The sequence below is a fragment of the Actinomycetota bacterium genome, assembly GCA_030650795.1.
Classification (GTDB): domain Bacteria; phylum Actinomycetota; class Actinomycetes; order S36-B12; family S36-B12; genus UBA11398.
Genome location: JAUSDJ010000002.1, coordinates 228,722 through 286,212 on the forward strand (window position 1 = coordinate 228,722; position 57,491 = coordinate 286,212).

The window sequence follows — 57,491 nt, forward strand, 5'->3', positions numbered from 1 at the left end:
CGTCTGTGCGAGCATCCACACGGAAGATGGCCGGTGAAGAATTAACTCGGCAGGGTGCCTGGTACACGTCAAGCCACTCGACGGTGCCCGTGTAGTTCTCTCCACTTCCGCGGATGGTCCATACCAACTTCCCGACGGGATAGGGACACCTATTGCCTGAAGTGTCCTGGACGACGTGACCGACGTAATTGCCACCGGACCCCGTCACGTGGACGATGAGTTGAGGTCCGCTGCCGGAGACCCACTTCCACGCGCCGACGATCGGATCGACGGCCGCGCGTGACGTGACCGCGAGCGGATCGGGCGTCGATGCCACCGAGGAGACGGGGCTCAGCAGCGCCAACGCGAGCGCCCCGATGGTGACCCCGGCCAGGAGTGCGGCCCCGCGGTATGCGTGCATGGCGACCTCCCGACTCCGTTGAACTCACGCCGACGCAGTGCTACTGGCGTACGCTACGCCGCGGGATCGGTCGTGGCTACTGCCCAGGTTCGATGCCCACCTGCATGACCTCCGGGGAAGGAGGCCGAGATGACCGACTCCAGGACTGTGCCGGTGGCGACGACGGCAGGAAGGCGGGTAGTTGCGGGCTCACACAAGCCTCCAGAGGCCGAATCCTGACACCTGGAATACTGGCTCACCTGTTCCGATCCACTTCACCCTTGCGCGGCAGAGTCGCGATGATCACGCCCGCTCCTATCGCGCTGGCAGCCAGCGCTAGGAACGGCAGCTGATAACTCCCAGCGCTCTCATGAACGACGCCAACGTAGAGCGGTCCAAGAGCAACGCTGAAGCCGGTGATGAGGTTCGAACGTGCAAATACCGTCGGGTATCGAGCCGCTCCAAAGAGATTCAGCAGCCACAGGGGCATGAAGACCTGGTTGTTGCCGGACGGCAGGCCCATGATCGCGGCTCCGATCGCCAACCAGACCAGGCTGGGAGCAAATGCCAAAATGGTCAGCGCGATCACCTGCATTCCGGCCATCACCACACTCAGTGAACGCAGCGTGAATCTCGGCATGATCGCAAGCCCGATGAGCCGCCCAACGAAAGCCATGCTGGCAAACAGCGAGAGGGTGATGGCAGCTCCGCCGATCCCCCGCTCGGTGGCCAAAGTCAGCAGGTGGATGACGACAGAGACCTGAGTAATGAGCAGGAGGCTGTAGGCGATGCAGACTCCAAAGAACGGCCAGCCGCCACTTCCGTGTTGCATCTTCCCGCTCGCTTTTACGGCCTTTGCCGCAACATCAGAAGCGCTACCGAGGCGAGGTGCATGTCGCGTCGCCGCAATCGACAGCGGCACCATCACGATGATCAAGGTCAAGGCCATGGCGATACCAGCCGTGGCGATTCCGAAGTCCAACACCACAGCGGTGATGATCGGTGCCAGCACGGCACCACCGACGGAGAAGCCAGTGGCCATGGCTGCCATCGGTCGGGCGACCGACTCTTCGGCAAATTCGCCGAGGACCATTGCCGAAGTTGGAATCATTGAGAAGCCTGCCGAGGCAAGGCCAAAGATGAGGAAGATCGCCCACATCTGCCATACCTGCGTGACCGAACCGAGCATGGCTAGACATATCGCCGAAGCGACAGTGCCGCCGAGCAGCAGCCAGCGAATGCCAACTTGAGACATCAACCGAGCCACGAACAGGCCGGAGATGCCGCCAGCCAGCAGGAAGATGGTGGCTCCTGCGGATGTTGCGGAAACGCTGATACCGAGGCTGGAAATGTAGCCGCGACTGAATGCCCCTAATGCGTAGAAGCCAAACCCCGTGTTGAAAGCCAGCATGACAAAGGTGGCAGCAACGATGGCCCATGCGCCTTTGCTGCGCACGCTTGCCGCCGCATCCGCGCGCACCCGAAGGACTGTCATTGACCCCCCAGCCGTCTGCCTCCGGCTGACGATCGCTCAGTCCGGATTTGTCGCCTCAGCGTATGGCGAGGAGTCGCCCTGAGTTCGAAATAGTGGAAATGGGCGATTCATGTAACTACGACGCACGCATGGCACAGTGATGGGCGTGGCTCCGTCATCTCGCGACCCCAGGCTGGTTGCTGTACATCGGGGAGGTTCCCTGGCAGAGGCCAACCACCGACTCTTGGCTGCATGGGCGGCCGACTGTGCCGAACGGGTCCTGCCATTATTCGAGGTCGCGTCCTCAGGTGACACCCGGCCGGCAGATGCCCTGTCGACGGCGCGTGCATGGGCGGCGGGTCAGCGTTCGATGTCACAGGCTCGGGCAGCAGCCGTGGCCGCACACGCAGCGGCCCGCGCAACAATTGGTCCGGCGAGCTTGGCCGCTCGGGCATGTGGTCATGCGGCTGCGACCGCTCACATGGCCGACCATGATCTGGGGGCGGCTTACTACGCGTTGTTGGCAATCGAGGCCGACGGTGCTTCGTCTGCCCAGATGGACGCGGAGCGCAGGTGGCAGCTTGACGTGCTCCCCGAGCCGGTAGCCGAACTTGTGCGTTCGGACATGCGGCTGCGATCGGCGAAGTTCCAAGACAAGTTCCAGATGACGTAGATCCCCTGTCGAGCCCCACCCGTCCTAACGATTTTGTCTGAGGAAGTCTGAGCGACAAGATTGCCGACTACTCCCCTAGTTGCGTCACTGGCGTTCACCATTCAATTGACGAACTGGGTCACCGGCAGACCAATGCAGGATGTCGTCGATCGCATCGCTGTACATCCGCTGATACCCAACTGTGGAGACATATCCGATGTGTGGGGTGAGGACGGTGTCTGGTGTGGACCGCAATGGATGCGCTACTGGCAGCGGTTCCACGTCGAATACGTCCAGGCCAGCTCCCGCGATTGTTCCGTTCCACAAGGCAGCAACGAGAGCAGCTTCATCCACAATCGGACCTCGTGAGGTGTTGACAAGCAACCCATCAGCTCCCAGCAACTGCAGTTCTTCGGCGCCTACTAATCCAATGGTGCGATCGGATTGACGCACATGAATTGACACAATGTCTGCGCGTTTGAACAGCTCGTCTTTTGTAACGAGTTCGGCTCCGACCTCAGCCGCCCGCTCTGCAGTTAGATTTTGACTCCACGCGATGCAGTTCATGTCGAATGCCTTGGCGAAGTGGGCAATTCTTCCGCCAAGACGCCCAAGGCCTAAGAGACCCAGAGTGCTTCCCGAGAGTTCTCGCCCCATGCCTGTTTGCCATCCGCCAGCGCGAATGGCCGCATCTTCAGCAGGGATGTTGCGTGCCAAGGACATGATCAAGGCCCAGATCAACTCTTCGGTGGCCGCACCGGCCATCCCGGTGCCACAGACGGTGATACCCAATGTGCGAGCTGCTTCCAGATCGAAGGAAGCATTGGCCATGCCCGTGGTGATCAGAAGTCCAAGATCTGGAAGTTGCGCCAGGAGCTCAGCATTGAAGGCAGTTCGCTCGCGCATGCCGATGACCACATGGAATCCAGCAAGCCGCTGAGCCAGATCTTTCGCCTGGCTAACGTGGTCGTCAAAAGTCACCACGTCTGCGATTGCGGCCAATCTGGTGAAGTCGCCGCTGTTCAGCGCTGCGTGCTGATAGTCATCAAGCACCGCCACGCGTAGTCGTCCGATTGCTGTTCGCATTGAATCTCCCTTTGCCTTGATGAGCATTCAATACGAGTTCGGCAATTAGTGCAGCGGCGCGACGCTTTCCATTGCAATGTCGAGCATGGGTCCCAGATTGCGGACTCCCGAGTGCATGAACCAGGCATTCATTGCCGCGTCCAGACATGCAAGAGCGGCACCGGCCATAGCCGAGGCACGCATCTGGGGATGTGGCTCCTGCCCCGCCAACCGCCGAGTCAGCTCAGGCACGATCGCCGCCTGCCAATGCTGCAGCTTTCCGAGTTGGGTGGCCTTCAGCGCAGGTGACGTGCTCATGACTCGCAAGTGATCGCACACTCGCTCCGGTTCCTCAGTGGCGGCCTCCACAAAGAAGTCAAAACTGCGCCGCAAAGAATGCCAAGGATCCTCACTTGGCGGGCGCTCATCCATTGCCAATTCAAGGAGCGTGGCGGCGTGTTCGAGGTTTCCAAGGACGAGATCCTCCTTGTTCGCGAAGTAGCGAAAGAAAGTCCGTTTGGAGATTCCTACCTGATAGGCAATCTGCTCAACAGTGGTCTCGTCGTAGCCCTGTTGCCCGAACAACTTGAAAGCAGCAAGAATGAGTTCGCGACTCGTCAACTGCTTGCGAGCCGCGCGTACACCCAATTCCGCGGTCACTTGACCAGTCTCGGTTTTGAAGAATCGGAAGTTCTCATCTAGATCTCCGTCATGTCGATAACACCATTGGTATTGAGCAGGACGCTGCTACGACCATCAATTTCGAGGGATTCGGGAAGGATGTCGCGCTCGATAGTCGTGGACAACGGCTTCTCGTGAACAAAGCACAGCAGCAGCACCGCTACGAGCACAATTGGAACCAACAGCAGGAAGATCGGCGTCAAAGCATCGCTGTATGCATTCACAATGATGCTCTGCACCTCGGGCGGCAATGACTTCACGAGGCTTGGGGTGAAGGAGTTGCTTGATCCCGCCCCATCCGATGGCGGAAGGGTTGCCGTCAACGCGGAACTGAGACGCGAAACGAAGAGCGATCCGACAATGGCCGAGCCCAGGGCTGCACCTATCTGGCGAAAGTAGTTGTTAGCTGCCGTGGCTGTTCCAACCCAGCTTGCAGGGAAGGCGTCCTGCACGATGAGCACAAGCAGTTGCATGCCCATGCCAAGGCCGATGCCCATGATCGCCAAGTAACCGCAAAGAACGGGCACTGGCGTATCTGGCGACATTGTCGAGAGCAGATACAGCGCACCCGCAACAATTGCGGTACCGGTGATCGGCAACCACTTGTATCGGCCAGTCTTGCTCACCAATTGCCCTGACCCAATTGACGTGGCCAAGAGTCCAGCCATCATCGGGAGCATGAGCAATCCGGATTGCGTGGCGCTTGCTCCGGTGACCATTTGCAGGTACGTGGGCATGTAGGCCATGGCCCCAAACATTGCAATACCGATGATCAGCCCAGCACCGGTGGTCAGATTGAAGTTTCGCTGCTTGAACAACTGCATTGGCATGATCGGTTCAGCTGCTCGCCGTTCGACAGCAAAGAAGGAGTAGCCAGCTATCAGACTCGCAACCATCAGACCAATGATTACCGGGGAGTTCCAGGCGTAGGAACTTCCTGCCAAACTCGTGGTCAACACCAAGCAGGTGGAAGCCACGCCAATCAGCACCATGCCAGCGATATCGAGATCGAGTCTTCTGCGCGGTGGCTTGGAAAGCTGCAGGAAGAAGGCGGCTGAGGCAATAGCCAGCAAGCCAAGTGGCACGTTCATCCAGAAGGCCCAACGCCAGCCGATTCCTTCAGTGAACCAACCACCGAGCAATGGGCCAGCAATAGTGGAAAGAGCGAAGACGCCGCCCATGATTCCCATGTACTTGCCGCGCTGCCTGGCTGGCACCACATCGGCGATGATTGCCTGCGCCAAGATCATCAGGCCACCACCGCCAAGTCCTTGCACGGTACGACCGACAATGAGCCAGGTCATATCGCCAGCGAGGCCGCCGATGATTGATCCAGCGATAAAGACAGCGATCGCGAAGATGAACAGACTCTTGCGACCAATCTGATCACCGAGTTTCCCGTAGACCGGCAGCATGATCGTTGAAGCCAGGATGTACGCAGTGGTAACCCAAAGCATGTGGTCGACGCCATTGAGATCGCCAACAATTGTGGGAAGTGCTGTGCTGAAAATCATCTGATCCAAGGAGGCCAACAGCATGGCCACCATCAGCCCCGCGAACACCAGGAGGATGTGTTTGCGATCGGCTTGGTCAACCTGAAGTGAGATCGGTGGACTTTGACTCATCTGATTCTCTCTGTTGTAGAACGCACGAGCGTGACCGCTCGCGCATGTATTTGTTCGGAGCCGGCGTGGGTGTGCTGACGGGCTAGTTCGCTCATTGCCAGGCGTACTGCCGTGGCACACATGGCAAGAGTCACGCTGGCAATAGCAGTGAGATCCTGCTCGTCTGTTGCCTCACCCAGATCTTGAGCCAGGATCCCTACGACCGTTTCAGTGATCTGGCCGTGTGTCAGCATCAGCTGCTCAAATTGCGTGACCATCAACTCCGGATGCCGCCGGACCAATTCCATGCGATCGGCCCGGATCGTGAGTCGAGTGGCCGGCAGGTCAAAGATCGATAGCAGGAGTCCCACAACAGCATCAACGGCGCTTGGATGCGAGGACTGCAAGAGAAATTCCGACACTTGCTCTTGGACCATTGCCGTGTTGCGAACACCCAGGATTGCCCCGTCTTTGCTGTCGAAGTAATTGAAGAAGGTGCGCGGCGACACTTCAGCCAACTCACTTATTGCGTGAACTGTGGTGTTCTCCAAGCCATCTCTGAGCACCAGGGCGACCGCGGCATCCTCAATACGGGCACGCGTTTCGGCCCGCTTGCGATCCCGCAGACCAGGAGTCCGCAATGTCGGAGTTGTCATGGGTTAATATTTGCACGCAATGCAAGTTTGCACAAATGCAAACTGCGCTTTTGGCAGCAGGGCAGCTAAACATTCCGTTTGGGCCGTTTGTCCGATTATCTGTACGTCGAACAGCATGGAAATCTTGAATTTCCCACCCTTGGGCTTTGGCCGGGGCCTACTGTGCGAGCGCGGCCTGTAGTTCGAGAAAAAGGCCAACCCTTGCGTCTCGTAACACTCACTAAGGAGTGACATGTCCTTCACCATTGGCAAGTTGTTTCACATCATTCACATCTCGGATGATCTTGCGGAACTTGATGCGTGGTACGACGAAGTATTCAATCCGACGCGCGGCATCATGGATGCGGGCTACTCCCCCATTGAAAAGCGCGACGCCTCGTTGATCGTCATCGGCGACGCCATCATCGAGCCGATGGCCGAGAGTGACATTGAAGGCTCTGAGCTCATGCCTGTAGGTCGGTTCTACAGCCGATTTGGCCGCCACTGGCATTCATTGGCCTGGTACATCGAGGATGTCGGCGAAGCCTGGGACACCATGACTCAACTTGGAGTTCGGGTCGTCACAGATGGTGGCGTAGCGCTTCCTACCCGGCCAAGTGATGGCTCATTGTTCACGCATCCGCGGGATACCCACACCCAGTTGGAGTTCTACCCGCACGTGATGCCTGTCGACCCCAGGTACTCGGCAGATTTTGATGCGCTCGCCTGGGAGAAGTACCCGTTAGGAATCAAGCGCATGGCCTACGCGACCGTTGTGGTTGCTGATATCGACAAGGCTCAGGAGCTCTTCACCAATGTGCTCGGCGGCGACTTGATTCACGAAAGCATGTCCGAACTCACTGGTACGCACAATCTCTATGTGTCAGTTGGCGAGAACACCATCGTTGAGCTTGCGCGCCCGACAACGGAGGATTCAATCGCTGCCCGCGATCTGGATAAGAATGGCGATATGTGCCATGCGGTCACTTGGCAGGTGCTTGATCTGGATCGCGCCGCAGAGTTCTTGGAATCAAAGGGCATCAGCATCATCGCGCGCGATGAGCACACCCTCATTGCGGATCCTGACGACACTTTCGGTGCACCCATGCGCTTCACCGATGTCTCGATCCCAGGAGATCCGCGCGGGTAGATTTCAGCGTGATGACTCCAGGCTTCTGATGAGTTGTGCGCGGTCAATGCCAGCGATCGTCAATGCTCGTGGCACCGTACCGAGTTCTGCATGCAAGATGCCCAGCAGAAGATCACTTTCTTCCATCTTGCGATGCTTGAACTTCCTTCCAATCAGACTCCCGCGCCGCAACGATTCTTTCGCCGATGCCCCCCAGCCGGGTCGGCGTCGCCGACGAGTTGAAAGCAGCCGTTGTTCAGCAATCGGTTCGACTCCCGCTGATCGCAAACTGCTGTGCTGTTCTGCTTCGAGAGCCTCTTGAAGTGTGTCGTAACTGAGTCCTTGCTGAGCCAGAGCATTTCCGGCAGCCGACGATGGTCGTGAAGACAGTGCAAGCAGAAGGTGCTCGGCCTCGACGTTGGTGGATCGAGATTTGCTTGCTTCATTTGTGGCGATGTCAATCAGCGATCGAAGCTTGGTCATGTGTGAGTCAGCCATTTCGTCTCCTTAGATCGATTCCGGAATCGGCCAATCGCTGCATGTGTTTGCGGTGCACTGCTTGTCTGGTGACGCCGAGAGCTTCGGCGACTTGAGTCCAAGACCATCCCAGGCGCATGGCTGCTTCGACGGCTGCATCTTCCAAGCGGTCAGCAAGCTTGCGCAGAGCCACGGCCGCAGCAAGGTCATCTGCGGGTCCACCTACTGGAGTGATTTCCGTGGAATTCATACAAGCAACATACATTGACTATATGAAAACTGTCAAGCAAAGTTGCTTATCTAGCTACACTGGCGAATGTCAGATCCCTGGAAAGACAGCCCGTAGGTCATCAAGAGTCAGGCGCGAACTCGTGAGCTGCACTCCCGCCGGCGTGTGTTCTGGTGACATCCGGCCGCTGATGAGCCGCAGAAGAGCCCCAGTGGGGATGCTAAGAAGCTCGTCCCCTGACTCTGGTGCGTCAAGGATGCACACCGAATTCGTGAAGTTCAGTCCCAGGCTTTTGTTGGGATCTGAAGTGTTGACTCGCAGTGTGAACTCACGGCCATTGAGCGAGGCTGGCTTCCCTAGGAAATTGAAAAAGAAACTGATCGGACCAGAGAACTGCTCCAGCAGCACCGCTGCCAAATCCCCCGGAATCGTTGCCGCCGGATCAAAGGCAACACGCACATCCCAGGCATGCAGGAGCGCTTCGTTCAAGCGCATGCCAGTGAGCACGCCAAGATCAGCGGGCGCGGGGAGAAATCCAAGATCGAAGCGCACCGACGCGCGAGTCTGCGCGTCCATTGACTCGTAGGTCGATAGCAGCAAGTCAGAGGATTCCAGGAAGCCGTCTGCCTTTTGCCGCTGGGTCATGGAGTTCCAGCGATCCCACACACCCTGATTGAAATCTGCCCGGGCGTGGCCTTCGCCGGCCAGCGCTCGCCGCAGACCTTCCAAACCGATCTCCGCACCACTGCCGAGGTGACCCAGGACTTGGGCGACGTCCCACTCACTTGCGCCGGAGGTTTGGTCAAGATCAGGCGCAGTGAATTGCCGCACGCGGTCAGCAAGGTCGTCTCGATCGACTCGCAGAGTCGCGATCGTGCGATCTGCGAGTGTGCTCACGACTCTTCAGTAGTGTCGGGACCCTCTGGAGTTTCGAGCGGTGCGTTCGCGCTTTCTTCAATAACTGGCTGCGCATCGGACTTGGATCTCCGAGACCCGCGCATCAACACGAAGCCAAGCACAGCTATGGCAAGTACAGCGACTACCCCCAGCAGCACGTAGATCCAAACCATTGAGGAGGAACCTTCGCTCTTCAACGAACCTACGACCGTGATGTTCAACGGCTTCTCAAGAGTTCCCTTGCTAGTAACTGTGTTGGGCCCCGTCTTCACCGCGCCTGCCCCGGTCACACTCGTGATCTCTCCAGGGAAGGTAAGCGTGAACTCATAGTTGCCTTGGGAGACCCCGGAAAGATTAAGTGAATCCGAACTCGAGGGAGTATCGGCAACCGCATGGAACGTTGCAGTATCGCCATTCGTTGTGAGCGTCCAGCCCTCGCTGATGTCTGAGGCATTGGCACTAGTGATCTCGCAATTGAGGATCAAATTCTCTGCATCCTCTGAGGCATCGCAACTCTTGAGGTTCTTGGCACCTGCTTGATCGGTGAGATCACCGGATTGCAGCTTGCTCTCTAGGTCGGATGCGCTCTCGATACCAAGAATGGACGCAGCTTGCTTTGCTACCGTCAACTGAATCGTTCCCGACAGAGTTGAGTCGGGATTCACGTTGAGTGAGTAAGTGATGTTGATACATCCACTTAGTGTGACAAGCGCGAGCGCTGCCAGCGTGGCGACAAATGCGGACCTTCGAACGCGCGTCCTGATCATTGCAACTCCCCCAAGATTGGCCTGTGGCTGCAATCTATCGGGCAGAACGGATGGTTCGTGGGATCTACCTATACAACAAGCACAATTGAGGTGACTGATGTTCGTTGGATCGCGATCTCGCGCGAGTCGCCCAAGGCCAGCCGTGCGGGATCATGCATGTACGCCTGACTCGCTGTAGAACCTGTCCCCCGTGATGGGGGATCCGCGCCAAAACCTGATCCTCGAATTCAATCAGCTTCGATTCCTGACCGGGGTTCGGCCATAGTTGCACGCATAGGTTGACTTCGGTCGGCTCACTCATGTGGCCAACTCGGCCGGACTCGGGCAACTGCACACCAGATTGCGATCGCCATAGGCCCCATCGATACGACGGACAGGCGGCCAGTACTTGTCCGCATGAGCTGTTCCGGAGGGAAATGCACCGAGCCGCGCCGGATAGCTGTGCTGCCAATCGCCAATGACGCAATCGGCTGTGTGCGGTGCATTGCGCAGTGGGCTGTCGTCAATAGGCCAAGTGCCGGTACTGATCTCGTCGATCTCAGCCTTGATGGCGATCATGGCGTCGATGAATCGATCAACTTCAGCGAGATCCTCTGATTCAGTTGGCTCAATCATCAATGTGCCAGCAACCGGGAAGGACATCGTCGGCGCGTGGAAGCCATAGTCCATCAGTCTCTTTGCAATGTCGTCGACAGTGACGCCTGTGCTTGCGGTGATTGGTCGGACATCTAAGATGCATTCATGCGCAACAAGTCCGGTAGATCCGGTGTACAGCACGGGATAGTGCGCGTTGAGTCGACTCGCGATGTAGTTCGCGGACAAGATGGCGACCTGAGTCGCGCGCTTGAGTCCATCAGCGCCCATGAGCCGGATGTATGCCCACGGGATGGGCAGGATGCCAGCACTCCCCCAAGGGGCTCCACTGACAGGCCCAACTCCACCGTCACGGTGCCCACGACCGAGCGGGCCAGCTTCGGGACGAAGTGGATGCGAAGGCAAGTACGGAGCCAAGTGCGCACGAACAGCAACAGGTCCGACGCCAGGGCCGCCTCCACCATGCGGGATGCAGAAGGTCTTGTGCAGATTCAGATGCGAGACATCGGCCCCGAATCGACCCGGCTTGGCCAAACCAACCAGAGCATTGAGATTGGCGCCGTCGACATATACCTGACCGCCAGCATCGTGCACGAGCGCGCAGATATCCGCGACTGCGGTTTCGAATACCCCATGTGTTGACGGGTACGTGATCATCAGTGCGCTGAGCTGATCTCCATGTTCGGCGATGCGCTGCTGGAGATCTTCGAGGTCAACATTGCCGAACTCATCGCATTTCACCACAACTACCCGCATGCCGACCATCACGGCGCTAGCCGCATTGGTGCCATGAGCGCTGCTGGGAATCAGGCAGACATTGCGGTTCACATCGCCATTTGCAAGGTGGTAAGCCCGAATTGCGAGCAGACCGGCGAACTCCCCTTGCGAACCGGCATTGGGCTGCACGCTGACGAAGTCATAGCCGGTGATTTCGGCCAGATATTGCTCCAACGATTGAATCATCTGAATCGACCCGGCAGCGTCGGCAGTCGGAGCGAATGGATGCAAGCCCGAAAATTCAGGCCAAGTGATGGATTCCATCTCTGTCGCCGCATTGAGTTTCATCGTGCACGAGCCGAGCGGAATCATTGCCCGGTCCAAGGCAATGTCGCGGTCTGCAAGTTTGCGCAAATAGCGCATCATCGAAGTCTCACTGTGATGGGTATTGAAGACCGGATGCTGCAGGAAGGGCGAAGTCCGGTTCGCGAAGGATGTCAGCGATGCCTCGAGGTCAGTGAGCTTGATCTCGTTCCTGACTCCAATGGCATCTGAAGTGACATCCCAAAGGATCCGCACATGCTCGGGCTGCGTGACTTCATCAACGGATGCACAAACGGTGTCCGAATCGACGACCCGGATATTGACGCCATTCTTGGCAACGGCATCGCTGATCTGCTCAGCCTTGCCAGTCACCTTCCACTGCACAGTGTCGAATATGGGCAATGGCGAAGTGAGTGCTCCAAGTTGGGTCAAGCCAGCGCGAAGTCCAAGCGCTGTGCGATGGACGCGCTGCGCAATGGCGGTCAATCCCACAGGTCCGTGGTAGCTGGCATACATCGCAGAGATGATTGCCAAGAGGACTTGTGCCGTGCAGATATTGCTTGTGGCCTTCTCACGCCGAATATGTTGCTCACGCGTCTGAAGTGCTAGGCGATAAGCGGGATTCCCATCCGCATCCAAGCTGACGCCAACCAAGCGTCCCGGCAGAGAACGCTCCAAGCCAGCGCGCACCGACATGAAGCCAGCGTGCGGCCCGCCAAATCCCATTGGCACTCCGAAGCGCTGGGCCGAACCGACGACGATGTCGGCGCCGAGTTCCCCAGGAGGAGTGAACAAGGTCAACGCGAGCAAATCTGCAGCCACAACTGCCAGCGCGCCAAGTTCATGAGCCTGAGCGATGATGGGCGCAAGTTCCCGCACGACTCCAGACGATCCCGGGTAGCTGATCATCACTCCCGACCACGGCCCAGATGGCCATTGCGCATCGAGATTGGACACGACAAGTTCGATGCCCATCGGCTCGGCGCGAGTCCTGAGTACTGCCAGGGTCTGCGGATGCGTATCGGAGTCCACCAGAAATCTCTGGACACCCTTAGGACTCTGGCGCACAGACAAGGCCATCGCCTCGGCTGCCGCCGTGGGTTCGTCCAATAACGATGATCCGGCCACCGGCAGTGCAGTGAGATCTTCGATCATCGTTTGAAAGTTCAATAGCGCCTCGAGCCGGCCTTGGCTGATTTCAGGCTGGTAGGGCGTGTATGCGGTGTACCAAGCTGGGTTCTCGAGCACATTGCGACGGATGACTGCAGGAGTGTGGGTGTCCGAGTAGCCAAGGCCGATCATGCTGACTTTGACGGTGTTGAGAGCCGCGATTGCGCGCAGTTCGGCGAGCACCGCAAACTCGTCCAAGGCAAGCGGAAGATCGAGTGCTTCAGTCCATGCGATGACTTCTGGAACGACCGCTGAAGTAAAAGAATCAAGGTCGGCGTAGCCAAGGGCATCAAGCATGTATGCCAAAGCTGGCTCATCTGGGCCGATGTGTCGATCGACAAATGCGAATTCACGTTCGGACATGACTCTCCCGGGGTCGAGGGCACGGCTGTGCCATCTCCCCCTCTGTTGCCCGCGATGCGATCGCGACCTGAGAGTTTCCCGATGCTTGCGCATCAGTTTCACCGTCGGTGGGGCCGAAGCCCGCCTTCCAGAGGTGCCTCCCCCATGCGGTCCTTTTGCCTGAGAGGTTGTCGGGGAGATTTGCTCCTTCGGCGCTGCAGATCATCTAGATGAACCGCAGACTCTCCCGCGTGGGGTCAATCAGCAGGCAAAGACTACAGCGACAGGATTCAGCCAGCGACTCGGCGCGCCCGCCGTGCGGCAAGCTCATCGTCGGCACTGGGCGGATTGACGGCCTCGCCGTCAGCGCGCTCACCAGGAAGTGATGCCAGAGTGCCTTCAACCTCTCGCCACACACTGCCAACCGCGATTCCAAAGACCCCTTGACCACCACGAACCAGGTCAACGACTTCGTCAGCACTGCGGCACTCGTAGATCGTGGCGCCATCGCTCATCAGAGTCATGCGAGCGAGATCTTCGTGCGAGCGCAAAGCGAGATGATCAACCGCAGCGCGAATGTTCGGAAGTGAAACCCCTGTGTCGATAAGCCGCTTGACGATGCGCAGCACCAAGATGTCGCGAAAACTGTAGAGACGCTGTGTGCCCGAGCCGCTCGCTCCGCGGACCGTAGGTTGCACCAATTCAGTGCGAGCCCAGTAATCAAGCTGGCGATACGTGATGCCGGCTGCTGCACATGCGATAGGGCCGCGGTAGCCGATGTCCGCGGGCAGCGGGCGTAGATCAGCATCGTCGAATAGCGAACCCTGCAGATCTGCCTTGGGACTCTCAAAGTTCACGTATTGCCTCCTGCGCAGCCCGGTCGCACCACTGGGGAAGTGGCCACTGCTGACGCTACGAACAAGGTCATGCTGTGGTCAATGCGACACACGGGTCGCCCTTCGAGTGAAGTCTGAACCATCACGTGAGGGTTCACTCTTGAAAATCTTCCGGCGAGATCTGGTCCAGGAAGGCGCGAAACTGCTCTACCTCGTCTTCTGGTTCATCGTCTTCGGGCATCTCCACGCCGGCTTCTTCCAAGACCTCGTCGGCGGCCGTGATCGGCACCTGCAGCCGCAAAGCGAGCGCAACAGCATCTGATGGCCTGGCACTGACTTGGACTCCATTGGCGAACAGCAAAGAGGCGTAGAACACCCCGTCAGTGAGAGCTGAGATCTGAACTTCGCTGAGTTCGGCGCCAATGGCCAGCAAGATGTCTTTCATCAGGTCATGGGTCAAAGGTCGTGGGGGCACTACGCCTTGCTGCGCATAGGCAATTGCCGTGGCTTCCACTGCGCCAATCCAGATAGGTATGACGCGAGTGCCTTCGATTTCTTTGAGCAGCACAATCGGCGTATTGGAGGGCATCTCCATTCGGACGCCGATGAACTCAAGTGCGTGCACAGATCCAGAGTAGTGCTACACCTTCCCGCCGCGAACCAACTCGGCGCGTAGCAATGCCGCATGCAGTTGAACGAAAAGCGCAGCCAATTCGCGAATCGTTTCCTGCGCGCGCGAGCGGGCGTCCTGATCGCGAGGTCGCGTGAATGGCGTGGCAATCTGGTCTAGGAGCCCGCTGTCGCGATCGGCGGTCACGCGGAAGCCGCGCAAATGCCGCGGTTCGACCCCGAACTCCGACAGCCGAGCAACGACGGAGGCGATGGCGAGAGCGTCCTCGTCGTAGTGGCCGGCAGCAGTGCAGACCACCAACCCAGCAGATTCGAGTTGCGCGATCACGGAGTCGGCAAGCCCAACCTGCTCGGCAAGCTCAAGACGGGTGAGCCGAACTCGGCCAGCGCCTGCCCGAAAATCTTCAGGTCGTAACCCTGAGCCAGCCACCGCCACCGGTGACTCATCACTTTCGGCATCCAGGTGTTCGCGGATCACTTTGAGTGGCAGGTACTGATCTCGCTGAAGAGTCAGCACTGCCCGCAACTGTTCGATGTCACGCTCGGAGAAGCGTCGGTATCCGGAGGCAGTTCTCTCCGGAGTCACCAGCCCCTCGGTTTCCAGGAAGCGAATCTTGCTGATCGAGACATCGGGAAATTCGCGCTTCAGCAGAGTCAGCACCTCGCCAATGCTGATCGTTCCCATGATGGGTCGTTGCGCCTCACTCATGAGCCCGGTTCAACTCCAACAAGGAAGACAAAGCGGAAGCGACCAATCTGTAGTTCATCACCGCCAACGAGATGGCGATCATCGACTCTCTTGCGATTGACGTACGTGCCATTCAGGCTCCCGACGTCGCGAATGCTCCAGCCCTCGGCTCCTCGACGAATCTCAGCATGTCTGCGACTTACCGTGACATCGTCGAAGAACAGATCGGCTTCAGGTGCCCGACCGATGGTCACCAGGTCCTTGGATACATCGAGGGGGAACTCGGTGCCTTCACCTGGTCCACGGTGGACTACCAGCATGGCCGTGCCAGGCCGCAGGCCAGGTTGCTTTTGGGCGCCCACTGCGGCTATTGATCCAGAGGTGCCCGTTCCGGTCAACGGAATGACGTTGGTGATGGCACCGGTGTAGTCGAGATTCACCTCGAGATTGATGCCGCACTCCGGGCAGAAATGTGCACCCTCAGGTACCGACTTGCTACATGAGGGACATTGACGCATGACCTCAATCTACCGTGCAGGTTGAGCCAGTGCTCCTAGGCGCGCGTCTGGTCCTCGTATTGGGCAGATGTCAGAAGACCGGCAGTCTGCGAGGGATCCGAGATGCGCAATTTGAACAGCCAACCCCCTGCATACGGGGCTTCATTGATCGATTCTGGCGCGCCGTCCAAGTTGTCATTGATGTCGACAACGGTGCCCGAAAGCGGTGCGTAGATATCGCTCACGCTCTTGGTTGATTCGACCTCACCGCACGGTTGTCCGGCATCCACGGTGTCGCCCACTTTCGGCAAGCTCACATAGACAATGTCGCCCAAGGCCTCTTGTGCGTAGTCGGTAATGCCAACTTCAGCAAGATCACCTTCAAGGCGCACCCACTCATGTTCAGTTGTGTAGTGAAGATCCTCGTGAATCACCGTCATCCCTTCGCGCGCTGTCAGTGCGGGAACTATGCCATGCCCTCAGTTGGATGCTGATCGGGTGAGTGCTCGGGCTTGGCGGACGTAGTCGAGTCCGGCCCACCAGTACAAGGCGGTTCCCCATAGCGCAAAGGCCCAGCCTGCAGATGAGGCCAAAGCTCCCCACCAAGTGTCATAGGTACTCAGCAGCAGCGCGGGAAATCCCCACAGCAAGCAGAAAGTCGCAGCCTTGCCGATGACCGTGACCGGCAAGGCCAGCAGACCGGCTCGACGCAGCATCGGCAGGATGCACAAGAGCACCAATTCACGAGCAACCAGCACAGCTACCAGCCACCAAGGGATGATTCCGCGGATAGCCAGCCCGACGATGGTCGCTGCGATGTACAAGCGATCCGCTGCCGGATCGAGGTACTCCCCCAGTTTGCTGCCCTGATTGAGCGCGCGAGCAAGCGCACCATCAAGCCAGTCGGTAATGCCCGCAACCATGAGAAGAAGGACTGCCCACGCGTCGGCTTGTGGAACCAAAACGAGCCAAAGGAACAGTGGCACGCCGAGCAGACGCAAGAAACTGAGTGCGTTCGGCACTGTCCAGATACGCATCTCAGCCATCTCGAACCGCTGCAAATCTTCCATCGTTATAGGTCACACGGACCGGAATTCCAAAGGTGTGGCTGAGTCCGGCGCCAGTCAGAACGTCGGCAATCGGCCCTGAATCCACGACTCCGCCATCCTTCAGGAGTAGAGCGTGAGTGAAGCCCGGTGGAATCTCTTCGACGTGATGCGTAACCAGAATCTGAGTTGGAGCCGTGGGATCTGCCGCCAGGGTTGCCATGCGGGAAACCAGATCCTCACGCCCACCAAGATCCAGACCAGCTCCGGGCTCGTCAAGCATCAACAACTCGGGGTTGGCCATGAGCGCCCGCGCGATCAGCGTCCTTTTGCGCTCGCCTTCTGACAAAGTCGCGAAAGTCCGGTTGGCGAGTTGGTCGATGCCCCAGGCAAACAGCAACTGCGCTGTGCGCATGAGATCCTGACCCTCATATCGTTCCCGCCAACGTCCCGACACTGCGTAGGCACCGGTAAGCACCACATCCGCAACGCGTTCGCCTGGTGGGATATCGCCGATCATTGCGCTGCTGGCCCAGCCGATGAGCGGACGCAGTTCAGCCATGTCCACACTGCCGAGCCGCTCGCCAAGAATCTCGACTTCACCTGAGGTGGGAAACATCCGACCCGATGCCACGAGCATCAATGTGGTCTTGCCAGCGCCATTGGGCCCCAGGATGACCCAGCGCTCCCCCGCTTCAACTTGCCAATTGACCTGATTGACCAAGAGTTTGCGTCCTCTGCGGACCACCACATCCGCACAACTCAGGACTGCAGGCACGCTCCGACCTTAGCCGGACAACAGTGTTGGGGACCGTAACGACTAGCGTTGGATTGTCATGACCACGCAGACCATGCTGATCACCCTTTCGGGTCGAGATCGACCAGGCGTGACCAATCAACTCTTCGCAAGTCTGGACTCTCGGGTCGCTGTGCGCGATATCGAGCAGTTGGTTGTTCGCGACCGACTCGTTCTGGCGGTGCTGCTCGATGTGGAAACCCTTGCTGTAAGCAAGACAGTTCACGTGGTCACAGATCTTGCTGCAGAGCTCGGCTTGGAATTGGCCATTGATCCTCAGATGATCGAACCGCGCCCCACCAAGCGCCAGCGAATCCACGTGACCTTGCTTGGGTCGCCATTGCACCCCGACGCGATTGCTCATGTCACCTCCGCCTTGGCAGACCAGGGCGGAAATATTGACCGCATTCATCGGATCGCGAGCTATCCCGTGACTGCCCTTCTCTTTGAGGTGTCAGGAGCATCATCCTCAGACATGCGTCGCGCACTGGCCGTTGCGGCCAATGAAACTGGCGCCGACATCGCCGTGCAGGAAGCGGGCCTGGAGAGGCGAGGTCAGCACTTGGTAGTGATGGATGTTGATTCCACTGTGATCCAAAACGAGGTGATCGACCTGCTCGCGCAGGAAGCGGGAGTACTCGAGCAGGTTGCCGAGATAACTGAGCGCGCCATGGCAGGACAACTCGACTTCGCTGAGTCCTTGCGCGAGCGCGTTGCCTTGCTCAAGGGTCTGCCAGAGTCAGTAATCGCCAAAGTGCAGGGGCGAATTTCCTTGACGCCAGGCGCCCGCACTCTGTGTAGAACTTTGAATACTTTGGGCTACCGCGTTTGCCTGGTGTCTGGTGGATTCATTGAAGTCATCAGACCCTTGGCGAAAGAACTTGGAGTCGACCGCGTGCGCGCGAATTCCCTAGAAGTCAAGGATGGAATTCTCACAGGATCAGTTGTCGGACCGGTCATCGATCGGCTTGGGAAGAAGCAGGCGCTGGAGGAATTTGCCGAAGAATTCGGCATCCCGATGCGACGAACAATCGCCATCGGCGATGGAGCCAATGACATCGACATGCTCGAAGCGGCCGGATTGGGTGTCGCGTTCAATGCAAAGGCTGCAGCGCGCGATGCAGCAGACACCGCTGTGAATGTGCCCTACTTGGATTCAGTGCTCTACCTGTTGGGGATCTCGCGCGAGGACATCGAAGTGGCCGATGAACGGGCCGGCATTACGACTCCGGCACCACCCATCGCCTGAGTTCAACCCCGGGGCACGACATAGTCAGTGACTCTGGCTGAGGCCCTCGACCATGAGTCATCTTTGAACTCCAGCGCCACAATGGCGCAGGTCGGATATTTCTCGCGCGTCTGCCAAGAATCCAAAGAGTCGTCGGGGTCGCTGAGGAAATCAACCAAGCTTTCCAGTCCCGGATTGTGTCCCACCACAAGAGTGGATTGGCCCATGTCTATGAATGGCGCGATCAAGTTGACGAGTGTTGATACAAGGGCTTCATACACCTGGGGAGCTTGCTGAACCAAAGCATTCGGCAAGGCCGAGCTCACGTGCTGCCAGGTCTGCTGAGCACGAAGAGCGGTGGACGCCAACACTTGGGGCTCGGTTCCAAGAATGTTCGAGCCCTTGCGCACGAACCATTCATTGGCTGCACGTGCATCACGCTCACCGCGCTCGTTCAGCGGGCGATCATGATCGGCAATGCCTCCGGGATACGCAGATTTCGCATGGCGCATCACCACCAATCGTGCGGGCAAGATGGTTAGGCGCCTTGCGAGTGGACTCCCCCGTCGACATGCAGGATTTCGCCTGTCGTCGAGGGGAACCAATCAGACATCAGTGCCACGCAGGCCTTGCCAGCTGGTACTGGATCATCCAGATCCCAGCCGATTGGCGAGCGAGTTGCCCAGACTTCTTCGAAACTATCGAAGCCCGGGATTCCTTTGGCAGCCATCGTGCGAATCGGCCCCGCAGCTACAAGATTGACTCGAATGCCTTGCGGTCCAAGATCACGAGCCAGATAGCGGCAAGTGCTTTCTAGGGCAGCTTTGGCAACACCCATCCAGTCGTACTTTGGCCAAGCAAGGGAGGAATCGAAGTCCAATCCCACCACTGAGCCACCCGGACTCATCATTGGAAGAACGGCCATCGCCAAGGATTTGAATGAGAAGGCCGAGACCTCAATCGCTACCGCGACGTCGGCCCAAGTCGTGTTCAGAAAGTTCCCACCCAGTGCCCCTTGAGGCGCGAATCCAATCGAATGGAGCACCCCATCAACCGATGGGATGTGCTCCTGCAAATTGTCGGCCAGGGAGTCCAAATGCTCCTGGTTCACCACGTCAAGTTCGATTACGGCGGCTTCATTCGGGAGCCGTCCAGCAGCACGCTTGGTCAGCGACAGGCTGCGGCCAAATCCGGTGAGTACGACCGTGGCGCCCTGCTCCTGGGCGAGCCGAGCAGCGGAGAACGCAATTGATTGATCTGTGAGAACTCCGGTGATCACCAGGTTCTTGCCATCCAGAATTCCCACGTTTTTCCTCTCTTGGGGCGTCAGTCGCCCATGCCGAGTCCACCATCGATTGGGATAACCGCGCCGGTGATGTAGCCCGCACCATCACCCACGAGGAATTCCACGACTGTGGCAATTTCTTGCGGTTCAGCATAACGACCAAGCGGAACGATGCTCACGATCTCAGCACGCCGCTCTTCGGGCAATTGCGCTGTCATGTCAGTATTGACAAATCCTGGAGTCAAGACGTTGACAGTGATGCCTCGCCCACCCACTTCGCGTACCAGAGATCGAGCAGCGCCAATCAAACCGGACTTTGCAGCAGAATAATTCACCTGACCTGCAGAGCCGATGATGCCCACGACTGAGGACATGAAGATGATGCGTCCGTAACGGGCCTTGAGCATGTTGCGCAGCGCACGTCTGGCGAGCCTGATCGAACCACCGAGGTTGGTCTGGAGAACAGTGTCGATGTCGTCATCACTCATCCGCATGAGCAAGGTGTCGCGAGTCATGCCCGCGTTGGCAATGAGAATCTCCACCGGCCCGAAGCGAGCTTCGATGGAATCGAATCCCGCATCGATCGATGCCGAATCAGAGACATCCATGGTCACGGCTTCGAGGCCATCTGGTGCAGTGCCCGAACGGGTACCCACCACAACGGTGTAGCCAGCAGCGCGGAGGCATTGAGCGATGCTGAGCCCGATTCCTCTGTTGCCACCAGTAACTAAAGCCACGCGAGACATGGCGTTCCTCTCCGTACGTTAGAGACCGCTTTGATCCTCAAGACGGTATCCAACCTTGAGAGAGACCTGGAAATGATCCACCTCGCCGTCGAGCACATAGCCTCGGACCTGAGACACCTCAAACCAGTCGATGTGCCGAACAGTCTTCGAGGTTCGGCTCACCGCATTGCGAATTGCTTCATCAATTCCCTCGTTGGATGTTCCCACGACTTCGGTGATTCCATAGGTCCGATTCATGCTCGGACCGTACACCGGTCTTGCAAGGCAGGCATAGGCTCTACCTATGAGCACTGAGCCGCTGTCGGGACACCCCCCGGCGGACGCCGACGTCTTCAACATCACTTCAGCACAACGTGCCTTGAGCAGTGAGCAGACCGGTCGAACACGTCGATATCTCGTCTCGATGGGGATTCGAACGGTATGCCTGATTGCAGCAATCGTTACTCCTGGTTGGCCACGTGTCGTGCTCATAGCAGCGGCCGTATCCCTGCCATATCTGGCCGTCGTGATCGCCAATGGCGGACGCGAGAATGATGCCGTTGGCGATCTCGGAGTGCGACCGAGCATGGCGCCACAGCTTGAAGCTGGAAGTCCCCAGATCATCACTGGCGTTATCGCGCCGCCACCCTTTGCTGAACCGCGATAATCGCTGTGCTTGCGCTTCTTCGAACACGTCGATGGATCAGTTTCACCTGCCTCGTAATCTTCACGATCATCGCTTTTGGCTTGTTGAGCCATTGGCAATGGAGTCGAGCTGAGTTCAAGAGGCAAGAACGCCTCGCACTCGAGGCAGCCACCATCGTCACTCCCACACCGCTTCCGACAAATGCTCGACTCCGCGAGGCTGTTGAGTGGAGCCGGTACACGGTAACCGGAGAATTCGACGGCACCAATCAAGTAGTGGTGCGCAAGCGACCACTCAACGGCACCAATGGCTTTTGGGTGATGACTCCTTTCACCGCGCAAAGCGGATCAACCATCTGGGTCAATCGCGGCTGGTTTCAAGCCAAGGGCGCTGCGACGGTCATGCCACTGATTCCTTCGGCACCCGGTGGCACCCAGTCGATCGTTGGCGACTGGCGTAATTTCGAAGTTGCCTCAGCGTCAGATCTTGAAGGCCTGCCAATCGGAATGATTCCTGCAGTGGCACCTGAAGTGCTGCCGATTAGCCAATCAGCTCCAGGCTATCTGCAACTGGTCTCACCAGCGCAAACCGCACTCACGGCCGTTCCAGCCCCAGAGATTGATGAAGGCCAGAACATTTCATACGCCGTGCAATGGTTGCTCTTCGCCGCAGTTGGGCTGGCCGGATGGTTCATATTCCTGCGACGCGAAGCTAGAGATGATGCTCGAATCAAAGAGAAGATTACGACGTCATCGTGAACTGCGTGCGATAGAGATCTGAGTAGAGTCCTTCGAGCATGAGCAATTCGTCATGTGTTCCGCGTTCCACAATGCGGCCATCGGCGACGACAAGAATCTGATCGGCATTGCGGATAGTTGAGAGTCGGTGGGCAATCACCACTGAAGTGCGACCAACCAGGGCATTATCCAGTGCCCGCTGTACGGCCGCTTCGCTTTCGCTATCCAGGTGGGCGGTCGCCTCATCCAAGATGAGCAGACGTGGACTCTTGAGCAGAACTCGCGCCAGCGCAATGCGCTGTTTCTCGCCGCCAGAAAGCCGATGACCACGATCGCCTACTACGGTGTTGAAGCCATTGGGCAATGCGTGAATGAGATCTGCGATCTGTGCGGCCTCGCAGGCTGCGTACAACTCTTCATCGGTGGCCTGCGGGTAGGCGTACCGAAGGTTTGCGCCGATGGTGTCGTGAAAGAGGTGGGCATCTTGAGTGACGACGCCGAGGCCCGCTTGCAGGTCTGATTGACGAACATCACGCACATCGACTCCGCCGACGCAGATAGTGCCGGAACTGACGTCGTACAGGCGAGTGATAAGCGAACTCAAGGTGCTTTTTCCCGCACCTGAAGGACCCACCACTGCCGTCAAACTGCCTGCTGGCACCACAAAGGACATACCGGTCAGCACAGGAACGTTCTCGAAGAATTCCTCTTTACGAGCCACTGACTCAAGCGAGGCCAGCGACACCTGACGCGCAGTGGGATAGGTGAAGGAAACCTCGTCGAAGGTCAACGAGAGTGGGCCCGGCGGAAGTGGGATCGGATTGATCGGATCCAATACAGAGGGGCTGAGATCAAGAACTTCGAACACTCGCTCGAAGGAGACCAATGCGGTCATGATGTCCACCCGAACATTGGACAGCGCTGTGAGCGGGCCATAGAGCTGGGCCAGTAAACCGACCAGGGCCAAGAGAGTCCCCAAAGTCAGGACACCGCTGATCACCAAGTTGCCACCCAGGCCATAGGCCACAGCCGTTGCGAGTGCGGCTGTGAGCGAGAGCGCAGAGAAGAACCAGCGGTTGGCCATCGCCATTTTGATGCCGATATCGCGAACCCTGGCTGACTTTCCGGAGAAGCTGTCCGCCTCCTCGTCTGGACGTCCGAAGAGTTTGACGAGCAGCGCGCCAGCAACATTGAAGCGCTCTGACATCTGGTTGGCCATGTCGGCGTTCAAGCGCATCTGATCACGAGTGAGCTGCTGCAGTTTGCGACCCATCCACCGCGCAGGCAGCAAAAAGACAGGCACGAGTATGAGAGCCGAGATTGTGACCTGCCAGGACAGCAAGAACATCGTGACGAGAACGATCGTCAAGGCGATGAGATTGCCGACCACTCCGCTGAGTGTTGAGGTGAAAGCCTGCTGAGCGCCGATGACATCGCTGTTCAACCGTGAGATGAGCGCACCAGTCTGTGCTCGCGTGAAGAATGCAATCGACTGACGCTGCACGTGATCAAAGACCTCAGTGCGCAAGTGGAAGATGAGTCCTTCGCCAATTTGCGCTGAGAACCAACGAGTGACAAGACCCAGAGCGGCATCGAGAATCGCTAATCCCGCGATGATCAAGGCCGTCACCGTGACCACCTGCGAGTCGCCCACAGAAACGCCGTCGTCGATGATGCGTCGGAAGAGCAGCGGCTGAGCCACAGTCAGCAGTGCAGCCAGCATCAGTGTGATGAGCAGCAAAACAACGATGACTCGGTATGGCCGCGCATAACTCAAAATTCTGCGAACCAAACCCTGACGCAGCTCACGCTTGAGCACTTCGCGGTCGCTCGACATCGAGCGCATCGTCATCCACACGCTGTGGTTACTCATGAAACCTCAATCCTCTACGCAAGTTCGACGAGGTCCGCGTAGTCGGCATTCCAGTGGTCCTCATCGCCATCGGGCAGCAGCAGCACTCGTTCAGGATCCAGTGCGAACACTGCACCTGGATCATGCGTGACAAGCACCACCGCCCCCTCGAACGAACGTAATGCAGTGAGGACTTCTTCCCGACTTGCTGGATCAAGGTTGTTCGTGGGTTCATCTAGCAGCAGAACATTGGCACCCGAAACCACCAAGCAGGCCAAAGCCAGCCGAGTCTTCTCGCCACCGGAAAGCACAGCAGTGGGCTTGTCGACATCATCACCACTGAAAAGGAAGGATCCCAACACCGTGCGCTGCCTGGTGTCGTCCAGATCCGGCGAATTGCGCTTCATCATTTCAAGCACCGTGGCCGTGGGATCCAAAGTCTCGTGCTCCTGGGCGTAGTAGCCGATGACAGCACCATGCCCTGGCCGGACTTCACCAGTGTTCGGTACATCCACTTGAGCCAGAATGCGGAGCAGAGTTGTCTTTCCGGCACCATTCAGCCCAAGAATGACCACCCGCGAGCCGCGGTCGATGGCTAGGTCGACGTCGGTGAAGACCTCAAGTGATCCATAACTGCGCGAGAGCCCTTGGGCGGTAAGGGGAACGCGCCCGCAGGGCTTGGGTGTCGGGAACCGCAGCTTGGCGACCTTGTCGGACACCCGGGCGCCTTCAACTCCCTCGAGCAGGGCCTCAGCGCGGCGCAGCATGTTCTGTGCTGCAGTGGCCTTGGACGCCTTGGCGCGCATCCGGTTGGCTTGGAATTTCAAAGTCTCAGCCTGCTGCTCGGCATTGCGACGCTCGCGCTTGCGGCGGCGCTCATCTGTCTCGCGGGCAGTCTGATAGGCCTCCCAGCCCATTGTGTAGATGTCAATCTCACGCCGATTGGCATCCAGATGCCAGACCCGATTGACGGTGTCGGACAGGAGATCGGTGTCGTGGCTGATCACAATGAAGCCGCCGTCATAGTTCGACAGGAACTTGCGCAGCCAGCGAATGGAATCGGCATCCAAGTGGTTCGTCGGCTCATCGAGTAGCAGTACTTCGGCGCCGCTGAACAAAATGCGCGCTAACTCCACCCGCCGCCGCTGCCCACCAGAAAGAGTGCCCAGCGGCTGCCCCAGGATTCGATCATCCAGCCCGACTGAGGCCGCAATTGTCGCTGCCTGTGACTCGACCGCATAGCCTCCCAAGCCTTCAAATTCGGCCTCGGCGCGCGCGTAGCGAGCCACGATGCGATCGCGTTCATCAGGATCCGTGGTGTCCATCTGCATGGACGTCTCATGCATCCTGCGCAGCACATCCTGCAGACCTCGAGCACTGAGAATGCGATCCCTAGCCAATTCGAGCGGATCACCAGACCTCGGATCCTGCGGCAGGTATCCGACGCTGCCGGTTGCATGAACCGCGCCCTGTGCAGGCAGGGTCTCCCCTGCCAGGGCCTTGGTCAACGTCGTCTTACCGGCCCCGTTTCGGCCTACAAGACCAACGCGGTCACCTCGACCAATGCGAAAACTGGCCGGCCCGAGCAACAGTTGCGCACCTGCCCGCAATTCAATATCGGTAGCAACAATCATTCGTGAGCGTTCACACGTTGAACCCGAGCGAGCGCAGCATGTCGCGCCCATCGTCGGTGATCTTGTCTGGGCCCCACGGTGGCATCCACACCCAATTGATTCGGAAATCTGAAACGACTGGGGTCAGTGCAGCCCTCATCTGATCCTCGATGACATCGGTAAGCGGACAGGCTGCCGAGGTCAGCGTCATGTTGACGGTGGCAGTATTCGAGTCGTCCACGCTCACGCCGTAGATGAGGCCGAGATCAACGACATTGATGCCAAGCTCAGGGTCCACGACATCGCGCATGGCCTCCAGGACATCGTCCTCCGTGGCTACGTTCATCATCCCTCTCCTTCACTTAGCAAGCCGGCCTTGATTTCTGCGTCTTGAAGAGCCATCCAAGCCAAGAGCGCACACTTCACCCTTGCGGGAAACTTCGCAACTCCGGCAAATGCGACTGCATCGCCCAGAACTTCTTCATCGGGCTCGCTTTGACCCTGAGCGTGCATCAACTCGATGAAGGCCAATCGGGCCGCCTGACTATCGGCGACAGAATGACCGGTCAGCAATTCAGTCAGCACACTCGCGCTTGCCTGTGAGATAGAGCAGCCCTGGCCCTCGTAGCCGATTTCAAGTCCGCCATCGGCATTTTTCGAGACCTGGACAGTGATTTCGTCACCGCAAGTTGGGTTCACATGATGCGCACTGCCAAGAGGCTGCTCAAGTAATCCTCTGCCACGAGGGTGCTTGTAGTGATCAAGAATGATCTCTTGATACAGGGAATCCAATTCCATCACTTCACCCCGAAATAGGCCTGTGCGGCCACGATGCCCTCAAGTGCCGCATCAATGTCTGACTCATCGTTATAGATGTATGGCGAGATGCGCGTGGTTGAAGGCACACCGAAGCGACGACAAGTGGGCCATGCACAGTGGTGACCAACACGGACAGCCACTCCTCTGCTATCCAGTACTTGACCAACATCATGCGGATGTAAGCCTTCGACCACGAAGGAGATGGCGCTTCCGCGATCGACATTGGAGGTAGGTCCGATGACACGAACGCCATCAAGCTTGCTCAGGCCGTCGAGTGTATAGCCAGCCAATGCATGTTCGTGCGCCGCAACATTCACCATGCCGAGTTTGTCGAGGTATCGCACGGCAGCACTCAGCGCTACTGCCTGAGCGACAACGGGCGTGCCTGCTTCGAAGCGCTGCGGGGGCGCAGCAAAGGTGGTGGCGTCCATCTGCACCAGCTCGATCATCGAGCCGCCTGAAAGAAAGGGCGGCATCGAACTGAGCACATCAGCGGTTCCCCACAGGCAACCGATGCCGGTAGGGCCGAGCATCTTGTGGCCACTCCAGGCGAGCAGATCTGCGCCGACCTCATCGATGTTCACGGGCATATGCGGAATGGACTGGCAAGCGTCAACGACACCGATCGCTCCCACTTCGTGTGCTCGATCCATGATCAAACGCACGGGATTGACGGTGCCAAGGATGTTCGACTGGTGCACCACGCTGACGACGCGCGTAGTTTCGTCGATGATGTATTCGAGTCCACTCAAATCGAGGCGACCCTCCTCCGTCAAGGGAATCCAACGAAGGGTGGCGCCAGTCTTTCGGCACAGCTCCTGCCACGGCACCAGATTCGAGTGGTGCTCCATTTCAGTGACGACGACAGAATCCCCGGGCTTCAATACGAATCGCGGGTCAACCGAGGCGGCATCCCATTGGGCAATCGCCGTGGCGTTTGAGAATGCATAGGCCGCAAGGTTCAGGCCCTCGGTCGCATTCTTAGTGAAGACAAGATCGTGAGCTTGAGCGCCGACGAATTTCGCGATCGAACGGCGAGCCAGTTCGAAGGCTTCCGTTGCGGCCTCGGCCAGAGCATGCGCACCTCTGTGGACGGCCGCATTGGACTCTTCGTAGTACGACCGCTCAGCATCCAGAACGCACAGAGGCTTCTGCGAGGTTGCGCCACTATCCAGATACACCAATTTCTGGCCACCATGAACAGTGGTAGCCAGGATTGGGAAATCTGCCTTGACGGCCTGCACGTCAAACACTTGGTCAGCTGCTCCTTGTGACCGAGGTGAATCGCTCGTAGCCATCGGCTTCGAGTACGTCTGCGAGTTCCGGTCCACCTGTTTCGACGATGCGACCGTCAGAGAACACGTGCACGACATCGGCAGCGATGTACCGCAGGATGCGCGTGTAGTGAGTGATCAACAAGGTGCCCGCGCCAGTCTCTTCGCGGAATCTGTTGACGCCTTCGGCAACGACGCGCAGAGCATCAACATCGAGTCCAGAATCTGTCTCGTCGAGGATCGCGATCTTTGGACGCAGCAAGCTCAACTGCAAGATTTCGAGGCGCTTCTTCTCACCGCCGGAGAATCCTTCATTCAGGTTGCGCTCAGCGAAGGAAGGATCCATTGAGATAGCCGCCATGGCTTCCTTCAACTCCTTGATCCACGTACGCAGCTTTGGGGCTTCTCCGCGAACAGCGGTGACGGCAGTGCGCAGGAAGTTGGCCACCGAGACTCCCGGCACCTCGACCGGGTACTGCATGGCCAGGAACAGGCCAGCGCGCGCCCGCTGATCAACGGTCATGGACAGCACATCGACACTGTCAAGGGTGATGGATCCTTCGGTGACGATGTAGCGCGGATGACCGGCGATGACATAGGCCAGAGTTGACTTGCCCGAACCATTGGGGCCCATCACGGCATGAGTGTGACCGGAATCCACTGTCAGATCCACCCCACGCAGGATGTCCTTGGGTCCAAGATCGGTCTCCACCTGTGCGTGGAGGTTGGTGATCACGAGTGAGCTCATGCTGAGGGCCTTTCTTCGGCTATCCAAGGTTGCGGTTCGGTAGAGATTTCGACTTGGGTGCTGGCACCCACATCAATAAGGCGTACTTCATAGGTGTCGACCCGGGCAACTGCCGGGGGGCTCAAGGGCAGGCCGGTGCGCAAGTCAAATTGCGATCCGTGCAGCCAGCATTCGATCGTGCAGTCAAAGACATCGCCCTCAGCCAGGGAAACGTCGGCATGAGAGCAGATATCCGAGACGGCGAAGACGCCTTCTTTGGTATTGACCACGGCTACTGGCTTGTCGTTGACCATCACCTTGAGAGCAGACCCTTGCGGAATCTCTTCAAGATCGGCCACCCGAACAAAGTCACTCATGGTCGCCATCCGGTGATTCGATGCCGAGACGATTAGAGATTTGGGCAAGCAAGGTCTCCCGCCAGACAACGTTGCCAATTCGGCTCAGGACTTCAGCGAAGAAGCCGCGCACGACCAATTGCCGCGCCAGTTCCAGCGGCAGTCCACGAGACTGCAAGTAGAACAACTGCTCATCGTCGAAACGTCCCGTGGCACTGGCATGTCCGGCTCTGACGATTTCGCCGGTTTCCAGTTCAAGGTTTGGGACAGAGTCTGCGCGCGAACCTTCGGAGAGCAGCAGATTGCGGTTGACCTGGTGGGTGTCTGTTCCGATCGCCTGCTTGCGCACCAGAACATCGCCAATCCAGGCACTGCGTGCGCCGGGACTCATTAACGCGCCCTTGTAGAGCACGTCGCTGGTGCAATGTGGCTGATCGTGGTGAACAAACACGCGCTGCTCAATGTGCTGACCGGACTCTGCGAGGAAGGCTCCCAAGAGTTCAGCCCGACCCCCAGTCGAGAGGTACTCAACTGTGGAGTTGATGCGCACGGCGCCACCAGCGAGCGCGGCCATCGCGCCGACATAGCTCGCATCACGTCCGACGAACACGGGCATGTGCATTGCGTAAGCAGGCGTGAGCTCGCCTTCAAGAATCGTGATGACTGTGAGCTGTGCACCATCACCCACAGTTGCCGCGATGGTTCCGTTGACATCACCAGTCAGTATTTGGCGCAGTACGACTGTTGCTGTGCTGAATGGCCCCGCGACAATCTCCACGTGCTGGTAGGCCAGTGCTCCGCTCGAAGTCAGATCAATGACAATCGGTTCGGTCCACTGAGCCTCAGCTGGAATCTCGATGAGATTGCCTTGCTTCACAGCGGTTCGTGCGATTGCCGAGGGCAAATCAGACGGAATCGCGCGAGTAGGGATATCTGCATTCGGGATGACAGTCAATGCTGGCGATCCCGAGCCCATGACGCTGCCGGCCTGTTCGTCGACAACAAAGAATTTGCGAAGACCTTGGACTGGTGAAAAGCGCCATTCCTCCTCGCGACCAGTAGGCGCGTTGAACTCAAGGGCGTTGAAGGAGTGCACCCGAGGAGAGAGATCCAGGGGTGGTGTGGTGACTGCGCTCATCCGACCGCGCCCTCCATCTGCATTTCTATGAGCCGGTTGAGCTCCAAGGCGTACTCCATTGGTAGTTCACGGGCGATTGGCTCGATGAAACCGCGAACGATCATGGCCATGGCCTCGTCCTCGGTCATTCCGCGCGACATCAGATAGAACAATTGGGTGTCACTGATCTTTGACACAGTGGCCTCATGGCCCATCGACACGTCATCTTCGCGAACGTCGATATAGGGGTAGGTATCCGAACGCGACTCGTCATCAACCAGGAGCGCATCGCACTTCACTGTGGCACGGGAGCCGTGGCAGCCTTCATTGATCTGCACGAGTCCGCGGTAGGAGGTACGACCACCACCTCGCGCAACTGATTTCGAGACAATCTTTGAAGTGGTGTTAGGTGCGGCGTGCACCATCTTTGAGCCGGCATCTTGATGCTGGCCAGCGCCAGCAAATGCGATGGACAAAGTCTCGCCATGTGCGCGTTCGCCCATCAACCACACTGCTGGGTACTTCATCGTCACCTTGGAGCCAAGATTGCCGTCAACCCACTCCATGGTGGCGCCTTCATGTGCAACGGCGCGCTTGGTCACCAGGTTGTAGACGTTATTGGACCAGTTCTGAATCGTCGTGTAACGGCAACGGCCGCCCTTCTTGACGATGATCTCAACGACTGCGGAGTGCAGAGAGTCAGACGAATAGATCGGGGCAGTGCAGCCCTCGACGTAGTGCACGTAAGCACCTTCGTCAATGATCATCAGCGTCCGCTCGAATTGGCCCATGTTCTCGGTGTTGATGCGGAAGTAGGCCTGCAAAGGAATCTCAACGTGGACGCCCTTGGGAACGTAGATAAATGATCCGCCAGACCACACCGCAGTGTTCAGGGCAGCGAACTTGTTATCGCCAACGGGGATGACCGTGCCGAAATACTCCCTGAACATTTCAGGCTGCTCGCGAAGGGCCGTGTCGGTGTCCAGGAACAACACACCCTGCTCCTCAAGATCCTCACGAATCTTGTGATAGACCACCTCAGACTCATATTGCGCAGCTACACCAGCCACCAGTCGCTGCTTCTCTGCCTCAGGGATGCCGAGACGGTCATAGGTGTTCTTGATGTCATCGGGCAAGTCTTCCCAACTGGTGGCCTGCTTCTCTGTGGAGCGCACGAAGTACTTGATGTTGTTGAAGTCGATACCGCTGAGGTCAGAGCCCCAGGTCGGCATTGGCTTACGGTCGAACAGGCGCAGGCCCTTCAAGCGCATTTCGAGCATCCACTCAGGCTCGTTCTTCTTGGCGCTGATGTCGCGAACAACCTCTTCGCTCAGGCCGCGCCTCGCGTTTGTGCCGGCCGAGTCCGGGTCGTGCCAGCCAAAGTTATATCGACCGATTTCTTCAATGGTCGCCGCTTGTTCTGTGCTCATGCGAGTGCCTTTCGCTGGACGAGTGGAACCACGGTTGTGCACACGCCATCGCCCTTGGCCAAGGTGGCCAAACGAGTGACGTGTAAGCCAAGGGCTTCGCTCAAGGCTTGAGTTTCTGCTTCGCAAAGTTCTGGAAATTCGGCCGACGCATCGACGACTGGGCAGTGGTGCTGACACAGCTGCACAGAGTGACCGCCATCGCTGGTGTGCTCGATGGACGCTGCATAACCAGCATCGGTCAGGGTTTGGGCAAGGAGTTCAAGAACTGCGACTGGCTCTTGCCCGCCGGGACCGATGTCCGCGATCAACTTGTCGGCTCGGCCTCGTGCAAACTTCGACACTCCAGCACGGCCTTGCTCCAGCGCGATGAAGCGAAGGGCTTCGATTGCCAATCCGTCATATTCCTGACTCAACGCAGCATGTCCACTAGAAGTCAGACTGAAAATCTGACTGGGACGTCCGCGACGGCGCTCAGGAGTTGGGCCATATGGCGCCCGCTCTGCACCGTTCACGAGTCCGTCCGAAGCAAGGGCAGCAAGTGACTTGCGTATTGCGGCAGAACTGAGTGCGAGCCGCTGGGCCAGTTGGGTCGGAGTTGCCGGCCCCTGGTCGAGCAGACTGCGAGCTACGCGCTCCGCGGCCTCTCCGGGGAATTTCACAACCCCATTGTTGCGTAATTAAGTCGGAGGACAAAACCCGGGGGGCAGATGCCCCCCTCCCCTGCCTATGCTCATGGGGTGCCAGTGGTCGAAATCTCCGATCTCGTCGTGACATACCAAGAGCTTCGGGCAGTTGACGGACTGAATTTCTCTGCAGAATCCGGACAGATCACTGCAATTTTGGGGCCTAATGGTGCCGGGAAATCCAGCACCATCGAGGTCGCATGCAATTTGCGACGCCCCGATTCAGGTCAGGTTCGCCTCTTCGGCTTGCCGCCATCGTCCGCTGAAGTGCGCCCGCGGATGGGCGTCATGCTGCAATCGGGTGGGCTCTACCCCACGGCGCGACCCTTGGAATGGCTGCAGTACCTCGCAAAGCTCTATCCACAGACGGGCGATCCCAGCACTTTGCTTGCTGACGTCGGCATCGATCCATCCACGCGCACCCAAACGCGCCGCCTCTCCGGGGGTGAGCAACAGCGAGTCAAGCTCGCCGCAGCGCTACTTGGCCGTCCAGAGTTGCTCTTCCTGGATGAGCCCACCGCCGGACTCGATGCACTCGCGCGCCGCAATTTGCTCGAGCTGCTCAAGCAGCGACGCAGCGCAGGTGCAGCAATCGTGCTGACGACCCACATGCTTCCCGATGTCGAGGATCTAGCTGATGCGATCACTGTGATGTCTCAAGGCAAGGTTGCGATGCAGGGCACGCTCGCAGAACTGACAGGCACCCAGAGCGCGTTGTCCTTCGGCGGTCCCTTGGGTCTTGACTGTCATGGTCTTGCCCAAATGCTTCCCGCCAATTACGAAGTGCGTGAAACTCAACCCGGAAGGTACGTTGTCTCCGGAACGCCTACGCCAGACATCATGGCGCGCATCACCGCATGGAGTGCGAAACAGGGCGTAATGGTCACTGAACTGGGCATTGGTGATCGGACTCTCGAACAACTCCTGATCGATACCTCAACGGCAGAGACTCGATGAATCAAGTAACTGCGTCCGTGCGAATCCGCGCGCATGCGCGCTGGGAGCTTCGCCTGCTCCTTCGCAACGGAGAACAGCTCTTACTGATGTTTGTGGTGCCAGTACTGCTACTGATTGCTCTTGGCTTCTCAGGCCTTTCGACGAAGAGCATCAACTCTGCAGTTCCCACCGTGCTTGCCGTGAGCATCATGGCCACCTGCTTCACCTCCTTGGCGATCGGCACTGGCTTCGAACGGAGATCAGGTGCCCTTCGCTACTTGGGTACCACTCCCCTCACCAGGCTTGACCTCATCTCAGGAAAGTTCCTGGCGACAGCTGCTCTCACCGCAATGTCAGCTGCCGTCATTGTGGCTTTGGGCTTGGCGCTGTCCTGGCACCCCGTTCTCACCGGATTGCCTTCCGCCGTGCTGGTTGCGATCCTGGCTGCCGCGGCCTGGGTATCATGGGCCATGGTTCTCGCCGGAGTTCTGCGGGCCGAAGCCGTGCTCGCAATTGCCAACGGACTCTTTCTTCTGCTGATCATGTTCGGCGGCGTGGCAGTGGCGACCTCACAGATGCCCGGAACGGTTGGGGCAGTCATTGATCTTCTTCCAAGTGCAGCCTTGGCAAATGGACTGCGTGAGTCTCTGGAAAACGGAAGTTTCCCGGCACTCGCGGTTGTCGTTCTCGCTGTGTGGACCCTGGTCGGCGTAGTTCTAGCGCGCAGGAGCTTTCGATGGGAGCCGTGATCGATCAGTCAGTGTCTGCGAAGTCCGGGTCGAGGGCCCGCGGCATCTACATCGCCAATCTCGTGGCTCAGGGAGCGATCATCGTCACGGGCGCAACGGTGCGTCTGACTGGCTCCGGACTCGGATGTCCCACTTGGCCGCAATGCGTCAGCGGCTCGTACATTCCGGTTGCTCGGCAGGAACAGGAGTGGCATAAGTACGTCGAGTTTGGCAATCGCTCGCTCACATTCGTCCTTGGCTTGCTGGCCATCGCAGCACTTGTCGCTGCGTTCTTGGATCAACGTTCGCGAGTCTCGCGTGGGGGGCCAAAGCGCGGAATACTGCTGCTCTTGGCCGCGATCCCGATCCTTGGCACTGTCGCCCAGGCAATTCTCGGCGGCATCACGGTTCTGACCGGATTAAATCCAGTCACCGTCTCACTGCACTTTCTGCTCTCGATGGGATTGGTCGCGGGCCTTGTCGCTCTGGTGGTTCGCGCCAACGATGAAGGTGACGGCCCCATCACCTTGCTCGTGCGTCACGAGATACGAGTGCTCACTTGGGTGCTCGTCGCGGTGACTGGTGTCGTCGTCGTGCTCGGCACCTTGGTCACCGGCAGCGGTCCGCACAGTGGCGATGCCAAGGCGGAAAATCGGTTCACTCTGGATCCACGGACGATCTCGTGGATCCACGCAGATGTTGTTCTGCTCTTCATCGGGCTCTTGGCGGGACTCTTGTTTGCCCTATATCTCACTCGCGCCCCTCGACGGGTGATCATGACCACCTGGAGCTTGGTAGCGATCACGGTTGCTGAGGCAAGCATTGGCTACACCCAGTACTTCACCGGGCTACCGGTTGCTCTTGCCTTGGTGCACGTGACGGGTGCGGCGCTGATGTGGATCGCAATACTGATTGTGCTCGCCAGCGAGCGCATACGTGCTTCGGTTACTTCGCCCTAGAACACAAAGGGATCGATCGCCACCGCGAGAAACAGCAGGGCCAAGTACGAGATTGAATAGTGGAACAGTCGCATCGCAATGATGTTGATTCCATCCGCCTTGCACCGAGCTGCTCCGAGCAAACGGTAGGCCTCGTAAAGGAACACGCCACCAAGAATGAGTGCCGAAGCTGAATACACCGGGCCCATGTGCGCAACTGGAATCAGCACCAACGAGACAAGCACCATCACCCAGCTGTAACGGACGATGCTCACGCAGACGAACTCCGCAGACTTCAAGACCGGCAGCATTGGAATGCCTGCGCGCTCGTAGTCGTCCTTGTATTTCATCGCCAGCGGCCAATAGTGCGGCGGAGTCCAGAAGAAGACGATGAGGAACAGCACCACGGGTGTCCAGGTGAGTGAACCCGTCACCGCTGACCACGCGATGAGTACTGGCATACATCCCGCTGCTCCGCCCCACACGATGTTCTGCGCTGTGCGGCGCTTCAACACCATGGTGTAGCCAACGGCGTACGCGGCTATCGCCACCAGTGCCAGCACCGCTGCCAACAGATTTGTCCACCAGGCCAGGAAGAAGGCGCTGGCGATGCTAAGCACAAAGCCCTGAAACAGCCCGGCTCGAACGCTGACGATGCCCATGGCCGCTGGTCGCTTGTCGGTGCGGTGCATAAGGGCATCGATGTCGCGGTCGTAGACGCTGTTCAGCGTGTTGGCACCCATGCCAGCCAAGGCTCCGCCGATCAGGACAGCGATGGTTGCCTGCAAAGTGGGCAGCCCATTGGCGGCCAAGAACATCGTTGGCACCGCGGTCACCAAAAGCAGTTCAACGATGCGCGGCTTGGTCAGTGCAACATGCGCCAATATGCGCTCACGAGGACTAGTCCCCGGTAACTGCAGACCCATACTCATCCGCCCAGCCTAGCCGTGGACTCCAGGCTCGAGTGTGGTGCCGATCGCACTAGGGTTTCGCCTGTGAAAGCCCTCGAGTGGTCAACCACAGATGATCGTGCAACTGCTTACCTTCGCGCACTCGCGATGGACGCAGTCCAAAAGGCCGGGAACGGCCATCCCGGCACCGCGATGGCCTTGGCCCCTATCGCCTACCTGCTCTTTCAACGAGTCATGCGTCACGACCCAAGCGACCCCCATTGGATCGGTCGGGACAGATTCGTCCTCAGTTGCGGTCACTCGAGCCTGACTCTCTACAGCGAGCTCTTCCTCAGTGGATACGGCTTGACGATGGCCGATCTTGAGCAGTTCCGTCAGACCGGTTCGCGGACTCCTGGACACCCTGAGCACGGCCATACCAATGGCGTTGAAACCACCACCGGGCCACTTGGCAATGGTCTTGCCACGGCCGTGGGCATGGCTATGGGCGCTCGTTTCGAGCGCGGCCTGTTTGACCCAGACGTTACCGATGGCAGCAGCCCCTTTGATCACCATGTATGGGTCATCGTTTCGGATGGCGATCTGGAGGAGGGTGTCTCAGGCGAAGCTTCATCGATCGCCGGAACTCAGGCTCTCGACAAGCTCACCGTAATCTGGGACGACAACCACATCTCCATCGAAGGCAACACGGCAGTCTCGTTCACAGAAGATGTGGTGGCTCGCTATGCGGCCTATGGATTCGCGACGCACTTTGTGGACTTCCTGCCAGATGGCAATGTGGATCTGCCGGCCATGGCTGATGCGATCACCGCTGCAAAGGCTGAAAAAGGTCGACCTACCTTCATTGCCATGCGATCCACGATCGCATGGCCCGCACCGCATGCCCGCAACACGGGCAAAGCTCACGGCGCGGCACTGGGCGCAGACGAGGTAGCAGCGACGAAGGCAGAACTCGGGCTGGATCCTGCGGTCTCCTTCGCCTTTGATGAAGAAGTCCTGTCGGAAGTGCGCACAACACTCCAGACCCGCGTTGCAGTTGAACGTGCCACCTGGCAAAGCGCGCTTGCTGATTGGCGCACGAGAGAACCGGCAAGGGCGGCGCTTCTCGATCGCATTCAGGCTGGCGAACTGCCCGATGGCTTCGATTCCTCAATTCCCGGCTGGGAACTTGGTACTTCCTCGTCAACTCGCAAGGCTTCTGGCGAAGTGATCAATGCGATTGCGGCAGTGATGCCGGAGTTCTGGGGAGGCTCGGCGGATCTTGCCGAGTCCAACAACACCACTATTGAAGGCGGTTTGAGTTTCCTGCCAGCGTCAACCACGATGCCCGATGCTTCGCCGTATGGCCGCATCCTGCACTTCGGCATTCGTGAGCATGCCATGGGAGCTGCACTCAACGGCATGTCCCTCAGCGGCCTCAATCGACCTTTCGGCGGCACCTTCCTGATCTTCAGCGACTACATGCGTGGCGCGGTCCGCCTTGCCGCTGTCATGCAGACACCAGTGACTTTTGTCTGGACGCATGACTCGATCGGCCTGGGCGAGGATGGTCCAACCCATCAGCCAGTCGAACAGTTGTGGGGTCTTCGCGCGCTTCCAGGCTTGTCGGTCGTGCGTCCTGCTGATGCCAACGAGGCCGGCGCTGCTTGGCACGCAATCTTGACCCAGCGTCGTCCTGTGGGCCTGGTCCTCACCCGCCAGAACGTGCCGACCTTGGTCTCCAAAGTCGACGCGATGCTGGGTGTTCGCAAGGGCGCCTATGTCATCGCCGATGCCCCCGATCCGAAGATCTTGTTGATCGGCACTGGCTCTGAGGTGCAGTTGGCTTTGGGCGCGCACGAGGCTCTCCTCAAAGAAGGAATCGCCAGCCGAGTGATCTCAATGCCCTGCACCGAGTGGTTCGACGAGCAGGACTCCGCGTACCGCGACTCCGTTCTTTTGCCAAGTGTTCGTGCTCGCGTTGCGGTCGAAGCGGGGGCAACCTTGGGTTGGTGGAAGTACGTTGGGGATCGCGGACGGGTGATCGGCATCGACCACTTCGGGGCAAGTGCGCCAGCGGAGGTGCTCTTCACTGAATTTGGGATCACCGTTGAGACCGTCATTGCGGCCGCGAAAGCATCTCTGCACGATCCAGCCTGACAACACCGAGGGAGACGCCAATGTCCACACCCGCACTTCAAGAATTGACCGATGCAGGCGTATCAATCTGGCTCGATGACCTCAGCCGGTCACGGCTCACATCAGGCAGCCTCGCGGCTCTCGTGCGTGATAGGTGCGTGCGTGGAGTGACCTCCAATCCATCGATCTTTGAATCCGCCATCTCTAAGGGTGCCGCTGATTACGCTGCCGATCTCAAGGACTTGACCAAGCAGGGTCTGGACGTCGACCAAGTTATTCAGCGTTTGACCACAGACGATGTGCGCAACGCCTGCGAGGTCATGCTGCCGGTCTATCAATCAAGCGGTGGCGTTGATGGACGCGTCTCCATTGAAGTCGATCCTCGACTTGGACACGACACCAGCAGAACAATCGAGCAGGCCCGTCAACTGTGGGAACTCATCGATCAACCCAATCTGCTCATCAAGATTCCGGCAACTCTCGAGGGGCTTCCCGCTATCACGGCAACCATCGCGCACGGCATCAGCGTCAATGTCACGCTGATCTTCGCAGTGGATCGCTACGAGACCGTTGTCGCTGCCTATGAAAAAGGACTGCGCCAAGCCTCGGCCAAGGGCATCGACCTCGCTGGCATCCATTCAGTCGCGTCCTTCTTCGTCAGTCGCGTGGACACCGAGGTCGATCGACAGCTTGACGCTCTCGGCACCGCACAAGCTCAATCTCTGCGAGGTAAGGCTGCCATCGCAAACGCACGTATGGCTTGGGCCGCCTTTGAGCATCGCACTTCCAGTGACGAATGGGCAGCTCTCGCTGCACTGGGTGCCAACGCTCAGCGCCCCTTGTGGGCGTCGACAGGCGTGAAGGACCCGGCATACCAAGACACTCGCTACGTCATCGATCTGACAGTGCGCAATTGTGTGAACACCATGCCTGAGGCAACCTTGGATGCGGTCGATGATCATGGTCAGTTCAAGGGCGACACCGTCACAGGAACAGCGCCTGAGTCAGCGGCCATCTGGTCAGCACTGGGCGCGCTAGGCATTGAGCAGGCCGCTGTGTGTTCCCAGCTTGAAGTTGAGGGAGTGAAGAAGTTCATTGACGCATGGGAAGAATTGCGCACAACTGTTCAGTCAGCCATGGATCTGATTTCCTAGTCACGCAGAGGACAAGATGACGAACCCCTTACGCAGTCCCAAGGATCGGCGACTTCCACGCATCGCTGGACCTTGCGGAATGGTGCTCTTCGGCGTCACCGGCGACTTGGCGCGCAAAAAGGTGATGCCGGCCATCTACGACCTTGCCAACCGTGGCTTCCTTCCTCCTGGGTTCAGTCTGGTTGGTTTTGCTCGCCGAGATTGGGAGGACGAGGACTTCGCACAGGTTGTGCACGATGCTGTCCGCGAACATGCCCGCACGCCATTCCACGAGGACACTTGGCAGCAATTGTGCGAAGGAATTCGATTCGTGCAGGGCGACCTCGGAGATGCAGCTGCGTATCAAGAACTGGCCAAGGTCGTTGCTGAGCTCGACGAGACACGTGGCACTGGCGGAAATCACGCCTTCTATCTGTCGATCCCGCCGGGGCTATTTCCAGTCGTGCTCGAACACCTGAAAGCTTCCGGTCTTGCAGAAGACAAGCCCGAAGCCTGGCGTCGAGTGGTGATCGAAAAGCCATTTGGCCATGACCTGAAATCCGCACAGGCGCTCAACGAATTGGTCGGGTCGGTCTTCAATACCGGCTCGGTATTCCGCATTGACCACTACCTCGGCAAAGAAACCGTGCAGAACATTCTCGCCGTTCGCTTTGCCAACGCGATGTTTGAGCCAATCTGGAACTGCAACTACGTCGACAACGTTCAGATCACCATGGCTGAAGACATCGGCATCGGCGGGCGAGCAAGTTACTACGACGGAATTGGCGCAGCTCGCGATGTCATCCAGAACCACTTGTTGCAACTGCTCGCCCTCACTGCCATGGAAGAGCCGGGCACATTCGAAGCTGATCAAGTGCGAGCGGAGAAGGAGAAGGTGCTCTCAGCAATTCGACTGCCCAAGGACTTGGGCGCTTACACCGTGCGCGGGCAGTATGCGGCAGGCTGGCAAGGCGGCATCCAGGTGCCTGGCTATCTCCAAGAGGAAGGCATCGACCCAAAATCGACCACCGAAACCTTCGCTGCGATACGCGTTGATGTCGACAACCGCCGGTGGGCAGGAGTGCCGTTCTACCTTCGCACTGGAAAGCGTCTGGGCCGTCGCGTCACCGAAGTAGCCGTGGTCTTCAAGCGCGCACCTCATCTGCCATTCGCCGCCGATGCAGTCGATGAACTGGGAAACAATGCCCTCGTTTTTCGTATCCAGCCCGATGAAGGCATCACCGTTCGCTTTGGATCCAAGGTTCCTGACACGTCCACAATCGAAGTACGAGACGTGACGATGGACTTCGAGTACGGGGAGACTTTTGTGGAGTCCAGCCCAGAGGCCTACGAACGATTGATTCTCGATGTGCTCATCGGTGATCCGCCACTCTTTCCACGCCACGTTGAAGTTGAGCTTGGCTGGACAATTCTGGATCCGGTCTTGGACTTCTGGGCAGAACAAGGCCAACCCGATCAATATGTCTCTGGTGGATGGGGACCTCACAGTCAATACGACATCGCTGGCCGCGACGGCCGCGCTTGGAGGCGACCATGATCCGTCTGGAGAACACCAGTGGTGGCGATGTTGCAGCTGCCATCACCGCCGAACGGCATCGACTCGGCTCCCCCACAACTGGCATGGTCTTGACCTTGCTAATTCTGGCCGACGAAGAATCCCAAGCCGACGCCACGGCTGCGGCCGTTGCCACCGCTCGTCAGCACCCGATGCGCATCATCACCTTGATCGCTCGACCCGATGCTCGCGTCACCCAACTCGACGCAATGATCAGCGTTGGCGGCGATGACGGCCCGGGCGAAGTCGCGATTCTTCGCTTGCGTGGAGAGTTGTCCGAGTATGCAAACTCGGTAGCGGTGCCCCTGTTGCTTCCGGATACGCCCGTTGTGGCGTACTGGCCAGGCGAGGCTCCGGAGGTGCCTGCAGACAGCAAGATCGGACGCCACGCTCAGCGTCGCATCACGGATTCGGGGAATGTTCGCGAACCCATGATTGCTCTGGCCACCCGCAAAAGGGGCTACATCCCAGGCGATACCGACCTTGCATGGGCGCGATTGACGCAGTGGCGCTCGGTGCTGGCCTCCAGCTTCGATCAGCCAAGCTCACCTGTGCATCACGTGCGGGTCGAAGGCGAGCAGGACAATCCAAGCGTGGCGCTCCTTGGCGCATGGTTGGGTCAATCCTTCGGCTGCAGTGTGGAGACGGTCTGGAATGACAAGTTGGGCGTCACGTCCGTACAACTCGATATGGACCAGGCTCCATTGACCATCACTCGCTTTGACGCCAAGACAGTTGTTGTCGTGCGACCTGGCCGTGTCGATGCCCATCTGTCCCTGCCTCCACGTTCTGTCTCGGCTTTGCTCGCGGAGGATTTGCGCCGCTTGGATCCCGATGACATGTACGGCGAGGTCATCTCCAACCTCAGCTTGTGAACAATCGCGAAGTCATTCGGCATCCGGACGCCAATGCGTTAGCCGAGGCCGTCGTTGGCCGACTCGTGGACAGAGTTGTCGACGCGCAATCCAAGCGGGGAGATGCGCACGTAGTGCTCACTGGAGGCGGCATTGGCACAGCGGTGCTAGCTGCATTGATGGCCAGTCCTGCAGGCACCGCGATCGACTGGCAGCGGATCCACCTTTGGTGGGGCGATGAGCGGTATTTGGCTGAAGGTGACGCTGAGCGAAATGAGACCGGAGCGCGCGATGCACTGATCGACCATGTGGCAATTCCTCCCGATCGCGTGCACGCCATGGCTGGTCCGGATCGCTCGGATTCAGTTGAGGCTGCTGCCGCTGCGTATGCCACGTCGCTGATCGAGGCTGGGCAAGGCGATATTCCTGAATTCGATGTGCTCTTGCTGGGCATCGGTCCCGACGCTCACGTTGCTTCGCTCTTCCCTGAGAATTCAGCGATGCTCGCCGATGGCCCGGTCGTGGCCGTGTACAACTCTCCGAAGCCACCACCAGTTCGGGTCAGCTTGAGCATGAACACCTTGAATCGAGCACGTCACACGTGGGTACTCGCATCAGGGTCAAGCAAGGCAGAGGCCATTCGGCTCTCCTGCGAGCCGAATGCTGAACCGCTGCGAGTACCAGCAAGCGGGGTGCAAGGCTTGCAGCAGACGCTGTTCTTGGTGGATGAAGCAGCTGCGGCCGAACTTCCAGACGATGTTGGCCGAGCAGTACTTTAGGAAGCGGTTCCGCGAAGCTTGTTCAGAGCTTCGTCGAGGATGGCAGCGCCATCAACATCAGAGCGACGCTCTTTCACGTAGGCCAAGTGGGTCTTGTATGGCTCGATCTTGGGTGGAGCAGGTGGGTTGTCCTTATCGGGACCCGCAGGCAAGCCGCACCGCGGACAATCCCACGATTCTGGAATAGCCGCATCTGAGGCGAAGCTTGGACGCGACTCATGCTTGCGCGAGCACCAGAAGGAAATCCAGATACGGGGAGCAGCTTCGCCACGCTCGGCCTCGCCCATTGGTCCAGCTCCGACGCGACTACCGCGAATTGCGCTTCCACCTGCCATGAAATCCTCCTGCGAATGATCGAGTTGTGGTCAGACGCCTGTGCGGACCAGCAGGCCAACACCAACGATTGATGCAGCCCAAATCAAGCCCAGGGCCACGGTAATACGGTCAAGATTGCGCTCGGCAACCGAGGAACCACCGATTGACGAACTCACGCCACCACCGAAAAGATCGGAAAGACCGCCACCCTTGCCGCGATGCAGCAGGATCAACACGATCAGCAGAATGCTGGTGATGATGAGCACGACAGCCAAGGCAATCGTGACGATGGTGATCAAATCAAACTCCGTATCGACGTGAAAGCATCAGTATAGATCAGTCCGTCAGTTCAGCTGGGTGCAGCCGATACCTGACGATTCCCACGAAATCATCAGGATCCAAACTCGCTCCCCCAACGAGCACTCCATCAACATCGACTCGGGCCATGATTCCGGCGATATTGCTACTCTTGACCGAGCCGCCGTAGAGGATGCGAACTGATTCTGCCGCGCTCCTACCCCATTTTTCGCCCACGCGAATGCGAATCGACCGGCAGACCTCTTGGGCATCGTCTGGAGTAGCGACCTCGCCGGTGCCAATTGCCCATACTGGCTCGTAGGCGATCACCAGTTCAGAGACCTCCTCAGCAGAGAACTCACCAAGGGATCCGTCCACCTGCTCGAGTACATGCGGAACTGCATTGCCGGCCTGGCGAATCTCCAAACCCTCGCCGACGCACACGATCGGAGTGATGTCAGCAGTAACTGCAGCCCGGGCCTTTGCGTACACCACAGAGTCGGACTCCGCGTGATACTGACGTCGTTCACTGTGACCAACTGCCACGTAAGCGCAACCAAGCTTCGCGAGCATGCTCGCAGAAATCTCGCCCGTGAATGCGCCAGCTACATGCTGTGAGACATCTTGCGCGCCGTAGCTGATGTCGTATTTATCGCCTTCAATCAGCGTTTGCACAGAACGCAGATCGGTGAACGGTGGCAGCACCACAACTTCAGCCGCAGCAAGATCTTCATCGGTCAGTGCAAAGGCTAACTTCTGCACAAGTGCCAGAGCCTCAAAATGATTGAGGTTCATCTTCCAGTTGCCAGCAATGAGTGGATGACGAGTTTTGGCTGCCATGTCAGTTCCCTTCCAGGACGCTCAGACCGGGGAGCTCTTTACCCTCCAGGAATTCCAGGCTGGCTCCACCGCCAGTGCTGATGTGCGAGAAGGCACTTTCATCAAGGCCGAGGAGGCGAATAGCTGCTGCTGAATCCCCGCCGCCCACGACCGTCATCGCGTCGCTGGCAATCATTGCCTCGGCGACACCTCTCGTGCCCGCTGCGAAAGGTGCCAGCTCGAAGACGCCCATCGGTCCGTTCCAGACCACTGTGCCCGCATCGGCAATGAGTCCTGCGAATTGCGCCGTTGTGGCTGGGCCGATGTCCAATCCCTTCCAGCCATTTGGAATGTCAGTGACAGCAACGACTTTGGTATTGGCTTCAGCTGAGAAATCATCGGCGACCACAACATCAGTTGGAATCACCAACTCCACGCCATCGCGCACAGCTTGTTCAATAAAGCCTTGCACCGTCGGGATTTGCTCAGCCTCGAGCAAAGAGTCGCCGATTGAGAAACCCTTCGCGGCAAGGAAAGTGAAGGCCATGCCTCCGCCGATCAGGAGTCGATCCACCCGACCTAGCAGGTTGCCAATCACTCCCAGTTTGTCGCTGACTTTCGAGCCACCCAGGACAACGACGTATGGCCGAGCCGGTTGCGCCAAGAGGGCACCGAAGATCGTTGCCTCTTTGTGAACAAGACGTCCCGCCGCATTGGGCAGTAATTGCGCGACTTCGGTGACCGAGGCCTGCTCACGATGCACCACGCCGAAACCATCTGACACGTAGAAGTCCGCAAAGGCTGCCAGCTCCCGAGCAAGTGCGAGACGTTCGGCCGAGTCCTTGCTGGTCTCGCGCGGGTCAAAGCGGATGTTCTCCAATAGCAAGACATCGCCGGGCTTAAGGGCTGCCACCATTGCCCGGGCGTGCGGGCCGGTGATGTCATCGGCGATCTCGACATCAGCATCGAGCAATTCACTCAGTCGATCAGCTACGGGCTGCAATCCAAGGTCCTGGCTTGCCGCGCCCTTTGGACGACCTAAGTGCGCCACCAGCACAACTTTGGCTCCTGCAGCGCGCAGAAAGTTCAGCGTGGGCAGTGCTGCGGTGATGCGCCCATCATCGGTGATGACCTTGCTGTCGCCCGGTCCGTCGGGACCATCGGCCAAGGGCACATTGAAATCCGCGCGAACCAGAACAGTTCGCCCGGCGACCGAAAGGTCGTCGAGAGAGCGCATCGCCTGACCTAGAGCTTCGAACCGACGAGTGCGGTGAGGTCGATCAGTCGATTGCTGTAGCCCCACTCGTTGTCGTACCAACCCAGCACCTTGACCATGTTGCCGTTGACGTTGGTGAGCAATGAATCAAAGACGCAGGAAGCGGGATCGTTGACGATGTCTGTGGAGACGATTGGATCCTCGGTGTACTCCAAGATGCCCTTCAAGGGGCCATCGGCGGCAGCCTTCATGGCCGCATTGATCTCTTCGCGAGTGGCCGGCTTCTTCAACTCAACAGTGAGGTCTGTGGCTGAGCCCGTTGGGACTGGCACACGCATCGAGTATCCATCGAGCTTGCCCAGCAGATGCGGCATTACCAATCCGATGGCCTTAGCAGCGCCAGTGCTGGTCGGAATCATGTTCAATGAAGCTGCACGCGCACGACGCAGATCGCTGTGCGGGAAGTCGAGAATCTTCTGATCGTTGGTGTATGCGTGAATCGTGGTCATCATGCCGCGCTCTATGCCGAAGGCATCGTCGAGCACCTTGGCCATGGGTGCCAAACAGTTTGTCGTGCACGAAGCATTGGAGATGATGTTGTGCGCTGCCGGGTCGTACTTATCGTCGTTTACGCCCATGACGATGGTGATGTCCTCACCCTTGGCTGGCGCAGAAATAATGACCTTCTTGGCGCCAGCGGCGAGGTGCTTGCCAGCTGATTCGGCATCAGTGAAGAATCCAGTGGATTCGATCACGATCTCCGCGCCGACCTTTGCCCAAGGCAGGTCAGCTGGATCGCGCTCGCTGAAGATCGGAATCGACTTTCCGTCAACGGTGATTTCGCCATCTCCGGCGACAACTGACACGCCAATTCGCCCGAGCACGCTGTCGTACTTCAGCAGATGAGCCAGTGTCTTTGTGTCGGTGAGATCGTTGATGCCCACGATCTCGATCTCAGCACTGCTGTCCAGAAGAGCGCGGAAGAAATTTCGGCCGATGCGGCCAAAGCCATTGATGCCAACCTTGACTGTCACGTCATGCTCCTAAGCCCATCCGACGGAAACGCAGTGCGGCTGAGCCTAGCGAATCTCAGGAGAGCAGAACACTCGCGGTGTTAGCCGAGAAACTCTGGTCCGAGCGCAGATTCGGTGTCGGGGATTCCGAGATCCTGGGCACGCTTGTCAGCCAGTGCGAGCAGACGGCGAATTCTTCCGGCGATCGCATCTTTGGTCATCGGCGGATCAGCGAGCGCGCCGAGTTCCTCCAGACTTGCTTGGCTGTGCTCCAGCCGAAGTCTGCCGGCGACGACTAAATGATCAGGCACTTCGTCGCCAAGAATCTCCATTGCGCGATGCACTCGGGCACCCGCTGCAACAGCGGCACGAGCCGAACGACGCAGATTGGCGTCGTCAAAATTCGCAAGTCGGTTCGCCGTGGCCCGAACCTCGCGGCGCATGCGGCGTTCCTCCCAGGCCATCACTGACTCATGAGCCCCCAAGCGGGTGAGCATCGCGCCGATGGCATCGCCATCGCGAATGACGACTCGATCAACTCCCCTGACCTCGCGAGACTTCGCAGCGATGCTGAGCCTTCGAGCAGCTCCTACAAGCGCCAATGCGGCTTCAGGACCCGGGCAGGTGATCTCCAAGGACGAGGACCGACCCGGTTCAGTCAGCGAGCCATGGGCAAGGAAGGCCCCTCGCCAAGCGGCCTCGCAATCGCAGAGAGCGCCAGCCACAATTGCCGGCGGCAAGCCGCGAACTGGGCGGCCACTGCCATCGACCATGCCGGTCTGGCGCGCTAGGGCTTCGCCGCCCTGCACCACCCGCACCACGTATCGCGTTCCCTTGCGCAGCCCGCTTGCCTGCACTACCGCGATTTCGCTCTCGTGCCCATAGATCTCAAGGATGTCCTTGCGCAAGCGGCGAGCTGTTGCACCAGTATCAAGCTCGGCTTCGATGACGATTTGGCCAGAGACGATGTGCAGACCGCCAGCGAAACGCAGCATGGTGGAAACCTCCGCCTTACGGCAGCAGGTCTTCGTGATTTCCACGCGGCTGAGTTCGTCCTTCACCGCGGCAGTCATAGCCATGAGGAGGCATCCTGCCATGGATCAAGAAGGCGGGTGTGTGTCACCCGTCCAAGGCCGTGCGGATGGCAACAGCAAGCCGATCGGGATCATGCACTCCGGGCATCCGTCCACTGTCATGAGCCAGATGCATCAAGAACAATTCGGCTCCTACAGACTCGCAAGCCTGAGCCAGGCGCGGCTGGTCATCAACATGCCGGGGATCAGCAAGGACCGCATCCAAGCGGATTGCCGGCGCCGCTGCTCGCAAGAATTCGAGGTGCTTGGCGACAGGTATGCCTGCTGTTTCCTCATCTTGGTCAGGTGCCAAGTTCATCACCAGAATCCGTTTCGCATCCGCCTCGACAATTGCTCGCGACAGCTCGGGAATGAGGAGATGCGGGAGCACCGATGTGAACCAGGAACCAGGTCCCAGAATCACAACTTCAGCGGCTTGAATCGCCTGTATCGCTTCCGGACAAGCTTCAGGTCGGTTGGGCTCGATCGCAATGCTGACGACTTCACCGGGTGTGGTGGCTACCTCTACTTGGCCGCGCACCTCGGTGATGACATCGGGCGAGAAGGGATTGACGCCACGTACCTGAGCGAGGATCTCCAGCGGCTGCAGGCTGCATGGCAATACCCGACCTTGGGCCTCAAGCAGCACACCAACCCAGGCAAGACCAGCGACAGGATCACCTGACTCTTCCCATAAGGCGGTGATGAGCAAGTTGCCCAGGGAGTGCCCACCAAGTTCTCCCACTCCCCCAAACCTGTGCTGAATGACCCGTTGCCAAGTGCGCCCCCATGTGTCCTCTCCGCACAACGCGGCAAGAGCCACGCGTAAATCGCCGGGAGGAAGGATGCCGAATTCCTTGCGGAGACGCCCGCTCGAACCTCCGTCATCTGAGACACCAACGATCGCAGTGATCTGATCAGTGAGCCGGCGCAATGCCTTCAGAGTCGAGGCGAGTCCATGACCGCCGCCTAAGGCGACGACCGTGGGACCGGAATCAACGTGGGAGCCCAAAGTGCTCGGCACCTTCTTCACTCGCGCCCCAAATCGCGATGAACAACGAGAGTGGCAATGCCGATCTGCCGGAGTCGGCGGGCTAGTTCTTCAGATGACGCAACACTGCGATGCCTTCCGCCGGTGCAGCCAACTGCAATGGTCACGTAGCGCTTACCCTCGGCGAGATAGCCGGCACGCATGACCTGCAGAAGCTCGACGTACAGCTCGTAGAAGAGCTGGGCCTCTGGCCCGTTGATGACTCGTTCTGAAACAGGCTCTTCCAGACCCGACATCGGTCTGAGCCGCTCATCCCAATGTGGGTTTTCGAGGAAGCGCATGTCGGCAACGAGATCGGCATCAACGGGAATGCCGTACTTGAAACCGAAGGAAAGCACAGTGGCGCGGAGATCCCCAGGAGCGTCTTCAGCGAATGCTGCCTCGACCTTGCGACGCAGATCGTGCACATTGATGGCCGAGGTGTCGATCACGACATCGGCTTCCGCGCGCAGATCTCCCAGCAGCGCCCGCTCTGCCTGCAAGCCGTCGACGATACGACTCTGCCCCTGCAGAGGGTGGGGCCGGCGCGAGCTTTCAAATCTGCGTACCAAGGCTTCGTCAGAGGCTTCAAGAAAGAGTGTGCGAACAAGCACTTCGCGCGCTTTGAGTTCGGCGATTGAGGCCTCCAGAGCGCTGAACATTGATCCACTGCGCACATCAACAACAACGGCGATGCGATCGACCTCTTCAGTGCGGTGGGCCAGATCGATGGCTTGCGAAAGGAGTGCAGGCGGAAGGTTGTCCATCACGAACCAACCGACATCCTCAAGTGCTCGAGCTGAAGTTGAGCGGCCCGCGCCTGACATACCAGTGACAAGTGCGATCTCAAGCGGTCGCGTATCGGTCACGGAGCAGCCTCTCCCTGATGAAGTCCTGAGTGAATTCTTTCAGCAAGAGCAGGACCGACTCCAGGCACGGCCTGCAACTCGCTGATCGAGGCCGCCTTGAGAGATTTCATTGATCCGAAATGCTTCAACAGCGCGCGTGCGCGAACCTCGCCGAGTCCGTCGATGGCATCGAGCACACTCGCCGACATCGACTTGCCCCGGCGCTTGCGATGAAGGGAGATTGCGGAGCGGTGTGCTTCATCACGCACTCGTTGCAGGAGGTAGAGCGCCTCACTGGATCGCGGCAGGATGACCGGGTCGCTGTCATCGGGCAGCCACACCTCTTCCATACGCTTTGCCAAGCCCACAACCGGCACATCGGTGATGCCAGCAGACATCAGGGCATCTTGTGCGGCTCGCACCTGCGGCTGACCGCCGTCAATGACAAGCAAGCCGGGTGGGTACGCGAACCTCCGCTTCACCTCGCCACCGGCTGGGTCCTGAGTCTCAACGTGCGCAAAGCGTCGGCTGACAACTTCGGCCACCGAGGCCGTGTCATCGGCATTCGGAGTGCGAATGATGAAACTGCGGTAGTCGGATTTGCGTGGCAGCCCATCTTCGAACACCACCAGCGAAGCTACTGTGTTCTGGCCGAGCAAGGTCGAGATATCGATGCACTCAATGCGCAGCGGTGCTTCGGCCAAACCGAGAGCCTCGCGGAGTTCTTCCAGCGCAACACTGCGAGTAGTGAGATCACTGGACCTTCGAAGCCGGTGGCTTTGCAGAGTGTTCTCGGCATTCTTCAGTGCGGTATCCATCAAGGCTCGCTTGTCTCCGCGCGCAGGCACGTGAACATTGATGGCACCCTCGCGCAGATTGCTGAGCCAAGCCAGCAATGCTCCGGCCTCGCCAAGATCAGTGGACACCAGCAAATCGCGCGGAATGTCGCTGACACCTGGATCTGAATAAACCCGCTGAATGGCTCGTTGCACGACTTCACCTGGAGTGAGCTCTTCGGACTTTTCAATGACGAATCCGCGCTCACCCCGAATACGACCACCGCGCACATGAAATACCTGCACACCAGCCTCAAGCGGATCCTCCTGCACGGCAATCACATCAGCATCGGTTGCTTCATTGAAGGCGACCGCATTTTGTTCTGTCGCTCTCTTCAGCGCCTCGACCCGATCGCGCATGCGCCCAGCATCTTCGTAGCGTTCCTCTTGCGCGGCCTCACCCATCTGCTCTTGGAGTTGGCGCACAAAGCCCTCGCCGTTGCCAGCCATGAAGGTGCAGAAATCCAAAACAATGCCTCGGTGCTCCTCCTCCGTTACGCGACCAACGCACGGAGCACTGCACTTGTCGATGTATCCCAGAAGGCATGGGCGTCCGATCTGACGGGCTCGGCGGAATACTCCCTCGCGACACGAGCGCATCGGAAAGACCCTCAGCAACTCGTCAACAGTTGCCCGCACTGCCCAGGCGTGCGCATAGGGACCGAAATAGCGGGTACCGGCCCTTTTTGCCTCGCGCACGACAGCAACTCTCGGATACTGATCGGCCAGTGTGAATGACAAATACGGATATGACTTGTCATCGCGATACTTCACATTGAACCGGGGGTCGTACTCCTTGATCCAGGAGTACTCCAAGGTCAGGGCTTCAACCTCAGTGCCCACGACGACCCAGTCGACATCATGCGCGGCTGCCACCATCGCCTGAGTTCGGGGATGTAGGGCGGCCGGGTCTTGAAAGTAATTGGAAAGTCGGGAGCGCAAATTGCTGGCCTTGCCGACGTAGATCACCCGCCCCCGAGCATCGCGAAATCGATACACGCCGGGATCGGTCGGAATCGTGCCCGTTGGCGGACGCAGCGCCGAAGCTTCAGCCATGTTCGCGTCTAGGCCAGAACGACGTTGGAACCCTCAACCGCGATGTCAGCAGGCTGGAGTCCAATCTCAGCTGGTCCATTGATGACTGATCCATCAGAAGCTGAAAAGCGCGAACCGTGGCAAGGACAAATGATCTCGTTGTCTTCCACGCTTGCGACCAGACAACCCTGATGTGGGCAAATCGCAGTGAATGCCTTGAACTGACCAGCAACTGGTTGGGTGACGACGACTGGAGGGGAACTGATGATGACTCCGCCGCCAACGCTCACGGCAGAAGTCGCAGCAAGCACCTGACCGCCTGCCGAAGAGTCGGACGAAGTTGTTGGATCTGGAGCAGTTGTGGCCGAAGCATTGGGCGCTGCGATTCCGTCACTGGTCGAACAGGCGGCTACCGCGAGACCGGCCAGCACCAGCCCACTGCCAGCGAGCACGGTGCGACGTTGCACGGCTTCGGTCATCTGCACAAACCTCCTTTGGACAGGCTATGTCAATGCCCGCTTGCGGCGGGTATTTGGCGCCGCAGGGAGCATGTTCGCCAGGAAGTTGCCGGTATGGCTTGCCCCGACCTTGGCGATCTGTTCTGGAGTGCCGACCGCCACCACCTTGCCGCCACCTGAGCCGCCTTCGGGACCCATGTCCACGACCCAGTCTGCGGTCTTGACGACGTCAAGGTTGTGCTCAATGACCACGACCGTGTTGCCCTTGTCGACCAATGAGTGCAGCACACCTAGCAGTTTTCGGATGTCTTCGAAGTGCAGGCCCGTGGTGGGTTCGTCGAGCACGTAGATAGTGCGACCAGTGGAACGCTTCTGCAATTCGGATGCCAACTTCACTCGCTGAGCTTCACCGCCGGACAGCGTGGGCGCTGATTGTCCGAGTCGCACATAGCCCAGACCTACTTCAACCAGAGTTGCCAGATGTCGCGAGATCGCCGGCACGGCGGCAAAGAACTCGCTGGCCTCTTCGATTGGCATATCAAGGATGTCAGCAATGCTCTTGCCCTTGAAGTGCACCTCAAGGGTCTCGCGGTTGTAGCGCGCCCCATGACAAAGCTCACATGGAACGTAGACATCAGGCAGGAAGTTCATCTCGATCTTGATCGTGCCGTCACCTGAGCAGGATTCGCATCGGCCACCCTTGACGTTGAATGAGAACCGACCTTGGAGGTAGCCCCGCACTTTGGCTTCAGGAGTGTCGGCAAACAGCTTGCGCACATGGTCGAAGACGCCGGTGTAGGTGGCGGGATTGCTTCGAGGGGTGCGGCCGATCGGACTTTGATCAACGTGGACAACCTTGTCGACATATTCGAGTCCGGTGACTCGCCTATGCCGACCTGGCACATGCCGGGCGCCGTTGAGATCGCGGGCCAGGACGTGATACAGAACATCGTTCACCAAGGTTGATTTGCCAGAACCGCTGACACCAGTCACAGCAACGAGGCAGCCCAAGGGGAATTCAACTGTCACATCCTGCAGATTGTGCTCACTTGCACCCTGGACCGTGATCACGCGATCTGATCGAGGTCGGCGAATTTCTGGGATATCTATCTTGCGCTTGCCCGAGAGGTACTGACCGGTGAGCGACTTCTCACTGTTGAGCAGATCCTTGAGCGATCCACTGACCACGATTTCGCCGCCATGCTCACCGGCTCCTGGCCCTATGTCGACAATCCAGTCAGCAGTGCGAATGGTGTCTTCATCGTGCTCGACAACGATCAGGGTATTGCCGAGATCGCGGAGCCGGACCAATGTTTCGATCAGTCGACGGTTATCGCGCTGATGCAGCCCGATGCTGGGTTCGTCAAGCACATAAAGCACGCCGACCAGGCCGGAGCCGATCTGGGTCGCCAGCCGGATGCGCTGAGCCTCGCCACCTGCCAAGGTTCCGGCGGCACGGTCCAAAGTCAGATAGTGCAAGCCAACGTCAACCAAGAACTGCAAGCGCTCGTTGACTTCTTTGAGAACTCGGATGGCAATGGTGGTGTCGCGTGCGGACAACTCAAGCCCAGTGAGCATCGTGGCCGCTCCACCGATTGGCAATGCCGCAATCTCTGCAATGGAGTGACCAGCAATGGTGACTGCCAAGGACAGGGGCTTCAGCCTGGCCCCATTGCAGGCATGGCAGGGCACCTCGCGCATGAAGCCTTCAAAGCGTTCGCGGGCTGTATCGCTCTCAGTCTCCGAATGGCGGCGAGTGACGTAGGGAATCGCGCCCTCGAAACCGGTGGTGTAGGACCGAGTTCGGCCATAGCGGTTCTTGTAGCGAACATTCACTTCGGCTTCATGGCCATACAGGATCGCCTTGCGCGCCTTGGCTGGCAGTTTGTCCCAAGGGGTGTCCATGTCGATGTCAAGTTCGCCGCAAAGAGCTTCGAGGAGCCGTCGGAAGTAATCGGAGACCATGCCGCCTGCCCACGGAGCAATAGCGCCCTCGTTCAAAGTGGCCGAGCCATCAGGCACCACCAGCTCAGCATCAACTTCGCGACGAGTGCCAAGCCCGGTGCACTCGGGGCAGGCACCGAAGGGTGAGTTGAAGGAGAAGGAGCGAGGTTCAAGCTCTTCGAAAGACAGACCGTCTTCAACGCAGGCCAAATGCTCGCTGAAGATCCGCTCACGATGCGGGTCGTTTTCAGGCAGATCAACAAAATCAAGTACGACCAATCCGCTGGCCAACTTCAAGGCAGTCTCGACTGAGTCGGTGAGGCGTCGGCGAGATTCGGTCTTGACGCTGAGTCGGTCGACGACGACCTCGATCGTGTGCTTTTCCTGCTTCTTCAGGGTGGGCAGATCATCCATGCCGTAGACCACGCCATCCACTCGGATACGGGAATAGCCCTGGGTCTGCAGTTGGCGGAAAAGATCCTGGTATTCGCCTTTTCGCTCTCGGATGACCGGAGCCAACACTTGGAAGCGAGAATCTGGAGCCAACTCGAGCACCTGATCGACGATCTGCTGGGGACTCTGCCGAGCGATCTCCTTGCCACAGACAGGGCAATGGGGCTTGCCAATGCGGGCATACAGGAGCCGCAGGTAGTCGTAGACCTCTGTGATGGTGCCGACCGTGGACCGGGGATTGCGCGAGGTCGACTTCTGATCAATCGACACAGCCGGCGAGAGACCCTCGATGAAATCAACATCGGGCTTGTCCATCTGACCAAGGAACTGGCGGGCATAGGCCGAAAGGCTCTCGACATATCTGCGCTGTCCTTCGGCGAAAATCGTGTCGAAGGCAAGACTGGATTTTCCGGAGCCGGATAGTCCGGTGAACACAATGAGGGCATCGCGAGGCAAATCCAGCGACACATCCTTAAGGTTGTGCTCGCGGGCGCCGCGAATGACCAATCGGTCTGCCACGGAACCTCATTTCATCTCTTGGCATTCATCTATAAACCCTGGCCAGCTGGAGGATCCATTCAATGTATACCGGCACAGTGACAGTCGGCGGCCCGGGTGATGTGCGTGAACTGCCCGAACTGATCATCAGCAAACTCGCCGTGGGCGACTTCAACAACAACGCCTACCTCCTGCGCTGCCGCGACACCGGAGAGCAGGTGCTGATCGATGCAGCAGCCGAGCCGGACCGGCTGATCGCCTTGACTGGCGAATCCCTGCAGACAGTGGTCACCACGCATCGGCACCAGGATCACTGGAATGCCCTCGCTGAGGTGGTTGCAGCCACTGGCGCCACCACGATGGCTCATCCCATCGATGCTCCTGGTATCCCTGTGCCAACGGACGTGATGCTCGAGGAGGGCAGCTTCCTGCAGGTCGGCAGGCTGCGATTGCGCATCATTCACCTGATCGGTCATACCGATGGCTCCATCGCCTTCGTCTATGACGACCCTGAAGGTCCACCGCACCTGTTCACCGGCGACTGCCTGTTTCCTGGCGGGGTCGGGAACACACAGGGAGATGCAGCGCGCTTCCAAACTCTGCTCGATGGTGTTGAAGCCAAGATCTTCGGAACACTCCCCGATGAGACTTGGGTCTATCCGGGGCACGGCTACGACACGACCCTGGGAACTGAGCGTCCTCATCTGTCCGAATGGCGTCAGCGCCAGTGGTGAGCGCGCGTTATTGACCTGAGTTGCAGATGGTTCCGCTTCAGGCATCCGGCATCGCGGGCGCAACAGCGTTTTCACCAGGGAAACGCAAGCTGAGGATCGCGGTAGCCGCGAGCACTCCAATGATGAAGCCAAGCGAGAGCCAGATGGGAATCAGCGGCACTTCAAGTGAAGTCGTCTCGTGCACGGCCTCAAGGATCAGCTTCACGCCGATAAATGCGAGGATGATCGCGAGCCCAAAGTTGAGGTATCGCAGGCGTCCCATCAGGCCCTGCAGCAGGAAGTACAACTGGCGCAGGCCCATGAGAGCGAAGGCGTTGGCAGCAAAGACGATGTAGGCCTCCTTGGTGATGCCGAAGACCGCCGGAATGCTGTCGAGAGCGAACAGCACATCGGTCGTACCGATCGCCAGCATGACCAAGGCCAGGGGGGTGAGCATGCGCTTGCCGGCGACCCTGGTGACCAAATGCGATCCGTCGTAGTGCGGTGAGATCGCGAACCGCTTCGATACGAAGCGCACCAAGCCGTTGCCCTGGGGGTCAGGCTCTGCACCGTGAGAAGTCCAGACCTTCCAGGCAGTGAAGAACAAGAAGGCCCCGAAGACGTAGAACACTCCGGCGAACCTGGCGATGAGTTCAGCACCGATGACGATCAGGATGCCGCGCAAGATCAGCGCGATCACTACGCCCACTAACAGCACTCGATGTTGCAACATGGCGGGCACGGCGAAGGAAGTCATCAGGACGAGAAAGACGAAGAGGTTGTCGACGCTGAGCGAGTACTCAGTGAGGTACCCGGTGACGAATTGACCGCCGTATGAGATGCCGAAGTACAGGGACATGAAGATGGCGAAGCACACAGCGAGTGCGAAATAGACAGCTACCCAGGTGCCAGCCTCTCGTGTGCTGAATACATGGGGACGACTGTCAACAACGAAAAGGTCGATCAAGATGATGACGAGAAATCCGCCGATCGTGGCAACCCATAGCAAGGTCGGAACGCTCATGTGCCAGTGGCCTCCTGCATGCCACGCAATTCTTTCTTGAGGTCTCGGATCTCATCGCGCAAGCGCGCAGCGAGTTCAAAGTGAAGCTCAGCAGCCGACTGATGCATCTGCGCGGTGAGGTCGTCAATCAACTGCACGAGCTCACCCTGATGAGCCGGGGCTCGTCTCTTTGACTTATTCGAGGCAATCTCGCTCACCAGCGCCTGGGTGTCGGCATCTTCACGAGCCAGGAGATCGGTGATATCAGCAATCTTCTTGCGCAGCGGTTGCGGATCAAGGCCCCGCTCCAAGTTGTATGCCACCTGCTTCTCACGGCGCCGAGTGGTCTCATCAATGGCATTGCGCATTGAAGGAGTGATGGAGTCGGCGTACATGTGCACCTGACCCGACACATTGCGAGCTGCACGCCCGATCGTCTGAATCAACGAGCGCTCCGAACGCAGGAATCCCTCTTTGTCAGCATCGAGGATGGCAACGAGCGAAACCTCGGGAAGGTCAAGGCCCTCCCGCAGCAGATTGATGCCGATCAGCACATCAAAGACGCCCATGCGCAGTTCGCGGAGCAGTTCGACCCGACGCAGGGTGTCGACCTCGGAGTGCAGGTATTGGACGCGAATGTTGTGGTCGAGCAGATAGTCGGTGAGGTCTTCGGCCATCCGCTTGGTCAGCGTGGTGACGAGCACTCGCTCATCGCGCGAAGCCCGAAGCTTGATCTCGTCCATGAGATCGTCGATCTGACCCTCAGTGGGCTTCAGCACGATTTCTGGATCAATGAGACCAGTGGGGCGAATGACTTGCTCGACGACTTCGCCTTGGGCGGCAGCCAACTCATAAGGACCGGGTGTGGCAGAGAGATACACCGTCTGGCCAATGCGCTCTTCGAACTCCGTCCAGCGAAGCGGCCGGTTGTCCATGGCACTGGGCAGGCGGAAGCCATGCTCGACAAGATTGCGCTTTCGACTGGCATCACCTTCGAACATGGCCCCGATCTGCGGGACGCTGACGTGCGACTCATCGATGACCAGCAAGAAGTCTTCCGGAAAGTAGTCGATGAGGCAGTTGGGTGGTGAGCCTGGCTCGCGCCCATCAATGTGGAGTGAGTAGTTCTCGATGCCGGCACAGCTACCAACCTGGCGCATCATCTCGACGTCGTAGGTGGTGCGCATACGGAGTCTTTGGGCCTCGAGAAGTTTGCCCTGAGTCTCAAATTCAGCAAGCCGAGTGGCGAGCTCGGCCTCGATGCCCGCGATCGCACGATCCATCCGCTCAGGACCGGCGATGTAGTGCGAGGCCGGAAAGACATACATCTCTTGGTCTTGGGTGATGATCTCACCGGTCACCGGATGCAGGGTCATGAGTCGTTCGATCTCATCGCCGAACATCTCAATGCGCACCGGATGATGCTCATACATCGGGAAGACCTCGACGGTGTCACCGCGAACTCTGAAGGTGCCGCGAGTGAAGGCAATGTCATTGCGCGTGTACTGGATGTCGACGAGCTTGCGCAGCAGTTTGTCGCGCTCGATGGATTCGCCAACGCGCAGCCGGACCATGCGATCGACATACTCCTGTGGGGTGCCCAGGCCATAGATGGCCGAGACCGTGGCCACCACAATCACATCACGTCTAGTGAGCAGACTGTTGGTGGCGGAGTGGCGAAGTCGCTCGACTTCTTCATTGATCGAGGAGTCCTTTTCAATGAAGGTATCGCTCTGCGGGATGTAGGCCTCAGGTTGGTAGTAGTCGTAGTACGAGACGAAGTACTCGACCGCATTATCTGGCATGAGCTCGCGAAATTCAGTGGCCAACTGGGCAGCGAGGGTCT

59 protein-coding genes, 1 pseudogene and 1 riboswitch (2 of these 61 running past the window's edge) are annotated in these 57,491 nt (G+C 58.5%); of the genes and pseudogenes, 14 read left to right on the forward strand and 46 right to left on the reverse strand.

Annotated features, from left to right (window positions below; genetic code table 11):
- Both Q7L55_01140 and Q7L55_01145 read right to left on the reverse strand, forming a co-directional pair.
- Positions 1-400, reverse strand: partial view of a hypothetical protein gene (locus Q7L55_01140; GenBank protein MDO8731173.1) — the start only. 896 nt of this gene lie to the left of the window's left edge; 400 of the gene's 1,296 nt are visible here — the first part of the coding sequence; its start codon is at positions 398-400; its stop codon lies off the left edge, out of view.
- A gap of 235 nt (positions 401-635) precedes the next feature.
- Positions 636-1,874, reverse strand: coding sequence for an MFS transporter (locus Q7L55_01145; GenBank protein MDO8731174.1), 1,239 nt, complete (start codon positions 1,872-1,874; stop codon positions 636-638).
- 139 nt (positions 1,875-2,013) lie between these two features.
- Between Q7L55_01145 and Q7L55_01150 the strand changes: the two genes are divergently transcribed.
- Positions 2,014-2,526, forward strand: coding sequence for a hypothetical protein (locus tag Q7L55_01150; GenBank protein ID MDO8731175.1), 513 nt, complete (start codon positions 2,014-2,016; stop codon positions 2,524-2,526).
- Between the two features lie 84 nt (positions 2,527-2,610).
- Here Q7L55_01150 and Q7L55_01155 read toward each other — a convergent pair whose 3' ends face one another.
- From Q7L55_01155 to Q7L55_01170, 4 genes are read right to left on the reverse strand one after another with little or no spacing between them, the layout of a single operon-like run.
- Positions 2,611-3,591 (reverse strand): D-2-hydroxyacid dehydrogenase family protein, encoded by a 981-nt coding sequence (locus Q7L55_01155; GenBank protein MDO8731176.1) that lies wholly within the window; start codon positions 3,589-3,591, stop codon positions 2,611-2,613.
- 45 nt (positions 3,592-3,636) lie between these two features.
- Positions 3,637-4,230, reverse strand: coding sequence for a TetR family transcriptional regulator (locus Q7L55_01160; GenBank protein MDO8731177.1), 594 nt, complete (start codon positions 4,228-4,230; stop codon positions 3,637-3,639).
- A 38-nt stretch (positions 4,231-4,268) separates the two neighbouring features.
- Positions 4,269-5,876 (reverse strand): MDR family MFS transporter, encoded by a 1,608-nt coding sequence (locus Q7L55_01165; GenBank protein ID MDO8731178.1) that lies wholly within the window; start codon positions 5,874-5,876, stop codon positions 4,269-4,271.
- Positions 5,873-6,511 carry a TetR/AcrR family transcriptional regulator gene (locus Q7L55_01170; protein ID MDO8731179.1) on the reverse strand — a complete coding sequence of 213 codons (639 nt, stop codon included), beginning with the start codon at positions 6,509-6,511 and terminating at the stop codon, positions 5,873-5,875. The genes Q7L55_01165 and Q7L55_01170 overlap by 4 nt, the downstream gene beginning before the upstream one ends.
- A 232-nt stretch (positions 6,512-6,743) precedes the next feature.
- Between Q7L55_01170 and Q7L55_01175 the strand changes: the two genes are divergently transcribed.
- Positions 6,744-7,640 carry a VOC family protein gene (locus Q7L55_01175; protein MDO8731180.1) on the forward strand — a complete coding sequence of 299 codons (897 nt, stop codon included), beginning with the start codon at positions 6,744-6,746 and terminating at the stop codon, positions 7,638-7,640.
- Between the two features lie 3 nt (positions 7,641-7,643).
- On the opposite strand, the gene Q7L55_01180 is transcribed toward Q7L55_01175, so the two are convergent.
- From Q7L55_01180 to Q7L55_01235, 12 genes and pseudogenes are all read right to left on the reverse strand, one after another.
- Positions 7,644-8,117, reverse strand: coding sequence for a Clp protease N-terminal domain-containing protein (locus Q7L55_01180; GenBank protein ID MDO8731181.1), 474 nt, complete (start codon positions 8,115-8,117; stop codon positions 7,644-7,646).
- Positions 8,110-8,346: a hypothetical protein gene (locus tag Q7L55_01185; protein ID MDO8731182.1), complete on the reverse strand. Its 237-nt coding sequence runs from the start codon at positions 8,344-8,346 to the stop codon at positions 8,110-8,112. The genes Q7L55_01180 and Q7L55_01185 overlap by 8 nt, the downstream gene beginning before the upstream one ends.
- Positions 8,347-8,415: 69 nt before the next feature.
- Positions 8,416-9,222 (reverse strand): maleylpyruvate isomerase family mycothiol-dependent enzyme, encoded by an 807-nt coding sequence (locus Q7L55_01190; GenBank protein ID MDO8731183.1) that lies wholly within the window; start codon positions 9,220-9,222, stop codon positions 8,416-8,418.
- On the reverse strand, positions 9,219-9,989 hold the full coding sequence (locus tag Q7L55_01195; protein MDO8731184.1) for a hypothetical protein: 771 nt from the start codon (positions 9,987-9,989) through the stop codon (positions 9,219-9,221). The genes Q7L55_01190 and Q7L55_01195 overlap by 4 nt, the downstream gene beginning before the upstream one ends.
- A gap of 297 nt (positions 9,990-10,286) precedes the next feature.
- Positions 10,287-13,157: an aminomethyl-transferring glycine dehydrogenase gene (gene gcvP / locus Q7L55_01200; protein ID MDO8731185.1), complete on the reverse strand. Its 2,871-nt coding sequence runs from the start codon at positions 13,155-13,157 to the stop codon at positions 10,287-10,289.
- 137 nt (positions 13,158-13,294) lie between these two features.
- A riboswitch (glycine riboswitch) is annotated at positions 13,295-13,396 on the reverse strand.
- A gap of 30 nt (positions 13,397-13,426) precedes the next feature.
- A complete protein-coding gene (locus Q7L55_01205) occupies positions 13,427-13,993 on the reverse strand; it encodes a MerR family transcriptional regulator (protein ID MDO8731186.1) in 567 nt (188 codons plus the stop codon).
- Positions 13,994-14,126: 133 nt separating this feature from the next.
- The gene (locus Q7L55_01210; GenBank protein ID MDO8731187.1) at positions 14,127-14,597 is read right to left on the reverse strand and encodes a bifunctional nuclease family protein; all 471 of its coding nucleotides are present in this window, start codon (positions 14,595-14,597) and stop codon (positions 14,127-14,129) included.
- A gap of 15 nt (positions 14,598-14,612) precedes the next feature.
- Positions 14,613-15,311 (reverse strand): MerR family transcriptional regulator, encoded by a 699-nt coding sequence (locus Q7L55_01215; GenBank protein MDO8731188.1) that lies wholly within the window; start codon positions 15,309-15,311, stop codon positions 14,613-14,615.
- Positions 15,308-15,808 (reverse strand): FHA domain-containing protein, encoded by a 501-nt coding sequence (locus tag Q7L55_01220; protein MDO8731189.1) that lies wholly within the window; start codon positions 15,806-15,808, stop codon positions 15,308-15,310. Before Q7L55_01220 ends, Q7L55_01215 begins: the two co-directional genes overlap by 4 nt.
- A 35-nt stretch (positions 15,809-15,843) precedes the next feature.
- Entirely contained in the window at positions 15,844-16,227 is a 384-nt protein-coding gene (gcvH, locus tag Q7L55_01225; GenBank protein ID MDO8731190.1) for a glycine cleavage system protein GcvH, read from the reverse strand.
- 81 nt (positions 16,228-16,308) lie between these two features.
- Positions 16,309-16,833, reverse strand: a pseudogene (locus Q7L55_01230) (CDP-alcohol phosphatidyltransferase family protein).
- Positions 16,826-17,611, reverse strand: coding sequence for an ABC transporter ATP-binding protein (locus Q7L55_01235; GenBank protein MDO8731191.1), 786 nt, complete (start codon positions 17,609-17,611; stop codon positions 16,826-16,828). Before Q7L55_01235 ends, Q7L55_01230 begins: the two are co-directional and overlap by 8 nt.
- A 58-nt stretch (positions 17,612-17,669) precedes the next feature.
- Between Q7L55_01235 and serB the strand changes: the two genes are divergently transcribed.
- The gene (gene serB, locus Q7L55_01240) at positions 17,670-18,878 is read left to right on the forward strand and encodes a phosphoserine phosphatase SerB (GenBank protein ID MDO8731192.1); all 1,209 of its coding nucleotides are present in this window, start codon (positions 17,670-17,672) and stop codon (positions 18,876-18,878) included.
- A gap of 2 nt (positions 18,879-18,880) precedes the next feature.
- On the opposite strand, the gene Q7L55_01245 is transcribed toward serB, so the two are convergent.
- The 4 genes from Q7L55_01245 to Q7L55_01260 are packed head-to-tail and all read right to left on the reverse strand — an operon-like array spanning position 18,881 to position 21,125.
- Positions 18,881-19,390 carry a histidine phosphatase family protein gene (locus tag Q7L55_01245; protein MDO8731193.1) on the reverse strand — a complete coding sequence of 170 codons (510 nt, stop codon included), beginning with the start codon at positions 19,388-19,390 and terminating at the stop codon, positions 18,881-18,883.
- 5 nt (positions 19,391-19,395) lie between these two features.
- Positions 19,396-20,163, reverse strand: a complete 768-nt coding sequence (fabI, locus tag Q7L55_01250; GenBank protein MDO8731194.1) for an enoyl-ACP reductase FabI — start codon at positions 20,161-20,163, stop codon at positions 19,396-19,398.
- Between the two features lie 20 nt (positions 20,164-20,183).
- Positions 20,184-20,888 carry a 3-oxoacyl-ACP reductase FabG gene (gene fabG, locus Q7L55_01255; GenBank protein ID MDO8731195.1) on the reverse strand — a complete coding sequence of 235 codons (705 nt, stop codon included), beginning with the start codon at positions 20,886-20,888 and terminating at the stop codon, positions 20,184-20,186.
- An 18-nt stretch (positions 20,889-20,906) separates the two neighbouring features.
- Positions 20,907-21,125 (reverse strand): dodecin family protein, encoded by a 219-nt coding sequence (locus tag Q7L55_01260; protein MDO8731196.1) that lies wholly within the window; start codon positions 21,123-21,125, stop codon positions 20,907-20,909.
- 46 nt (positions 21,126-21,171) lie between these two features.
- Between Q7L55_01260 and Q7L55_01265 the strand changes: the two genes are divergently transcribed.
- Positions 21,172-21,534: a DUF3099 domain-containing protein gene (locus tag Q7L55_01265; protein ID MDO8731197.1), complete on the forward strand. Its 363-nt coding sequence runs from the start codon at positions 21,172-21,174 to the stop codon at positions 21,532-21,534.
- Positions 21,535-21,539: 5 nt separating this feature from the next.
- Positions 21,540-22,271, forward strand: coding sequence for an SURF1 family protein (locus Q7L55_01270; protein MDO8731198.1), 732 nt, complete (start codon positions 21,540-21,542; stop codon positions 22,269-22,271).
- Here Q7L55_01270 and Q7L55_01275 read toward each other — a convergent pair.
- Genes Q7L55_01275 through Q7L55_01320 form a run of 10 tightly spaced genes read right to left on the reverse strand, consistent with a single transcriptional unit; the run spans position 22,255 to position 32,097 of the window.
- Complete coding sequence (locus Q7L55_01275) at positions 22,255-24,123, reverse strand: ABC transporter ATP-binding protein (GenBank protein ID MDO8731199.1); 1,869 nt, start codon at positions 24,121-24,123, stop codon at positions 22,255-22,257. The genes Q7L55_01270 and Q7L55_01275 overlap by 17 nt on opposite strands.
- A 14-nt stretch (positions 24,124-24,137) precedes the next feature.
- A complete protein-coding gene (locus Q7L55_01280) occupies positions 24,138-25,736 on the reverse strand; it encodes an ABC-F family ATP-binding cassette domain-containing protein (protein ID MDO8731200.1) in 1,599 nt (532 codons plus the stop codon).
- A gap of 10 nt (positions 25,737-25,746) precedes the next feature.
- A complete protein-coding gene (locus Q7L55_01285; GenBank protein ID MDO8731201.1) occupies positions 25,747-26,061 on the reverse strand; it encodes a metal-sulfur cluster assembly factor in 315 nt (104 codons plus the stop codon).
- A complete protein-coding gene (locus tag Q7L55_01290) occupies positions 26,061-26,513 on the reverse strand; it encodes an SUF system NifU family Fe-S cluster assembly protein (GenBank protein ID MDO8731202.1) in 453 nt (150 codons plus the stop codon). Before Q7L55_01290 ends, Q7L55_01285 begins: the two co-directional genes overlap by 1 nt.
- Positions 26,513-27,787, reverse strand: a complete 1,275-nt coding sequence (locus tag Q7L55_01295) for a cysteine desulfurase (GenBank protein ID MDO8731203.1) — start codon at positions 27,785-27,787, stop codon at positions 26,513-26,515. The genes Q7L55_01290 and Q7L55_01295 overlap by 1 nt, the downstream gene beginning before the upstream one ends.
- A gap of 4 nt (positions 27,788-27,791) precedes the next feature.
- The gene (sufC, locus tag Q7L55_01300) at positions 27,792-28,556 is read right to left on the reverse strand and encodes a Fe-S cluster assembly ATPase SufC (protein MDO8731204.1); all 765 of its coding nucleotides are present in this window, start codon (positions 28,554-28,556) and stop codon (positions 27,792-27,794) included.
- Positions 28,553-28,912, reverse strand: a complete 360-nt coding sequence (locus Q7L55_01305; GenBank protein MDO8731205.1) for a non-heme iron oxygenase ferredoxin subunit — start codon at positions 28,910-28,912, stop codon at positions 28,553-28,555. The genes sufC and Q7L55_01305 overlap by 4 nt, the downstream gene beginning before the upstream one ends.
- Positions 28,905-30,029, reverse strand: coding sequence for a SufD family Fe-S cluster assembly protein (locus Q7L55_01310; protein MDO8731206.1), 1,125 nt, complete (start codon positions 30,027-30,029; stop codon positions 28,905-28,907). The genes Q7L55_01305 and Q7L55_01310 overlap by 8 nt, the downstream gene beginning before the upstream one ends.
- Complete coding sequence (sufB, locus tag Q7L55_01315) at positions 30,026-31,438, reverse strand: Fe-S cluster assembly protein SufB (protein ID MDO8731207.1); 1,413 nt, start codon at positions 31,436-31,438, stop codon at positions 30,026-30,028. Before sufB ends, Q7L55_01310 begins: the two co-directional genes overlap by 4 nt.
- A complete protein-coding gene (locus Q7L55_01320; protein ID MDO8731208.1) occupies positions 31,435-32,097 on the reverse strand; it encodes a transcriptional regulator in 663 nt (220 codons plus the stop codon). Before Q7L55_01320 ends, sufB begins: the two co-directional genes overlap by 4 nt.
- A gap of 78 nt (positions 32,098-32,175) precedes the next feature.
- Here Q7L55_01320 and Q7L55_01325 point away from each other — a divergent pair, with 78 nt between their 5' ends.
- Genes Q7L55_01325 through Q7L55_01335 form a run of 3 tightly spaced genes read left to right on the forward strand, consistent with a single transcriptional unit; the run spans position 32,176 to position 34,744 of the window.
- Positions 32,176-33,078, forward strand: coding sequence for an ABC transporter ATP-binding protein (locus Q7L55_01325; protein ID MDO8731209.1), 903 nt, complete (start codon positions 32,176-32,178; stop codon positions 33,076-33,078).
- Complete coding sequence (locus tag Q7L55_01330) at positions 33,075-33,806, forward strand: ABC transporter permease (GenBank protein MDO8731210.1); 732 nt, start codon at positions 33,075-33,077, stop codon at positions 33,804-33,806. Before Q7L55_01325 ends, Q7L55_01330 begins: the two co-directional genes overlap by 4 nt.
- Positions 33,794-34,744 carry a COX15/CtaA family protein gene (locus tag Q7L55_01335; protein MDO8731211.1) on the forward strand — a complete coding sequence of 317 codons (951 nt, stop codon included), beginning with the start codon at positions 33,794-33,796 and terminating at the stop codon, positions 34,742-34,744. The genes Q7L55_01330 and Q7L55_01335 overlap by 13 nt, the downstream gene beginning before the upstream one ends.
- On the opposite strand, the gene Q7L55_01340 is transcribed toward Q7L55_01335, so the two are convergent.
- Positions 34,741-35,655, reverse strand: a complete 915-nt coding sequence (locus Q7L55_01340) for a heme o synthase (protein ID MDO8731212.1) — start codon at positions 35,653-35,655, stop codon at positions 34,741-34,743. The two genes, Q7L55_01335 and Q7L55_01340, sit on opposite strands and share 4 nt — an antisense overlap.
- A gap of 63 nt (positions 35,656-35,718) precedes the next feature.
- Between Q7L55_01340 and tkt the strand changes: the two genes are divergently transcribed.
- Genes tkt through pgl form a run of 5 tightly spaced genes read left to right on the forward strand, consistent with a single transcriptional unit; the run spans position 35,719 to position 42,094 of the window.
- Positions 35,719-37,773: a transketolase gene (tkt, locus tag Q7L55_01345; protein MDO8731213.1), complete on the forward strand. Its 2,055-nt coding sequence runs from the start codon at positions 35,719-35,721 to the stop codon at positions 37,771-37,773.
- Positions 37,774-37,793: 20 nt separating this feature from the next.
- Positions 37,794-38,906 carry a transaldolase gene (gene tal / locus Q7L55_01350; GenBank protein MDO8731214.1) on the forward strand — a complete coding sequence of 371 codons (1,113 nt, stop codon included), beginning with the start codon at positions 37,794-37,796 and terminating at the stop codon, positions 38,904-38,906.
- Between the two features lie 16 nt (positions 38,907-38,922).
- Positions 38,923-40,443 (forward strand): glucose-6-phosphate dehydrogenase, encoded by a 1,521-nt coding sequence (gene zwf / locus Q7L55_01355; protein MDO8731215.1) that lies wholly within the window; start codon positions 38,923-38,925, stop codon positions 40,441-40,443.
- A complete protein-coding gene (locus tag Q7L55_01360; protein ID MDO8731216.1) occupies positions 40,440-41,336 on the forward strand; it encodes a glucose-6-phosphate dehydrogenase assembly protein OpcA in 897 nt (298 codons plus the stop codon). Before zwf ends, Q7L55_01360 begins: the two co-directional genes overlap by 4 nt.
- Positions 41,333-42,094: a 6-phosphogluconolactonase gene (gene pgl / locus Q7L55_01365; GenBank protein ID MDO8731217.1), complete on the forward strand. Its 762-nt coding sequence runs from the start codon at positions 41,333-41,335 to the stop codon at positions 42,092-42,094. Before Q7L55_01360 ends, pgl begins: the two co-directional genes overlap by 4 nt.
- Here the strand turns inward: pgl and Q7L55_01370 are convergent.
- From Q7L55_01370 to uvrA, 11 genes are all read right to left on the reverse strand, one after another.
- Positions 42,091-42,429 carry an RNA polymerase-binding protein RbpA gene (locus Q7L55_01370; protein ID MDO8731218.1) on the reverse strand — a complete coding sequence of 113 codons (339 nt, stop codon included), beginning with the start codon at positions 42,427-42,429 and terminating at the stop codon, positions 42,091-42,093. The genes pgl and Q7L55_01370 overlap by 4 nt on opposite strands.
- A 30-nt stretch (positions 42,430-42,459) precedes the next feature.
- Positions 42,460-42,708, reverse strand: a complete 249-nt coding sequence (gene secG / locus Q7L55_01375; protein ID MDO8731219.1) for a preprotein translocase subunit SecG — start codon at positions 42,706-42,708, stop codon at positions 42,460-42,462.
- Between the two features lie 37 nt (positions 42,709-42,745).
- Complete coding sequence (gene tpiA, locus Q7L55_01380; protein MDO8731220.1) at positions 42,746-43,546, reverse strand: triose-phosphate isomerase; 801 nt, start codon at positions 43,544-43,546, stop codon at positions 42,746-42,748.
- A 1-nt stretch (position 43,547) separates the two neighbouring features.
- Positions 43,548-44,762, reverse strand: coding sequence for a phosphoglycerate kinase (locus Q7L55_01385; GenBank protein ID MDO8731221.1), 1,215 nt, complete (start codon positions 44,760-44,762; stop codon positions 43,548-43,550).
- An 8-nt stretch (positions 44,763-44,770) separates the two neighbouring features.
- Entirely contained in the window at positions 44,771-45,775 is a 1,005-nt protein-coding gene (gene gap / locus Q7L55_01390) for a type I glyceraldehyde-3-phosphate dehydrogenase (GenBank protein MDO8731222.1), read from the reverse strand.
- Positions 45,776-45,855: 80 nt separating this feature from the next.
- Positions 45,856-46,833 carry a DNA-binding protein WhiA gene (gene whiA / locus Q7L55_01395; GenBank protein MDO8731223.1) on the reverse strand — a complete coding sequence of 326 codons (978 nt, stop codon included), beginning with the start codon at positions 46,831-46,833 and terminating at the stop codon, positions 45,856-45,858.
- Between the two features lie 40 nt (positions 46,834-46,873).
- Positions 46,874-47,860, reverse strand: coding sequence for a uridine diphosphate-N-acetylglucosamine-binding protein YvcK (gene yvcK, locus Q7L55_01400; protein MDO8731224.1), 987 nt, complete (start codon positions 47,858-47,860; stop codon positions 46,874-46,876).
- Positions 47,857-48,726, reverse strand: a complete 870-nt coding sequence (gene rapZ / locus Q7L55_01405; GenBank protein ID MDO8731225.1) for an RNase adapter RapZ — start codon at positions 48,724-48,726, stop codon at positions 47,857-47,859. The genes yvcK and rapZ overlap by 4 nt, the downstream gene beginning before the upstream one ends.
- On the reverse strand, positions 48,723-50,597 hold the full coding sequence (gene uvrC / locus Q7L55_01410; protein ID MDO8731226.1) for an excinuclease ABC subunit UvrC: 1,875 nt from the start codon (positions 50,595-50,597) through the stop codon (positions 48,723-48,725). The genes rapZ and uvrC overlap by 4 nt, the downstream gene beginning before the upstream one ends.
- A gap of 8 nt (positions 50,598-50,605) precedes the next feature.
- On the reverse strand, positions 50,606-51,055 hold the full coding sequence (locus Q7L55_01415) for a Rieske (2Fe-2S) protein (GenBank protein MDO8731227.1): 450 nt from the start codon (positions 51,053-51,055) through the stop codon (positions 50,606-50,608).
- Between the two features lie 24 nt (positions 51,056-51,079).
- Positions 51,080-53,950 carry an excinuclease ABC subunit UvrA gene (uvrA, locus tag Q7L55_01420; protein ID MDO8731228.1) on the reverse strand — a complete coding sequence of 957 codons (2,871 nt, stop codon included), beginning with the start codon at positions 53,948-53,950 and terminating at the stop codon, positions 51,080-51,082.
- A gap of 62 nt (positions 53,951-54,012) precedes the next feature.
- On the opposite strand from uvrA, the gene Q7L55_01425 reads away from it, so the two are divergent.
- Positions 54,013-54,663, forward strand: a complete 651-nt coding sequence (locus Q7L55_01425) for an MBL fold metallo-hydrolase (GenBank protein ID MDO8731229.1) — start codon at positions 54,013-54,015, stop codon at positions 54,661-54,663.
- 37 nt (positions 54,664-54,700) lie between these two features.
- Here Q7L55_01425 and Q7L55_01430 read toward each other — a convergent pair whose 3' ends face one another.
- Positions 54,701-55,666 (reverse strand): TerC family protein, encoded by a 966-nt coding sequence (locus Q7L55_01430; protein MDO8731230.1) that lies wholly within the window; start codon positions 55,664-55,666, stop codon positions 54,701-54,703.
- On the reverse strand, positions 55,663-57,491 hold the 3' portion of the coding sequence (gene uvrB, locus Q7L55_01435; protein ID MDO8731231.1) for an excinuclease ABC subunit UvrB. The gene runs 229 nt beyond the window's last position; only the last 1,829 of its 2,058 coding nucleotides appear in the window; its start codon lies off the right edge, out of view — the gene reads right to left on this strand; its stop codon occupies positions 55,663-55,665. Before uvrB ends, Q7L55_01430 begins: the two co-directional genes overlap by 4 nt.

Coding starts and splice junctions, on each gene's coding strand:
- whiA (MDO8731223.1), bottom strand. CDS start 46,833: ATGGCTATGACTGCCGCGGTGAAGGACGAACTCAGCCGCGTGGAAATC.
- Q7L55_01155 (MDO8731176.1), bottom strand. CDS start 3,591: ATGCGAACAGCAATCGGACGACTACGCGTGGCGGTGCTTGATGACTAT.
- uvrC (MDO8731226.1), bottom strand. CDS start 50,597: ATGGCTGAAGCTTCGGCGCTGCGTCCGCCAACGGGCACGATTCCGACC.
- Q7L55_01185 (MDO8731182.1), bottom strand. CDS start 8,346: ATGAATTCCACGGAAATCACTCCAGTAGGTGGACCCGCAGATGACCTT.
- Q7L55_01265 (MDO8731197.1), top strand. CDS start 21,172: ATGAGCACTGAGCCGCTGTCGGGACACCCCCCGGCGGACGCCGACGTC.
- Q7L55_01335 (MDO8731211.1), top strand. CDS start 33,794: ATGGGAGCCGTGATCGATCAGTCAGTGTCTGCGAAGTCCGGGTCGAGG.
- sufB (MDO8731207.1), bottom strand. CDS start 31,438: ATGAGCACAGAACAAGCGGCGACCATTGAAGAAATCGGTCGATATAAC.
- tpiA (MDO8731220.1), bottom strand. CDS start 43,546: ATGGCAGCCAAAACTCGTCATCCACTCATTGCTGGCAACTGGAAGATG.
- fabG (MDO8731195.1), bottom strand. CDS start 20,888: ATGTCTCGCGTGGCTTTAGTTACTGGTGGCAACAGAGGAATCGGGCTC.
- Q7L55_01330 (MDO8731210.1), top strand. CDS start 33,075: ATGAATCAAGTAACTGCGTCCGTGCGAATCCGCGCGCATGCGCGCTGG.
- Q7L55_01360 (MDO8731216.1), top strand. CDS start 40,440: ATGATCCGTCTGGAGAACACCAGTGGTGGCGATGTTGCAGCTGCCATC.
- Q7L55_01165 (MDO8731178.1), bottom strand. CDS start 5,876: ATGAGTCAAAGTCCACCGATCTCACTTCAGGTTGACCAAGCCGATCGC.
- gcvH (MDO8731190.1), bottom strand. CDS start 16,227: ATGACGGTGATTCACGAGGATCTTCACTACACAACTGAACATGAGTGG.
- gcvP (MDO8731185.1), bottom strand. CDS start 13,157: ATGTCCGAACGTGAATTCGCATTTGTCGATCGACACATCGGCCCAGAT.
- Q7L55_01285 (MDO8731201.1), bottom strand. CDS start 26,061: ATGAACGTAGCCACGGAGGACGATGTCCTGGAGGCCATGCGCGATGTC.
- Q7L55_01305 (MDO8731205.1), bottom strand. CDS start 28,912: ATGAGTGACTTTGTTCGGGTGGCCGATCTTGAAGAGATTCCGCAAGGG.
- zwf (MDO8731215.1), top strand. CDS start 38,923: ATGACGAACCCCTTACGCAGTCCCAAGGATCGGCGACTTCCACGCATC.
- Q7L55_01275 (MDO8731199.1), bottom strand. CDS start 24,123: ATGAGTAACCACAGCGTGTGGATGACGATGCGCTCGATGTCGAGCGAC.
- Q7L55_01170 (MDO8731179.1), bottom strand. CDS start 6,511: ATGACAACTCCGACATTGCGGACTCCTGGTCTGCGGGATCGCAAGCGG.
- Q7L55_01150 (MDO8731175.1), top strand. CDS start 2,014: ATGGGCGTGGCTCCGTCATCTCGCGACCCCAGGCTGGTTGCTGTACAT.
- sufC (MDO8731204.1), bottom strand. CDS start 28,556: ATGAGCTCACTCGTGATCACCAACCTCCACGCACAGGTGGAGACCGAT.
- Q7L55_01260 (MDO8731196.1), bottom strand. CDS start 21,125: ATGAATCGGACCTATGGAATCACCGAAGTCGTGGGAACATCCAACGAG.
- Q7L55_01430 (MDO8731230.1), bottom strand. CDS start 55,666: ATGAGCGTTCCGACCTTGCTATGGGTTGCCACGATCGGCGGATTTCTC.
- Q7L55_01385 (MDO8731221.1), bottom strand. CDS start 44,762: ATGCGCTCTCTCGACGACCTTTCGGTCGCCGGGCGAACTGTTCTGGTT.
- Q7L55_01180 (MDO8731181.1), bottom strand. CDS start 8,117: ATGGCTGACTCACACATGACCAAGCTTCGATCGCTGATTGACATCGCC.
- Q7L55_01340 (MDO8731212.1), bottom strand. CDS start 35,655: ATGAGTATGGGTCTGCAGTTACCGGGGACTAGTCCTCGTGAGCGCATA.
- Q7L55_01370 (MDO8731218.1), bottom strand. CDS start 42,429: ATGGCAGGTGGAAGCGCAATTCGCGGTAGTCGCGTCGGAGCTGGACCA.
- Q7L55_01215 (MDO8731188.1), bottom strand. CDS start 15,311: ATGAGTGAGGCGCAACGACCCATCATGGGAACGATCAGCATTGGCGAG.
- Q7L55_01290 (MDO8731202.1), bottom strand. CDS start 26,513: ATGGAATTGGATTCCCTGTATCAAGAGATCATTCTTGATCACTACAAG.
- Q7L55_01220 (MDO8731189.1), bottom strand. CDS start 15,808: ATGCGTCAATGTCCCTCATGTAGCAAGTCGGTACCTGAGGGTGCACAT.
- Q7L55_01280 (MDO8731200.1), bottom strand. CDS start 25,736: ATGATTGTTGCTACCGATATTGAATTGCGGGCAGGTGCGCAACTGTTG.
- Q7L55_01415 (MDO8731227.1), bottom strand. CDS start 51,055: ATGACCGAAGCCGTGCAACGTCGCACCGTGCTCGCTGGCAGTGGGCTG.
- serB (MDO8731192.1), top strand. CDS start 17,670: ATGACCACGCAGACCATGCTGATCACCCTTTCGGGTCGAGATCGACCA.
- Q7L55_01195 (MDO8731184.1), bottom strand. CDS start 9,989: ATGATCAGGACGCGCGTTCGAAGGTCCGCATTTGTCGCCACGCTGGCA.
- Q7L55_01175 (MDO8731180.1), top strand. CDS start 6,744: ATGTCCTTCACCATTGGCAAGTTGTTTCACATCATTCACATCTCGGAT.
- Q7L55_01310 (MDO8731206.1), bottom strand. CDS start 30,029: ATGAGCGCAGTCACCACACCACCCCTGGATCTCTCTCCTCGGGTGCAC.
- Q7L55_01145 (MDO8731174.1), bottom strand. CDS start 1,874: ATGACAGTCCTTCGGGTGCGCGCGGATGCGGCGGCAAGCGTGCGCAGC.
- tal (MDO8731214.1), top strand. CDS start 37,794: ATGTCCACACCCGCACTTCAAGAATTGACCGATGCAGGCGTATCAATC.
- Q7L55_01425 (MDO8731229.1), top strand. CDS start 54,013: ATGTATACCGGCACAGTGACAGTCGGCGGCCCGGGTGATGTGCGTGAA.